The sequence below is a fragment of the Variovorax sp. YR752 genome (assembly GCF_943372545.1).
The window spans coordinates 1-56,140 of the sequence record NZ_CALRZC010000013.1 but is presented as its reverse complement, the minus strand read 5'-3'; the positions used below and the strand labels follow the sequence as shown (position 1 = coordinate 56,140).

General features: G+C 64.4%; 51 protein-coding genes and 2 riboswitches (1 of these 53 cut by a window edge). Of the genes, 16 read left to right on the top strand and 35 right to left on the bottom strand.

Annotated elements, in window-relative coordinates; all coding sequences use genetic code 11:
* Together AAG801_RS05060 and AAG801_RS05055 are read right to left on the bottom strand one after the other, a co-directional pair.
* Positions 1-58 carry the 5' end (the start) of a TetR/AcrR family transcriptional regulator gene (locus AAG801_RS05060; RefSeq protein ID WP_070060219.1) on the bottom strand. The gene continues 647 nt to the left of window position 1, outside the view, so 58 of the gene's 705 nt are visible here — the first part of the coding sequence; it begins with the start codon at positions 56-58; the stop codon falls past the left edge of the window.
* Between the two features lie 149 nt (positions 59-207).
* Positions 208-966 (bottom strand): SDR family oxidoreductase, encoded by a 759-nt coding sequence (locus AAG801_RS05055; RefSeq protein ID WP_341887445.1) that lies wholly within the window; start codon positions 964-966, stop codon positions 208-210.
* 109 nt (positions 967-1,075) lie between these two features.
* On the opposite strand from AAG801_RS05055, the gene AAG801_RS05050 reads away from it, so the two are divergent.
* Positions 1,076-1,963 carry a LysR family transcriptional regulator gene (locus AAG801_RS05050; protein ID WP_341887444.1) on the top strand — a complete coding sequence of 296 codons (888 nt, stop codon included), beginning with the start codon at positions 1,076-1,078 and terminating at the stop codon, positions 1,961-1,963.
* Here AAG801_RS05050 and AAG801_RS05045 read toward each other — a convergent pair.
* The 3 genes from AAG801_RS05045 to AAG801_RS05035 are packed head-to-tail and all read right to left on the bottom strand — an operon-like array spanning position 1,953 to position 4,313.
* Positions 1,953-2,801, bottom strand: a complete 849-nt coding sequence (locus AAG801_RS05045; protein ID WP_099794959.1) for a fumarylacetoacetate hydrolase family protein — start codon at positions 2,799-2,801, stop codon at positions 1,953-1,955. The two genes, AAG801_RS05050 and AAG801_RS05045, sit on opposite strands and share 11 nt — an antisense overlap.
* A gap of 34 nt (positions 2,802-2,835) precedes the next feature.
* Positions 2,836-3,582 carry an SDR family NAD(P)-dependent oxidoreductase gene (locus AAG801_RS05040; protein WP_341887443.1) on the bottom strand — a complete coding sequence of 249 codons (747 nt, stop codon included), beginning with the start codon at positions 3,580-3,582 and terminating at the stop codon, positions 2,836-2,838.
* Positions 3,579-4,313 carry an SDR family oxidoreductase gene (locus AAG801_RS05035; RefSeq protein ID WP_341887442.1) on the bottom strand — a complete coding sequence of 245 codons (735 nt, stop codon included), beginning with the start codon at positions 4,311-4,313 and terminating at the stop codon, positions 3,579-3,581. Before AAG801_RS05035 ends, AAG801_RS05040 begins: the two co-directional genes overlap by 4 nt.
* A 164-nt stretch (positions 4,314-4,477) precedes the next feature.
* On the opposite strand from AAG801_RS05035, the gene AAG801_RS05030 reads away from it, so the two are divergent.
* Genes AAG801_RS05030 through AAG801_RS05000 form a run of 7 tightly spaced genes read left to right on the top strand, consistent with a single transcriptional unit; the run spans position 4,478 to position 11,791 of the window.
* A complete protein-coding gene (locus AAG801_RS05030; protein WP_341887441.1) occupies positions 4,478-5,185 on the top strand; it encodes a FadR/GntR family transcriptional regulator in 708 nt (235 codons plus the stop codon).
* A gap of 47 nt (positions 5,186-5,232) precedes the next feature.
* Positions 5,233-6,240 (top strand): sialic acid TRAP transporter substrate-binding protein SiaP, encoded by a 1,008-nt coding sequence (locus AAG801_RS05025; protein ID WP_341887440.1) that lies wholly within the window; start codon positions 5,233-5,235, stop codon positions 6,238-6,240.
* A 6-nt stretch (positions 6,241-6,246) separates the two neighbouring features.
* Positions 6,247-6,804 carry a TRAP transporter small permease gene (locus tag AAG801_RS05020; protein ID WP_341887439.1) on the top strand — a complete coding sequence of 186 codons (558 nt, stop codon included), beginning with the start codon at positions 6,247-6,249 and terminating at the stop codon, positions 6,802-6,804.
* A 51-nt stretch (positions 6,805-6,855) separates the two neighbouring features.
* On the top strand, positions 6,856-8,253 hold the full coding sequence (locus AAG801_RS05015) for a TRAP transporter large permease (protein ID WP_192194866.1): 1,398 nt from the start codon (positions 6,856-6,858) through the stop codon (positions 8,251-8,253).
* Positions 8,254-8,255: 2 nt separating this feature from the next.
* On the top strand, positions 8,256-9,782 hold the full coding sequence (locus AAG801_RS05010) for an altronate dehydratase family protein (protein ID WP_341887438.1): 1,527 nt from the start codon (positions 8,256-8,258) through the stop codon (positions 9,780-9,782).
* A 14-nt stretch (positions 9,783-9,796) separates the two neighbouring features.
* Positions 9,797-10,729 (top strand): SMP-30/gluconolactonase/LRE family protein, encoded by a 933-nt coding sequence (locus tag AAG801_RS05005; protein WP_341887437.1) that lies wholly within the window; start codon positions 9,797-9,799, stop codon positions 10,727-10,729.
* Positions 10,730-10,732: 3 nt separating this feature from the next.
* Entirely contained in the window at positions 10,733-11,791 is a 1,059-nt protein-coding gene (locus AAG801_RS05000) for a malate/lactate/ureidoglycolate dehydrogenase (RefSeq protein ID WP_341887436.1), read from the top strand.
* Here the strand turns inward: AAG801_RS05000 and AAG801_RS04995 are convergent.
* The 4 genes from AAG801_RS04995 to AAG801_RS04980 form a co-directional block, all read right to left on the bottom strand.
* A complete protein-coding gene (locus AAG801_RS04995; protein WP_341887435.1) occupies positions 11,788-12,675 on the bottom strand; it encodes a DMT family transporter in 888 nt (295 codons plus the stop codon). The two genes, AAG801_RS05000 and AAG801_RS04995, sit on opposite strands and share 4 nt — an antisense overlap.
* 212 nt (positions 12,676-12,887) lie before the next feature.
* Positions 12,888-13,538, bottom strand: coding sequence for a nucleoid occlusion factor SlmA (slmA, locus tag AAG801_RS04990; protein ID WP_101488577.1), 651 nt, complete (start codon positions 13,536-13,538; stop codon positions 12,888-12,890).
* A gap of 87 nt (positions 13,539-13,625) precedes the next feature.
* Positions 13,626-14,519 carry an acetylglutamate kinase gene (argB, locus tag AAG801_RS04985; RefSeq protein ID WP_099794950.1) on the bottom strand — a complete coding sequence of 298 codons (894 nt, stop codon included), beginning with the start codon at positions 14,517-14,519 and terminating at the stop codon, positions 13,626-13,628.
* Between the two features lie 64 nt (positions 14,520-14,583).
* Complete coding sequence (locus AAG801_RS04980; protein WP_101488576.1) at positions 14,584-15,675, bottom strand: glycosyltransferase; 1,092 nt, start codon at positions 15,673-15,675, stop codon at positions 14,584-14,586.
* Between the two features lie 45 nt (positions 15,676-15,720).
* On the opposite strand from AAG801_RS04980, the gene AAG801_RS04975 reads away from it, so the two are divergent.
* Together AAG801_RS04975 and AAG801_RS04970 are read left to right on the top strand one after the other, a co-directional pair.
* Positions 15,721-16,479, top strand: coding sequence for a glycosyltransferase family 2 protein (locus AAG801_RS04975; RefSeq protein ID WP_341887434.1), 759 nt, complete (start codon positions 15,721-15,723; stop codon positions 16,477-16,479).
* Positions 16,480-16,563: 84 nt separating this feature from the next.
* Complete coding sequence (locus tag AAG801_RS04970; protein WP_341887433.1) at positions 16,564-18,594, top strand: acyltransferase family protein; 2,031 nt, start codon at positions 16,564-16,566, stop codon at positions 18,592-18,594.
* Between the two features lie 40 nt (positions 18,595-18,634).
* Here the strand turns inward: AAG801_RS04970 and AAG801_RS04965 are convergent, their stop codons facing one another.
* The gene (locus AAG801_RS04965) at positions 18,635-19,678 is read right to left on the bottom strand and encodes a glycosyltransferase family A protein (RefSeq protein WP_341887432.1); all 1,044 of its coding nucleotides are present in this window, start codon (positions 19,676-19,678) and stop codon (positions 18,635-18,637) included.
* 31 nt (positions 19,679-19,709) lie between these two features.
* Positions 19,710-20,714, bottom strand: coding sequence for a glycosyltransferase family 2 protein (locus tag AAG801_RS04960; protein ID WP_341887431.1), 1,005 nt, complete (start codon positions 20,712-20,714; stop codon positions 19,710-19,712).
* A gap of 319 nt (positions 20,715-21,033) precedes the next feature.
* On the opposite strand from AAG801_RS04960, the gene AAG801_RS04955 reads away from it, so the two are divergent.
* From AAG801_RS04955 to AAG801_RS04945, 3 genes are all read left to right on the top strand, one after another.
* The gene (locus tag AAG801_RS04955; RefSeq protein ID WP_099794944.1) at positions 21,034-21,837 is read left to right on the top strand and encodes an ABC transporter permease; all 804 of its coding nucleotides are present in this window, start codon (positions 21,034-21,036) and stop codon (positions 21,835-21,837) included.
* Positions 21,838-21,840: 3 nt separating this feature from the next.
* The gene (locus tag AAG801_RS04950; RefSeq protein ID WP_099794943.1) at positions 21,841-22,542 is read left to right on the top strand and encodes an ABC transporter ATP-binding protein; all 702 of its coding nucleotides are present in this window, start codon (positions 21,841-21,843) and stop codon (positions 22,540-22,542) included.
* A gap of 204 nt (positions 22,543-22,746) precedes the next feature.
* A complete protein-coding gene (locus tag AAG801_RS04945; protein ID WP_341887430.1) occupies positions 22,747-23,769 on the top strand; it encodes a class I SAM-dependent methyltransferase in 1,023 nt (340 codons plus the stop codon).
* A 90-nt stretch (positions 23,770-23,859) separates the two neighbouring features.
* On the opposite strand, the gene AAG801_RS04940 is transcribed toward AAG801_RS04945, so the two are convergent.
* The 20 genes from AAG801_RS04940 to rfbB all read right to left on the bottom strand — a co-directional run bounded on the left by AAG801_RS04940 (position 23,860) and on the right by rfbB (position 47,709).
* Positions 23,860-24,927 carry an acyltransferase gene (locus AAG801_RS04940; protein ID WP_341887429.1) on the bottom strand — a complete coding sequence of 356 codons (1,068 nt, stop codon included), beginning with the start codon at positions 24,925-24,927 and terminating at the stop codon, positions 23,860-23,862.
* A 14-nt stretch (positions 24,928-24,941) separates the two neighbouring features.
* On the bottom strand, positions 24,942-26,096 hold the full coding sequence (locus AAG801_RS04935; RefSeq protein WP_341887428.1) for an acyltransferase: 1,155 nt from the start codon (positions 26,094-26,096) through the stop codon (positions 24,942-24,944).
* Between the two features lie 69 nt (positions 26,097-26,165).
* Positions 26,166-27,236: a glycosyltransferase gene (locus tag AAG801_RS04930; RefSeq protein WP_341887427.1), complete on the bottom strand. Its 1,071-nt coding sequence runs from the start codon at positions 27,234-27,236 to the stop codon at positions 26,166-26,168.
* Positions 27,233-28,399 (bottom strand): glycosyltransferase family 2 protein, encoded by a 1,167-nt coding sequence (locus AAG801_RS04925; protein ID WP_341887426.1) that lies wholly within the window; start codon positions 28,397-28,399, stop codon positions 27,233-27,235. The genes AAG801_RS04930 and AAG801_RS04925 overlap by 4 nt, the downstream gene beginning before the upstream one ends.
* Positions 28,396-29,496 (bottom strand): DegT/DnrJ/EryC1/StrS family aminotransferase, encoded by a 1,101-nt coding sequence (locus AAG801_RS04920; RefSeq protein WP_341887425.1) that lies wholly within the window; start codon positions 29,494-29,496, stop codon positions 28,396-28,398. Before AAG801_RS04920 ends, AAG801_RS04925 begins: the two co-directional genes overlap by 4 nt.
* A gap of 35 nt (positions 29,497-29,531) precedes the next feature.
* Positions 29,532-30,179, bottom strand: coding sequence for an acetyltransferase (locus tag AAG801_RS04915; protein ID WP_341887424.1), 648 nt, complete (start codon positions 30,177-30,179; stop codon positions 29,532-29,534).
* 160 nt (positions 30,180-30,339) lie between these two features.
* Positions 30,340-30,792 (bottom strand): GtrA family protein, encoded by a 453-nt coding sequence (locus tag AAG801_RS04910; protein ID WP_341887423.1) that lies wholly within the window; start codon positions 30,790-30,792, stop codon positions 30,340-30,342.
* Positions 30,758-31,720 carry an NAD-dependent epimerase/dehydratase family protein gene (locus tag AAG801_RS04905; protein ID WP_341887422.1) on the bottom strand — a complete coding sequence of 321 codons (963 nt, stop codon included), beginning with the start codon at positions 31,718-31,720 and terminating at the stop codon, positions 30,758-30,760. The genes AAG801_RS04910 and AAG801_RS04905 overlap by 35 nt, the downstream gene beginning before the upstream one ends.
* Positions 31,717-32,688 carry a glycosyltransferase gene (locus tag AAG801_RS04900; protein ID WP_341887421.1) on the bottom strand — a complete coding sequence of 324 codons (972 nt, stop codon included), beginning with the start codon at positions 32,686-32,688 and terminating at the stop codon, positions 31,717-31,719. Before AAG801_RS04900 ends, AAG801_RS04905 begins: the two co-directional genes overlap by 4 nt.
* Before the next feature lie 79 nt (positions 32,689-32,767).
* On the bottom strand, positions 32,768-34,309 hold the full coding sequence (locus tag AAG801_RS04895; protein WP_341887420.1) for a glucosyltransferase domain-containing protein: 1,542 nt from the start codon (positions 34,307-34,309) through the stop codon (positions 32,768-32,770).
* Between the two features lie 127 nt (positions 34,310-34,436).
* Positions 34,437-36,671, bottom strand: coding sequence for a glycosyltransferase family 2 protein (locus AAG801_RS04890; RefSeq protein WP_341887419.1), 2,235 nt, complete (start codon positions 36,669-36,671; stop codon positions 34,437-34,439).
* A gap of 224 nt (positions 36,672-36,895) precedes the next feature.
* Positions 36,896-37,894 carry a UDP-glucose 4-epimerase GalE gene (galE, locus tag AAG801_RS04885; RefSeq protein ID WP_341887418.1) on the bottom strand — a complete coding sequence of 333 codons (999 nt, stop codon included), beginning with the start codon at positions 37,892-37,894 and terminating at the stop codon, positions 36,896-36,898.
* Entirely contained in the window at positions 37,891-38,445 is a 555-nt protein-coding gene (rfbC, locus tag AAG801_RS04880; RefSeq protein WP_341887417.1) for a dTDP-4-dehydrorhamnose 3,5-epimerase, read from the bottom strand. The genes galE and rfbC overlap by 4 nt, the downstream gene beginning before the upstream one ends.
* Before the next feature lie 187 nt (positions 38,446-38,632).
* Complete coding sequence (locus AAG801_RS04875; protein ID WP_341887416.1) at positions 38,633-42,037, bottom strand: glycosyltransferase; 3,405 nt, start codon at positions 42,035-42,037, stop codon at positions 38,633-38,635.
* A 73-nt stretch (positions 42,038-42,110) separates the two neighbouring features.
* Positions 42,111-43,037, bottom strand: a complete 927-nt coding sequence (locus tag AAG801_RS04870) for an NAD-dependent epimerase/dehydratase family protein (RefSeq protein ID WP_341887415.1) — start codon at positions 43,035-43,037, stop codon at positions 42,111-42,113.
* 3 nt (positions 43,038-43,040) lie between these two features.
* The gene (locus tag AAG801_RS04865; protein WP_099794926.1) at positions 43,041-43,757 is read right to left on the bottom strand and encodes a sugar phosphate nucleotidyltransferase; all 717 of its coding nucleotides are present in this window, start codon (positions 43,755-43,757) and stop codon (positions 43,041-43,043) included.
* A gap of 13 nt (positions 43,758-43,770) precedes the next feature.
* Entirely contained in the window at positions 43,771-44,775 is a 1,005-nt protein-coding gene (locus AAG801_RS04860) for a GDP-mannose 4,6-dehydratase (RefSeq protein ID WP_341887414.1), read from the bottom strand.
* 38 nt (positions 44,776-44,813) lie between these two features.
* Positions 44,814-45,701: a glucose-1-phosphate thymidylyltransferase RfbA gene (gene rfbA / locus AAG801_RS04855; protein WP_341887413.1), complete on the bottom strand. Its 888-nt coding sequence runs from the start codon at positions 45,699-45,701 to the stop codon at positions 44,814-44,816.
* Positions 45,702-45,742: 41 nt separating this feature from the next.
* Positions 45,743-46,633, bottom strand: a complete 891-nt coding sequence (gene rfbD, locus AAG801_RS04850; protein WP_341887412.1) for a dTDP-4-dehydrorhamnose reductase — start codon at positions 46,631-46,633, stop codon at positions 45,743-45,745.
* Positions 46,630-47,709, bottom strand: a complete 1,080-nt coding sequence (gene rfbB, locus AAG801_RS04845; protein ID WP_341887411.1) for a dTDP-glucose 4,6-dehydratase — start codon at positions 47,707-47,709, stop codon at positions 46,630-46,632. Before rfbB ends, rfbD begins: the two co-directional genes overlap by 4 nt.
* A 118-nt stretch (positions 47,710-47,827) precedes the next feature.
* A riboswitch (glycine riboswitch) is annotated at positions 47,828-47,917 on the top strand.
* A gap of 44 nt (positions 47,918-47,961) precedes the next feature.
* Positions 47,962-48,068, top strand: a riboswitch (glycine riboswitch).
* A 91-nt stretch (positions 48,069-48,159) separates the two neighbouring features.
* Between rfbB and AAG801_RS04840 the strand changes: the two genes are divergently transcribed.
* Complete coding sequence (locus tag AAG801_RS04840) at positions 48,160-49,467, top strand: D-amino acid dehydrogenase (RefSeq protein ID WP_341887410.1); 1,308 nt, start codon at positions 48,160-48,162, stop codon at positions 49,465-49,467.
* Between the two features lie 19 nt (positions 49,468-49,486).
* On the opposite strand, the gene AAG801_RS04835 is transcribed toward AAG801_RS04840, so the two are convergent.
* The 4 genes from AAG801_RS04835 to AAG801_RS04820 form a co-directional block, all read right to left on the bottom strand.
* Positions 49,487-50,902 (bottom strand): RtcB family protein, encoded by a 1,416-nt coding sequence (locus AAG801_RS04835; protein WP_341887409.1) that lies wholly within the window; start codon positions 50,900-50,902, stop codon positions 49,487-49,489.
* A gap of 202 nt (positions 50,903-51,104) precedes the next feature.
* Positions 51,105-52,385, bottom strand: a complete 1,281-nt coding sequence (locus AAG801_RS04830) for an FIST C-terminal domain-containing protein (protein ID WP_101488545.1) — start codon at positions 52,383-52,385, stop codon at positions 51,105-51,107.
* Between the two features lie 49 nt (positions 52,386-52,434).
* A complete protein-coding gene (locus AAG801_RS04825) occupies positions 52,435-53,226 on the bottom strand; it encodes a PhaM family polyhydroxyalkanoate granule multifunctional regulatory protein (RefSeq protein ID WP_341887408.1) in 792 nt (263 codons plus the stop codon).
* A 64-nt stretch (positions 53,227-53,290) separates the two neighbouring features.
* Entirely contained in the window at positions 53,291-54,712 is a 1,422-nt protein-coding gene (locus AAG801_RS04820; RefSeq protein ID WP_341887407.1) for a PLP-dependent aminotransferase family protein, read from the bottom strand.
* Between the two features lie 121 nt (positions 54,713-54,833).
* Here AAG801_RS04820 and AAG801_RS04815 point away from each other — a divergent pair, with 121 nt between their 5' ends.
* Both AAG801_RS04815 and AAG801_RS04810 read left to right on the top strand, forming a co-directional pair.
* Complete coding sequence (locus tag AAG801_RS04815) at positions 54,834-55,433, top strand: LysE family translocator (RefSeq protein WP_101488543.1); 600 nt, start codon at positions 54,834-54,836, stop codon at positions 55,431-55,433.
* A gap of 154 nt (positions 55,434-55,587) precedes the next feature.
* The coding region (locus AAG801_RS04810) for a DMT family transporter (RefSeq protein ID WP_341887406.1) at positions 55,588-56,140 on the top strand (553 nt) is incomplete at its 3' end.

Genomic DNA, 56,140 nt, shown 5'->3' with positions numbered 1-56,140 from the left:
TCTGCTGGCCTTTGGGGGCGGCGCGGGCCGGCTTGGCGGGAACGGCGGTGGCAGACATCGTGAAAGCTCCGAATAAAACGAACGGTCGTTCTATTTTGCAGGGGCTTTGCACTTTTGACCGCAAATGACCTTGGGCGGCACTGGGTTAATGAAGGTTAACCAAGGCAAGGGGCGACCGCCAGAGGGTCGCACCCTTGTCCGGCGCGCTCAGAAATCCTGCGACACAGGCCGCAGCACAACCTCGTTGATGTCCACGTTGGCCGGCTGCTCCACCGCGTAGACGATGGCGCGCGCCACCGAGTCGGCCGGGATCTGGTTGGCGTCGTAGAAGGCCTTCACGCCGGCGGCGCTTTCGGCGTCGCTGCTGCCGAGCTTCAGTTCCGAGTCCACGGCGCCGGGCGACACGATGGTCACGCGCACGCCGCTGTTGCCCACCTCCACACGCAGGCCCTCGGAGATGGCGCGCACCGCGTGCTTGGTCGCGCTGTAGACGGTGCCGATGGGCGTGAACACCTTCAGCCCGGCAATTGACGCGACGTTCACGATGTGGCCGCTGCCCTGCGCCTGCATGCGCGGCAGCACGGCGGCAATGCCGTAGAGCACGCCCTTGATGTTGACGTCGATGGTGCGGTCCCACTCGTCGACCTTGAGCTTGTCGAGCGGCGACAGCGGCATCACGCCCGCGTTGTTGACCAGCACGTCGATGCGGCCGAAGGCCTCGACGGTGGCGGCGGCGAGCTTTTCGAGGTCGTCGCGCTTGGCCACGTCGGTGGCCACGGCGATGGCTTCGCCGCCGGCCTCGCGGATCTCGGCGACGACCTTTTCGAGCCGGTCGGTACGGCGGGCCGCGAGCACCACCTTGGCGCCGCGTGCGGCCAGATGGCGTGCCGTCGATTCGCCCAGGCCGCTGCTCGCGCCGGTGACGATGGCGACCTTGCCTTGGATGTTGTCTTGAACGGAGGTCATGAAGATTTCCTTTGGGGTGTGTTGAAGAAGTGCATGCAGTGTGGAAAATCCATGCGTTCCAGTAAATGAAACTCTGGCGACTTCAGAATTCCCCAATCAGGAACACCCCATGTCCAACCGCCTCGAAGCCCTGCGCGTGTTCTTCACCGCCGCCGATGCCGCCAACTTCCGCGAGGCGGCCGTGCGCCTGTCGGTGTCGCCGCAGGTGGTGACTCGCGCGGTGCGCGAACTCGAGGACGAGCTGGGCGAGCCGCTCTTTCACCGCAGCACGCGCGGCGTGCAGCTCACCGACTTCGGGCGGCAACTCGCCGAGCGCGCCCGCATCGCGGTGGGCGGCGTCGACGAGCTCTTTCACCGCATCGACCGGCGCGCGCTGTCGCAGCACGCGGGCACGGTGCGGGTCACGGCGCCGCATGTGTACGGCCGGTTCATTCCGCAGGCGCTGGCGCCGTTGCTGGTGGCACACCCAGGGCTGGTGCTCGACCTGCGGCTGTCGGAGCAGCATGCCGATGTGGTCGATCAGCAGATCGACATCGGCGTGCGCGTCGGGCCGATGCGCGACGCGCGCTTCGTGGCACGAAGTGTGGGAAAGATGCCGCTGCGTGTGGTGGCCTCACCCGCGCTCATCGAGCGGGTCGGTGCACCGCGCACCGTCGATGCACTGTCCAAACTGCCGGTGACGGCGCTGATCGACCGCAGCTCGGGCCGGCCCTGGCCGTGGGCGTTCAGCAAGAAGCGGGTGTTCACCGTGTCGTCGCCCGCGTTCGTGACGGACAACATCGACGCCGAATGCGCCGCGGTGCTCGCGGGCATCGGCTTCGGCCAGCTCATCGGCCCGCTGGCGGAGCCGTGGCTGCAATCAGGCGCCATGGTGGAGCTGCTGGCGGCCGATGCGCCGGAGCCCTGGCCGGTCCACGTCTACCGCCCGCAGCGCGCGCCGGTGCCGGCGCGCGTGCGGTTGGTGTACGACGAACTGATCCGCGTGATCAGAGCTTGAAGGGCAGCACTTCCTGGCGCTGTTCACCCAGGCCTTCGATGCCCAGCGTCATCACGTCGCCCTTCTTCAGGTACAGCGGCGGCTTCATGCCCATGCCGACGCCGGGCGGCGTGCCGGTGGTGATCACGTCGCCGGGCATCAGCGTCATGAACTGGCTCACGTAGCTCACGAGCTTGGCCACGCTGAAGATCATGGTCTTGGTGCTGCCGGTCTGCACGCGCTGGCCATTGAGGTCGAGCCACATGGCGAGCTTCTGCGGGTTCTCGATTTCGTCGCGGGTGACGAGCCAGGGGCCGAGGGGGCCGAAGGTGTCGCAGCCCTTGCCCTTGTCCCAGGTGCCGCCGCGCTCGATCTGGAACTCGCGCTCGCTCACGTCATTGATGGTGCAGTAGCCGGCCACGTAGTCGAGTGCGCTCTTCTGCGAAACATAGCGCGCCTTCGTGCCGATGACCACGCCGAGTTCGACTTCCCAGTCGGACTTGACCGAGCCCTTGGGCAGCATCACCGGGTCGTTCGGCCCCTGGATGCAGCTGGTGGCCTTCATGAAGACGATGGGTTCCTTGGGCACCGGCAGGCCCGATTCGGCGGCGTGGTCGGCGTAGTTCAGGCCGATGGCGATGAACTTGCCGACGTTGGCCACGGGGCTGCCCAGGCGCGGCTTGCCCTTGACCAGCGGCAGCTTGTCGACCTTGGTCTTGCGCAGCTTGGCAATGGCGGCATCGCCGAGCTGGTCGGGACCGATGTCCTTCACGATGGCGCTCAGGTCGCGCAGCTTTCCTTCTGCGTCGATGAGGCCGGGCTTCTCTTTGCCGGGGTTGCCGTAGCGGACGAGTTTCATGCGTTCCTTTCAGTGCATTGAAATGGGGAATGGATCAATAGGTGGAGCGGCCACCGGACAGGTCGAAGACCGCGCCGGTGGAGAACGAACAATCTTCGGTGCAAAGCCAGCCGACCAGCGCGGCCACTTCTTCCACCGTGCCGAAACGGCCCATGGGGATTTTCGACAACATGAAGGCGATGTGCTCGGGCGTCATCTGATCGAAGATGGCCGTCTTCACTGCCGCGGGCGTCACGCAGTTCACGCGGATGCCGGTGTCGGCCAGTTCCTTGCCGAGCGACTTGGTGAGGCCGATGACGGCCGCCTTGCTGGCGCTGTAGGCGCTGGCGTTGGGGTTGCCTTCTTTGCCCGCCACTGAGGCGATGTTGACGATGCGACCGTAGCCCTGTTTGCGCATCTGCGCCACCACCTCGCGGCAGCACAGGAACACGCCGTTGACGTTGACCTCCATCACCTGGCGCCAGTCGTCGACCGGGTAGTCCCACAGCTTCACGTTGGGCCCGGTGATGCCCGCGCTGTTGACCAGCGCATCGATGCGCGGCGCGTGCGCGAGCGTGGCGGCCACGGCTTTCGCAACCGAGGGCTGCTGCGTCACGTCGACCTTCAGTGCGAAGGCCTTGGGGCCGAGCGCTTCGGCCGCGCGACCGGCCGCGGCCTCGTCGCGGTCCCACAAGGTGACGCTGCCGCCCGAGGCGACGAGCCGCTGCGCGATGCCGAAGCCCAGCCCCGTGGCACCGCCGGTGACCACCGCATGGCGGCCTTCGAAATCGAGCCGGTTCATATCGTGATGCCGCCGTCGACGGTGAAGTACTGGCCGGTGGCGAAGATGGATTCGTCGCTGGCCAGGAACACCACCACCGGCGCGATCTCCTCGGCCTGCGCGAGCCGGCCCATGGGCTGGCGCGCCACGAAGGCCTTGCGCGCGGCCTCGGGGTCGGCGTTGGCATTGATGCGATCGCCCAGCGAGGGCGTGTCGACCGTGCCCGGGCACACGGCATTGCAGCGGATGCCGCGTGCCACGTAGTCCGCCGCCACGCTCTTGGTAAGGCCGAGCACCGCCGCCTTGGTGGTGCCGTAGACAAAGCGGTTCGGCAAACCCTTCATGCTGGAGCACACGCTGGCCATGTTGATGATGCTGCCGCGCCCGGCCGCGAGCATGCCGGGCAGCACTGCCTGGATGGTCCACATCTGCGCGCGCACGTTGAGTCGGAAGGCAAAGTCGAGGTCGTCGTCGCTGGCCTGCTCGATGGTGCCGTTGTGCACCACGCCGGCGCAGTTGAACAGCACGTCGAGCGCGGGCAGCTGCGCCACCACCGCGCCGATGGCCGCCTTGTCGAGCACGTCGAGCTTCAGGGCCGTGACATTCGCCACGCCGGCGTAGGCGGCCAGCAACTGCTCGTTGACGTCGGTGGCCCACACGCAGGCGCCCTCGGCCGCGAGCGCCAGCACGCTCGCGCGGCCGATGCCCTGGCCGGCGGCGGTGACGAGCACGGTCTTTCCCTTCAATCTCATGGTCGGTGTCTCCTGGGGGTTCGCAAGTGCGGGGGGTGGATTCGGGTTAGGCCCGATGGGTGACATGTGTGAATCGCCGTATTCTGAATTGGCCTTACCACTTGTCCAATTCAGGACAACCCTTAAGCCGATCCACCGCCTCGCCCGCCACCCGCCCTGCTCCCGTGCCGCTCCAGACCGTCGAACCCCAACGCCTCTATCGCCAGATTGCCGACCAGCTACGCGGGCTGATCTCCAAGGGCGAGTTCGACGTGGGCGCGCGCCTGCCCGCCGAGCGCGACTTGGCCAAGCAGCTCGGCGTGAGCCGGCCGTCGGTGCGCGAGGCGCTCATTGCGCTCGAGGTCGAGGGCTGGGTCGAGGTACGCACCGGCTCGGGCGTGTACGTGCTCGACCGCTCACACCGCGCCAGCGCGCCGGTGGCGCCCACCGAGTGGGGGCCGCTGGAGCTGATCCGCGCGCGCCGCGTGATCGAGGGCGAGACCGCCGCCATCGCCGCGCTCTCGGGCAAGCGCAAGGACGTGGACGCCATGACGCGCGCCATTGCCACCATGCGCGAGATGGCCGACCGCAACGTCATGCCGCTGGACGGCGACCGCGCCTTTCACCTGGCCATCGTCAACGCTGGCGGCAACGTGGTGCTGGTCGAGACGGTGCAGGGCTTCTGGGATTCGCGCCGCGGGCCGATCTTCACGCGGCTGGGCGGCTACTTCGAGACCGTCACCTCATGGCGCGCCGCCATCGCCGAGCACGAGGCCATTCGCGACGCCATTGCCGCGCGCGACGCCGAGACCGCGCGCACCGCGATGCACGCGCACATGGACAACTCGCACCACCGTTTCAGCGCGAGCTGGCGCCGCGCAAAGCCCTCCTGATTCCTCGCCAGCATTCCTGCCCATTAACTACAACGGAGACAAGCCACATGATCAGCAGCAAGAACAGCAAACGCACCGCCCTCAAGGCCCTGGCCGCCTGCGCCCTCGCAGCCGGCGCGCTGGGCGTGGCGGGCATCGCCAACGCACAGACCAAGCTCAAGTGGGCCCACGTGTACGAGACCTCGGAGCCCTTCCACAAGTACTCGGTGTGGGCCGGCGACGAGATCAAGAAACGCACCAACGGCCGCTACGAGGTGCAGGTGTTCCCGGCCTCCACGCTGGGCAAGGAAGCCGACATCAACCAGGGCCTGACGCTGGGCACGGTCGACATCATCCTGTCGGGCGCGAGCTTCGCGGGCCGCACCTACACGCCGCTGGCGATCTCGTACTTTCCGTTCATCTTCCGCGACGCCGAGCACCAGCTCAAGTACGCCAAGAGCGACGTCTTCAAGGAACTCGCCAAGGGCTACGACGACAAGAGCGGCAACCACATCACGGCGCTGAGCTACTACGGCGCACGCCACGTGACCTCGAGCGCCGCGCGGCCCGTGGCCAAGCCCGAGGACATGAAGGGCCTGAAGATCCGCGTGCCCGACGCACCGGCCTACCTGGCGTTCCCGAAATCGCTGGGCGCCAACCCGACGCCGATCGCCTTTGCCGAGGTGTACCTGGCGCTGCAGAACAACACGGTCGATGCGCAGGAGAACCCGCTGCCGACCATCGAGGCCAAGAAGTTCTTCGAGGTGCAGAAGAACATCTCACTCACGGGCCACATCGTCGACTCGCTGCTCACCATCACCTCGGGCCAGCTGTGGACCAAGCTCTCGGCCGAAGACAAGAAGATCTTCACCGAGGTGATGCAGGAAGCCGCCGAGAAAACCGGCCGCGAGATCATCGCGTCGGAAACGCGCCTGGTGGAAGAGTTCAAGAAGAAGGGCAACAACGTGATCACGGTCGACAAGAACGCGTTCCGTGAAGCGGTGCTCAAGGCCACCAAGCCCACCGACCAGGGCTACCGCCAGCAGGACTACGACCGCATCCTGGCGATCAAGTAAGCGGCCATGACCGAACAGAAGATCATCGACGACGAAGGCCACTTCCATGCGGAGGACGAAGTGGTCGACCTGTCGGACACCATCGCCGAAGGCTGGATTTCCCTGGCCGTCTTCTGGATGCTGGGCCTGACGGTGTTCTACCAGTTCGTCACGCGCTATGTGATGAACGACTCGGCCGCCTGGACGGAGGAAGTGGCGCGCTACCTGCTCATCGGCGTGGTCTTCATCGGCGCGGCGATCGGCGTGGCGAAGAACAACCAGATCCAGGTCGACTTCTTCTACCGCCACATGCCGCGCGCGATGGGCCGCCTGCTCTCGATGGCCGTCGACGTGCTGCGCACCGCCTTCTTCGTCGCGGCCGTCGCCATGACGGTGCAGATGATGATGAAGATCGGCAACCAGACGCGCATGACGCTCGTCGACCTGCCGATGAACGTGGTGTACGCGCTGTGCGTGTTCGGCTTCGCTGCGATGGCGTGGCGTTCGCTGCAGGTGCTGCGCATCCACTGGCAGCGCGGCTACAGCGTGCTCGAACAACCCGAATCCACCCTGCACGACCGCTGACGCGGACCCCACCGGCCCACAGACGCAGGCGCGGTCCTGCGACACAACCCCATGCTGAAAATCATCTTCCTGTTCTTCATGGCCGGCGGCATCCCCGTGGCCGTTGCCATGGCCGGCGCCTCGCTGGTCTACATCCTCGTGAGCGACAGCACGCTGCCGCCGTTCGTGGTGATCCACCGCATGGTGAGCGGCATCGACAGCTTTCCGCTGCTGGCCGTGCCCTTCTTCATCCTGGCCGGCAACCTGATGAACAACGCCGGCATCACCACGCGCATCTACAACTTCGCGCTCGCGCTCGTGGGTTGGCTCAAAGGCGGCCTGGGCCACGTGAACGTGCTGGGCTCGGTGATCTTCGCGGGCATGAGCGGCACGGCCATTGCCGATGCGGCCGGCCTGGGCACCATCGAGATCAAGGCCATGAAGGAGCACGGCTACTCCACCGAGTTCGCGGTGGGCGTGACGGCAGCGTCGGCCACGCTGGGCCCGATCATTCCGCCGAGCCTGCCCTTCGTGATCTACGGAATGATGGCCAACGTGTCGGTGGGCGCGCTGTTTCTCGCGGGCCTGCTGCCGGGCGTGATGATGGCCGTGCTGATGATGCTCACGGTGGCCTACTACGCGCACAAGAACAAGTGGGGCGCCGACGTCAAGTTCTCGCGCACGCGCCTGTTCAAGGCGCTGATGGAGCTGGTCGTGGTGATCGGCTGGCCCATGCTGATGTGGCTGCTGGTCGCCAAGCTGGGCACGCCGCCGCAGCTCACGGTGTTCGCGGGGCTGGCCTCGCTCTTCGTGCTGGACAAGATCTTCAGCTTCGAAGCGCTGCTGCCCATCATGACACCGGTGCTGCTCATCGGCGGCATGACCACGGGCCTGTTCACGCCCACCGAAGGCGCCATTGCGGCCTGCGTATGGGCCATGATTTTGGGCTTCGCGTGGTACCGCACGCTGTCGTGGAAGATGTTCATCAAGGTCTGCCTGGACACCATCGAGACCACGAGCACGGTGCTGTTCATCGTGGCGGCGGCGTCGATCTTCGGCTGGATGCTCACGGCCACGGGCGTCACCACCGACATCGCGAGCTGGGTGCTGGGCTTCACCAAGGACGCGTGGGTGTTTCTGCTGCTGGCCAACCTGCTGATGCTGTTCGTGGGCTGCTTCCTGGAGCCGACGGCGGCCATCACCATCCTCGTGCCGATCCTGCTGCCCATTGCGACGCAGCTCGGCGTGGACCCGATTCACTTCGGCCTCGTGATGGTGCTCAACCTCATGATCGGCCTGCTGCACCCGCCGATGGGCATGGTGCTGTTCGTGCTCGCGCGCGTGGCGGGCCTGAGCTTCGAGCGCACGACGATGGCCATCCTGCCCTGGCTGGTGCCGCTCCTGCTGAGCCTGGGCCTCATCACCTACATGCCCAAGCTCGTGCTGTGGCTGCCCAAGATGTTCTATTGACCATGACACCCTACATCCGACTCCATCCCGCCGACGACGTCGTCATCGCGCGTTCGCAACTGCTCGGCGGCACCCTCGTCGAGAACGTGGCCGTGCGCGGCCTGATTCCGCCGGGCCACAAGATCGCCATGCGCGCCATCGCGCAGGGCGAGCCGGTGCGGCGCTACAACCAGATCATCGGTTTCGCGAGCAAGCCCATCGCCGCCGGCGAGCACGTGCACACGCAGAACCTGGACATGGGCCCCGACAAGGGCGACTTCGAACGCGACTACGCGTTTGGTGCGGACGTGAAGCCCGCGCCCGCGAAGCGCGAAGCGACGTTCATGGGCATCAAGCGCGCCGACGGCCGCGTGGCCACGCGCAACTACATCGGCGTGCTGACCAGCGTGAACTGCTCTGCGACGGCCGCGCGCGCCATTGCCGATCATTTCTCGCGCAAGACCAACCCGCAGGCACTCGCGGCGTTCCCGAATGTCGACGGCATCGTCGCGCTGACGCACGGCACAGGCTGCGGCATGGACACGCAGGGCATGGGCATGCAGATCCTGGAGCGCACGCTCACGGGCTATGCCACGCACCCGAACTTCGCGGGCGTGCTGGTGGTCGGTCTCGGCTGCGAGGCCAATCAGATCAACGCCTGGCTCGCGACCGGGCATCTGGCCGAGGGCGAGAACTTCCGCACCTTCAACATCCAGGACACGGGCGGCACGCGCAAGACGGTGGAGAAAGGCGTGGCGCTCATCAACGAGATGCTGCCGCGCGCCAACGCCGTGAAGCGCGAGCCGTGCAGCGCGGCGCACATCACCATCGGACTGCAGTGCGGCGGCTCCGACGGCTACTCGGGCATCAGCGCGAACCCGGCGCTGGGTGCGGCGGTCGACCTGCTGGTGGCGCACGGCGGCACGGCCATCCTCAGCGAAACGCCCGAGGTGTACGGCGCCGAGCACCTGCTGACACGCCGTGCGGTGAAGCGCGAGGTGGGCCAGAAGCTCGTGGACCGCATCAAGTGGTGGGAGCATTACACCGAGATCAACGAGGGCGAGATGAACAACAACCCCTCGCCGGGCAACAAGGCGGGCGGGCTCACGACCATCCTCGAGAAATCGCTGGGCGCGGTCGCCAAGGGCGGCACCAGCAACCTCGAGGCGGTGTACGAATACGCCGAGCCCGTGACCGCGCACGGCTTCGTCTACATGGACACGCCGGGCTACGACCCGGTGAGCGCGACGGGCCAGGTGGCCGGCGGCGCGAACCTGATCTGCTTCACGACAGGGCGCGGCTCGGCCTACGGCTGCGCGCCCTCGCCTTCGCTCAAGCTCGCGACCAACTCGGCGCTGTGGCAGCGGCAGGAAGAAGACATGGACATCAACTGCGGCGAGATCGTCGACGGCACAGCCTCGATCCAGGAGATGGGCCAGCGCATCTTCGAGCTGGTGCTGGCCACCGCGTCGGGCGCGCAGTCGAAGAGCGAGCAACACGGCTACGGGCAGAACGAGTTCGTGCCGTGGCAGGTCGGCGCGGTGATGTGAGCGAAGCACACGCCATGGCCCCCCAGCCCTTCGGCTTTCTGGAAGGCACCGGCTTCGAGCGGCTGGATGCGCGCTTCAATGCCTGCATCCCAGGTCCCGAGCGCGTCGAGCGGCTGTGGACCGGCGCGCGCTGGTGCGAGGGCCCGGTGTGGTTCGGCGCGCACCGCACGCTGCTGTGGTCGGACATTCCGAACAACCGCATGCTGCGCTACGACGAGGTGAACGGCACGGTCGGCATCTTTCGCGAACCGTCGAACAACGCCAACGGCCATACCGTCGACCGCGAAGGCCGGCTCGTGAGCTGCGAGCACCTCACGCGGCGCGTGACGCGCACCGAGCACGACGGATCGGTCACCGTGCTGGCCTCGCACTGGCAAGGCAAGCGGCTCAATTCGCCCAACGACGTGGTGGTGCATTCGGACGGCGGCGTGTGGTTCACCGACCCGAGCTACGGCATCCTCTCGGACTACGAAGGCCTGCGCGCAGAGAGCGAAATCGGCGCGTGCCATGTCTACCGCATCGACCCCGCGAGCGGCGCGGTCGAGCGCGTGGCCGACGACTTCGTGAAGCCCAACGGCCTGGCGTTCTCGCCCGACGAATCGCTGCTGTACATCGCCGACACCGGCGCGAGCCATCTGACAGACGGGCCGCGCCACATCCGCCGCTTCAAGGTGGGCGTCGACGGCCGCAGCCTGAGCGGCGGTGAGGTGTTCGCCGAGTGCACGCGCGGCATGTTCGACGGCTTTCGCCTCGACACCGAAGGCCGCCTCTGGACCAGCGCGCTCGACGGCGTGCACGCTTACCACCCCGACGGCACGCTGCTCGGGAAGATCCTGCTGCCCGAGCGCGTGGCGAACGTCTGCTTCGGCGGGCCCAAGCGCAACCGGCTTTTCATCTGCGCGACCACGTCGCTCTATGCCATCACCTTGAACGCGAAGGGAGCCTGATCCATGTCCAGAACTCTGCCGGCCGACGGCCTGCAAGCCAACGTCGCACGCATCCTCGAAGCCGCGGGCAGCAGCGCCGCCGAGGCGCAGCAGGTGGCCGCCAATCTCGTGCTGGCCAACCTGAGCGGCCACGATTCGCACGGCGTGGGAATGCTGCCGCGCTACATCGACGCGGTGGCCGAGGGTGGACTGAAGCCCAACGCGGCTGTGAAGATCAACCTCGACATCGGCACGCTGATGGGCCTGGACGGCCAGCACGGCTTCGGGCAGATCGTCGGCGTGCAGGCGATGGAGCTCGGCATTGCGCGCGCGAAGCAGCACGGCAGCTGCATCTTCACGCTCGCAAACGCGCACCACCTGGGGCGCATCGGCCATTTCGCGGAGATGGCGACGGCACAAGGGCTGGTGGCGATGCACTTCGTCAACGTGCTCTCGCGGCCCGTGGTGGCGCCGTGGGGCGGCGGCGACGGGCGCTTCGGCACCAACCCGTGCTGCATCGGCATTCCGCTGGCGGGCGCCGAGCCCTTCGTGCTCGACTACGCGACCAGCCGCGTGGCGCAGGGCAAGATGCGCGTGGCCCACAACAAGGGCGAGCAGGTGCCCGACGGCTACCTGATCGACGAACGCGGCGCGCCCACCAACGACCCGGGCGTGGTCGTCGTGCCGCAGGGCAACGGCCTGTTCGGCGCGCTCATGACCTTCGGCGAACACAAGGGCTACGGCATGGCGGTGGCCTGCGAGCTGCTGGGCGGCGCGCTCACGGGCGGCGGCACCTGGCACCGGCCCGCGGACACGGCGCGCACGGTGCTCAACGGCATGCTGACGGTGCTGATCGACCCCGTGAAGCTCGGCACGCAGAAGGCCTTCGACGACGAGGCGCGCGAGTTCATCGACTGGCTGCGGCAAAGCCCGCCGGGCCAGGGCTTCGACGCCGTGCAGATCGCGGGCGAGCCGGAGCGCCAGGCGCGCGCGGCGCGTCGGCGTGACGGCGTGTGGGTCGATGACGCGACGTGGGGCGAGATCGTCGCCGCCGGCGCCAAGGTGGGCGTGACGGTCGCCTAACGCCGCGTGGCGGCGTTGCGCGACTTCTGGCTCAGCACGAGCGCGATGCCGCCGAGGATCGCCACCGAGGCGAGCGCCAGCCGCGGCGTGATCGCCTCCGACAAGAACAGCACGCCGCCGAACGCCGCCAGCAGCGGCACCGACAGCTGCACGGTCGCCGCCCGCAAGGCCGACAGGCGGCCCAGCGCCGCGTACCAGACGACGTAGCCGAGCCCCGAAGTCAGCGCGCCGGAAGCCACGGCCAGCGCGACGCCGCGCGCATCGGCATGCGCGCGCGTGGCGAACACCAGGCTCAGCGCGAAGGCCATCGGCACCGCGCGCAGGAAGTTGCGCGCGGTCGCGGCCAGCGGGTCGGCCACGCCGCGGCCGCGCAGCGAATACACGCCCCACGCCACGCCCGCCACCGCCATCAGCACGGCGCCGAGCAGCGGCGGCGCGGCAACGCCCGGCGACACCAGGTAGACGAGTCCGGCCGCCGCGAGGACAAAGCCGAACCACGCGAGCACCCCGAAGCGCTCGCCGCCGCCCAGGCCCGCGCCCAGCATCGTGAGCTGCACCGCGCCGAACAGGATCAGCGCGCCCGTGCCCGCGGACAGGCTGAGGTAGGCGAAGGAGAAGAACGCGACGTACGCGAACAGCATGACGGCGGGGAGCCAGTCGGTGCGCCCGAGGGCGGACGGCTGCGCGCGGAAGCGCACGACGAGCGCGAGCGTGATCGCCCCGGACGCGAGCCGGATGCTGCCGAAGCTGGCGGGGTCGATGCCGCCGTGCTGCAGCGCGAGCCTGCACAGCAGCGAGTTGGCCGCGAACGCGACCATGGCGACCGCGGTGAGCGCGACGACGTGCAGAAGAAGGGCCGGGCGGGCAGCGGCGGCGTCAGACATGGCGCGCCCCGGAAGGCCGATGGCCGCGCGGGCTGCGGGAAAGACAAGCGCTCATGCGAACCTCCGATCCAGAGGTCATGCGAAACGGGCTTGTCACCGCGGCACCGCGTGGCGGCAAGGGAGGAATTCATCGTACGCGCCGCAAGGGGCCGCGTCGAGTTCAGCGTTGCGACGGCGGACCGGCTGCGAAGCCGGCCGGCCTTGCCGTCACGTCAAACGATCAGGGCGATCGTGGCTTCCAGGTGTTCGGAAGGGGCGCGGCGGAAACCCGAGCGCGCAAAGCGCTGGAGCTGCCCGACCACGAAGGCCGTGAGCGCCGCGGCGCGCACCTGGGCATCGACGCTGGGCGTGGCCGAGCCGTCGGCAGCGGCCGCGCCGCGCAGCACCTGGCGCAGCGTGGCTTCGATCTTGTCGAAGAACTGGTTCATGCGCTGCTGCAGGCGCTCGTTTTCGTAGACCAGCGCGTCGCCAACCATGACGCGCGTCATGCCGGGGTTGCGCTCGGCGAACTGCACGAGCAACGTGAGGATGCGGGCGGCCTGCTGGCTGCCGGTGGCACCTTCGCGTTCGAGGATCTGGTTGACCAGCGTGAAGACGCTCTGCTCGATGAAATCGATGAGGCCCTCGAACATCTGGGCCTTGCTCGCGAAGTGGCGGTACAGGGCCGCCTCGCTCACCTCGAGCCGCGCGGCGAGCGCGGCGGTGGTGACCCGCTCGGCACCGGGCTGCTCCAGCATGGCGGCCAGCGCCTGCAGGATCTGCACGCGCCGCTCGCCCGGCTTGGGGCGCTTGCGCGTGGGTGCGGCGGCGGGGGTTTCCGCCGGGGTCTCTACGCCGGGGGCAGCTGTCTCTTCGTTCTGCATGGGAGCGCGTGCAAAGATGTAATCAATTGATTCTCGCACAGCGCAGTGAGCGCGCGCCTTCGGGTCGGCGAAGGCGCGCGAGGGCGTTCAGCGCGCCCGGATCATCGTGCCGTAGGCCTGGTCGGTCAGGATCTCAAGCAGCATCGCGTGCGGCACGCGGCCGTCGATGATGTGCACCGCGTTCACGCCGCTCTTGGCCGCGTCGAGCGCGCCTTCGATCTTGGGCAGCATGCCGCCCGAGATGGTGCCGTCGGCGAACAGTTCGTCGATTTCGCGCGCGCTCAGGTTGGTGAGCAGGTTGCCGTTCTTGTCGAGCACGCCGGGCGTGTTGGTCAGGAGCATGAGCTTCTCGGCCTTGAGCACGGTGGCGAGCTTGCCGGCGACGACGTCGGCGTTGATGTTGTAGCTCTCGTTTTCTTCGCCGAAGCCGATGGGGCTGACGACGGGAATGAACGCGTCGTCCTGCAGCGCCTTGACCACGCTGGGGTCGATGGAGACGATGTCGCCGACTTGGCCCACGTCATGGTGCACGTTGGGGTCGGTGCGGTCGGCCAGCTTGAGCTTCTGCGCGCGAATGAGGCCGCCGTCGCGCCCCGTGAGGCCCACGGCCTTGCCGCCGGCCTGGTTGATCAGGCCCACGATGTCCTGCTGCACCTCGCCGGCCAGCACCCATTCGACAACTTCCATGGTCTCGGCGTCGGTCACGCGCATGCCCTGGATGAAGCTGCCCTTCTTGCCCAGCTTGTTGAGCGCCGCCTCGATCTGCGGGCCGCCGCCGTGCACCACCACCGGGTTCATGCCGACCAGCTTGAGCAGCACCACGTCTTCCGCGAAGTCGGCCTGCAGCGCCGGGTCGGTCATGGCATTGCCGCCGTACTTGATGACGATGGTCTTGCCGTGGAACTTGCGGATGTACGGCAGCGCCTGGGCCAGGATCTCGGCCTTGTCGCGCGGAGGAATGTTGAGGACGGGATCGGTCATGGACAGTCAGGCTCCGAAGCGGTGGACGAAGGAAAGAATTCTCGCAACAAGGGTGCGCCGGCGGTCAGGGCCGCAACCAGCGCGGCACCTTGAAGCGCACGATCATCAGGTACGCCCCGACGTAGGTCGTGACGAACAGAAGGCAGAACAGCATCAGCACGAAGGTGTTGTTCCAGAACAGCACCGCGGGCACCACCGACAGCGCAGCGAACATCCACAGGTAGGGCGAGGTGCGGTTGTTGCGCGCCAGCAGCTGGCGCGCCTCGTCGTCCGCGAAGGCCACGCGCACGATGCGCCGGAAGATCAGCTGGTGAAAGTGCAGTGCGTCGGCCGTGCCCGGCGACTGGCCGCGGGCCAGCTTGCGGTAGATGGAGAACAGCGTCTCCCACACCGGGTAGATCAGGAGCAGCATCGGGAACCACGGCGACACCACTCGGTGGCGCTGCACCAGCGTCACGCAGGCCACGGCGATCACCATGCCCCAGACGTAGGCGCCCCCGTCGCCCGCGAAGATCTTGCCGCGCGGGTAGTTCCAGACCAGGAAGCCGAAGGTGGCGCCGACCAGGCAGATCACCATTGCGGCCAGTTGCCGGTCGCCCAGCTGCAGCGCGACGTGCGAGATGGCCAGGCACACGAGCACGGCCACGGTGCCGGCCAGCCCGTTGTAGCCGTCGATGATGTTGAAGGCATGCGGCAGGCCGCCGATGGCCAGGGCCGCGAAGACCAGCGAGGCATACGGCAGCATCGCGAGCCAGCCGTCGAGCGTTTCGAAGCCCGTGCGCGCCACGCCCAGCCCCTGCACCCAGCACACCAGGAGCGCCGAGCCGATGGTCAGGCCCAACCGGTAGCGCACCTTGACCTGCTGGGTCACGTCTTCGACGATGCCGCCGAGCACGGCGGGCAGGATGCACACCAGCGTGAGCATCGAGGACTTGAGCGGCCAGGCGATGTTCAGCGGCTCGATGAGCCCGGCGCCCAGCCAGGCCGCACTCATGCCGAGCATGATGCCGGCCCCACCCAGACGGGGCACGTGGCCCTTGTGGAAACGCTGGGGCATGTCGGCGCCGTAGCGGCGCGCGTGTCTGCGCGCGCGGCGCATGAACAGCTGCACCGCGATGGCGGAGACGAAGAAACTGAGGATGATCAGGGCAATCATGAGTGGGGTTGGGGGAACCCTAGAATTCCCGAGCGAAATTAGACCATGCCCACGCCCCCTTCTTCACCCCAAGCCCCGGTCACCCTGTCGATCGTGAGTCACGGCCAGCTTGCGCTGGTGCTGCCGCTGCTCGAGCAGCTCGACCGCTACAGCCGCGCCTCGATCGCCAAGGTCGTGCTCACGCTGAACATTCCCGAGCCCGACCTGACCGCCGAACGCCCCTGGGGCTTTGCCATCGAGCGGATCGAGAACCCGGCGCCCCTGGGCTTCGGCGCCAACCACAACCAGGCCTTTGCGCGCTGCGACACGCCCTGGTTCCTGGTGCTCAACCCCGACATCCGCTTCGACACCGACGTGCTGGCCCCGATGCTCGCCCAGGCCGCGCCCGATGCCGGCCTCATGACGCCGCGCATCCTGGAGTCGGGCCGCCCCGTGCCCGAGCCGCACCGCGACCTGTTGACCCCCTTCGAGATCGTGGGCCGCAAGAAGCCCGGCTACCAGCCGCCGGCCGTGCCGGCCTGGATTCCCGGCCTGTTCATGCTGTTCCGCAGCGAGGCCTACCGCCGCATCGGCGGTTTCGACGAGCGCTTCTTCATGTACGGGGAAGACTTCGACATCTGCGCCCGCACCCGGCTGGCCGGCTGGAAGCTCCAGGTGGCCGAAGACCTGCGCGCGCGCCACGACGCCCAGCGCGCCAGCCACCGCAGCAAGAAGTACCTGTACTGGCACGTGACCAGCCTGCTTAAGGTGTGGCTGTCGGGGGCCTTTTGGCGCTACTGGCGGCTGCAGCGCACCACCGCCTGAAAAAGGCGCCGCGACGTTTGCAGGGACAATCGGGGCCGAAAAGCCCCGCACCGAAGCCCGCAAGCGCCGCTTTCAACACCGACGATGACGACACCGAGCAGCCCGCCCTCCCTCCCCGAACACGCCCACCTGGTTCACCCGAAATACCGCCCGGACATCGACGGGCTGCGCGCCGTCGCGGTGCTTTCGGTGCTCGGCTACCACGCGTTCCCGCAGTGGATCAAGGGCGGCTTCATCGGCGTCGACATCTTCTTCGTCATCTCGGGCTTCCTGATCACCACCATCATCCTGGGCAGCTTCCAGGGCGATGGTTTCAGCTACCGCGAGTTCTATGCGCGGCGTGTGAAGCGGATCTTTCCGGCGCTGGCGCTGGTGCTGCTGGCCACCATGGCCTTCGGCTGGTTCTCGCTGCTGCCGCACGAATGGGAACAGCTGGGCAAGCACGTGGCCGCGGGCGCGGGCTTCGTCTCGAACTTCGCCTTCTGGAGCGAGGCGGGCTACTTCGACAACGCGGCCGAGACCAAGCCGCTGCTGCACTTGTGGTCGCTGGCCATCGAAGAGCAGTTCTACATCTTCTGGCCCGTGCTGCTGGGCCTGGCCTGGAAGCGCAAGTGGCGCATGCTCACGGTGCTCGGCACGGTGGCGGCAATGTCGTTCCTGCTCAACGTGACGACCATCCACAGCCACCGCACGGCCGCGTTCTATTCACCTCTGTCTCGCTTCTGGGAACTGATGATCGGCGGCATGCTGGCTTACGCGCGGCTGCACCGGCCGCCGCCGAAGCCGGGCTGGGGCCGCCACGCGCAGTCGATCGCCGGGCTCGTGCTGATCATTCTGGGCCTGTGCTACATCCGCGGCGGCAAGGCCTTCCCGGGGTTCTGGGCCATCCTGCCGGCGCTGGGCGCGTTCTTCTGCATCGCCGCTGGGCCGACCGGCGTGCTGAACCGCTACGTGCTGGCCTCGAAGCCGATGGTGTGGGTCGGCCTGATCAGCTATCCGCTCTACCTCTGGCACTGGCCGTTGCTGGCCTACGCGCGCATCCTCGAAGGCAAGCTGCCATCGGACGGCATCCGCGCGCTGATGCTGGTGGCGTCGTTCGTGCTCGCCTGGCTGACCTACCGTTTTGTCGAGCGCTACACGCGCCGCAGCGAGAACCCGACGGTGACGGCGGGCTTGGTGGCCGTGATGGTCGGCTTCGTCGTGCTCGGTCTGCTGGCAACCACCCGTTACTACGTGGGCCGCCACAGCGATCCGTACTTCAACAAGACCGCCGCCGCCGCCAAGGACTGGGCCTACCCGGACGGCCTGAGCCCGATCAAGGTCGACGGCGAGGTGGTGCAGCAGATCGGCCAAGGCAAGCGACGGGTGCTGTTCTTCGGTGACAGCCACGTCGAACAGTACGGACCGCGCGCCGTCGAGCTCGCCAAGACCTCGCCGGGCACGCTCGATGCGCTCTCCTTCGTGACCTGGGGCGCCTGCCCGCCGATTCCCAACGTGGTCGACGAGCAGAACAACCTCTGCGGCGAACGCCGCGACGGCGGCATGCGCCTGGCGATGAGCGACCGGTTCGACGCCGTCGTCTTCGGCGGCTGCTGGAACTGCTACTTCTCCGAGACCGGCAAGCCCAACGCCGAGAACGCATCCGCCGACCGCTACTACTTCTTCGACGGCAAGGACAAGCGGCGCTTCATGGGCGGCGGTGGCGTGGACTTCTCGCTCAACATGCTCGAGACCGTGCTGACCACCCTGTCCAAGCACAAGCAGGTCTACCTGCTGCTGGACAACCCGGTCGGCGAGGGCTTCGGCCCCGAAGAGTTCGTGAAGGGCGGGCGCCTGGGCGACATGCAAGTGGGCAAGATGTCGCCCACCGCCCCCTGGGACCCGAAACAGAAGGCGCTGCACGAGCGCATGCGGCAGATTGCGCAGCGCAGCGGCGCCATCGTGATCGACCCGATTCCGACCCTGTGCAAAAAAGACTGGTGCACCCGCGCCGATGCCGACGCCACGCCGATCTACAAGGACGCCGGCCACCTGCGCGCCGAATACGTGCGCAAGCACGCGACCTACATGGACCCGGCGATGACGACACCAGCAACGCCGGCGCCGGCCCGCTGAGGGTCAGGCTGCGGCGGCCTCCGGGCCGCCGCAGCGCGCATCAGGACTTGTAGACCTTGCGCAGGCTGCGAATGCCCGGCAGCTTCGTCAGCGCGCCGATGAAGCGCACCATGCCCGGCGTGCTGCGACGCAGCAGGAACAACGTGATCCACAGACGCAGCTTCTTCTTGCGGCCCACATACGGGTTCGCAAAGACGATGGCCGCGTAGTCGTCGAGCACCGCCGTCATCTCGCCGCGGTACTGGTCGTCCTTCTTGATGGCCTCGATCGCCTCGTTCACGAAGAACAGCTGGAAGCGCGGCATCAGGTATTCGCGCAGGTAGTAGCGACCACGCTGGTGCTCGTCGGGGAACATCTGCAGCAGCTTCTTGAAGTACTTGAAGCGGCTGCGCACCATGCGGATGCCGAACGAGGTGCTGGCCGTGTGGATGCACCAGACCGTCACGGCCTTGTCCACGAAGTGATTGCTGTAGCCCTTGCGGAAGATGCGCAGGAACAGGTCGTCGTCCTCGTAGCCCATGAACTGCGAGTCGAAGCCGCCCACCGCGTCGAAGGCCTTGCGGCTCACGAGTGCGGCCGACGGCAGCACGAACATGTCGTAGCGCAGCAGGTCGAAGATGCTGCGCTTCGGGTGCTGCGCGTGGTCCTTGATGACGCCCGTGCGGATCACGTTGCCGTCGCCGTCCGCCTCGTACAGGTCGGCGTAGATGTAGCCGAACAGGCGGTCGTCCGCCGGGATCGACGACACCAGCGTCTCGATGTGGTTCGGCAGGTAGAAGTCGTCCTGGTCCAGGAAGCAGATGTACTCGGAGGTCGACGCTGCCACGCCCGCGTTGCGCGCCGAGCCCTGGCCGCCGTTCTCCTTGTCGAGGATGCGGAGCGGGTAGCGGGCGGCCAGCCCGTCGAGCGCGGCACGCTCTTCGGGGCGGGAGCCGTCGTTGACCACGATCACCTCGTGTGCGGGCACCGACTGCTCGAACACGCTGCGCACCGAGCGCTCGATGAAATCGGCGCCGTTGTAGAACGGAATGATGACCACAACGCTCGGCCAGGCCGGCGGCTCGCTGGGCCGGGGAGAGTTCATGGGGGTGAGGGTGGAATTCATTCTTTTGGTGTCAGACAGATTCGAAAAGATCGCGGACCACGCCGCGCACCCCGCGGCCGAACTTGTCGTAGCGGCCGGTCATGGCCTCACGCAGGATCGGCACGCACCGGGCCAGGCGCGAGGCGGGCAAGGCGGCGCGAAAGCGCTGGTGCACGATCTTGCTGCGCACCTTGTCGAGGATTTCGGGGGACACGCGGTCGCCCAGCTGGAGCAAACGCTCCAGCAACAGCTCGGCCTTGATCGCGCGCTCGACGTGCGTGTTGCCGCGCGAGGCCAGCGCCTTGCGCACCTTTTCCTTGTAGGTGTCGCGGCGGGCGCCGATCTGGTTGGACTCGTGCTGGCGGTATTCGATGAGCGGCGCTTCCAGCAGGTCGACCCGCGCCGTCGTCGACGCGACGATGGCCAACCACTCATCGTGCACCCACTCGACAGGCAGCGGCAGCGCATCGGCGAGCAGCGCACGACGGAAAACCGTGGTGGCGCCGGTCACGAGGTTGCGGCGCAGAAACACGTCGAAGGCCCGGCCGGTGTGAATCCGCTCGATTTCGGACGGCGTGACCTCCAGCGCATGGAACAGCGTGTTGCCCAGATCGCGGCCTTGCGAATCCACCAGGCGCGCATCGGTGTGCAGCAGCCACAGGTTGTCGTCCTGCACGAAAGGCGCCACCATCCGCTCGAGCCGGTCGGGCACCCACACGTCGTCCTGGTCGCTCAACGCGATCAGGTCGCCGGTGCAGGCCGAGATGGCCTGCTCGAAATTCTTGACGACCCGCAGGGCCACGGGGTTCTCGAAGACCCGCAAGGCGATGGGCGGCCCGGGGCGCTCCGCCGCGCATTCGGCGACCGCGGCGCGCACGACCTCGACCGAGCCGTCGCGCGAGGCGTCGTCGGACAGCACGATCTCGATCGGCGGCAAGGTCTGCAGGCAGATGCTGCGCACCTGTTCGCGCAGAAAGCGGGCGCCGTTGTAGGTGCACAGGGCGACGGAGACTTCGAGGGGACGGGAATTGCGCATGGGCTGATCGTTTTTTCTGTCGGGCATGCTGCCGATGGCAGCCACAACCCGGCCGATCGGGGGAGCGGTGGGCTCTTCCATGGTTACGAATTGCACGGGAACCGGAGCCGGTAAAATTATCTCTCAGTTGATACTCTGAATAAAATGCGCGGGCTCGCACGAGCACCGTCCCGGCCCATCCGGCCATAGCCCTCCAAGAAATCCCGCTTGACCCCCTCGGCCACGAAGCGCTTTTGCTCATCGCCGTTTCACGCGGCGGTGGGAACCTGACCCTGCACATCACCATCCGCATGGCAGACAAAGACACTGACGCACACGCATGAGCCAAGTTCATTCCAATCTCCATCGAAGCGCCCTGGCCGACTGGTGGGAAGGCACCCGCCGCACCGACATCTGGTGGACCCTGGCGTGGTTCGACATCGTGCTGCGCTACCGCCGCTCCATGTTGGGGCCGCTGTGGCTCACGCTGAGCATGGGCATCATGATCGGCGGCATGGGCCCGCTGTACGCCTCGCTCTTCGGCACCCAGCTGGACAAGTTCTTCCCGCACTTGGCGCTCGGCGTGATCTTCTGGGGTTTCTTCTCCGCCATCGTCACCGATGCCTGCAACGCCTTTGTCGGCGCCTCCAACTATTTGAAGCAGGGCTACTTTCCCGTCAGTCTCTTCGTATGGCGAGGCCTGGGACGCAACCTGATCCAGTTCGCCCACCAGATCGTGCTGTACATCCCCGTCGCCCTCTGGGCCGGTGTCTCGCTGTCATGGTCGGTGCTCCTGGTCATTCCGGCCTTCCTGATCCTCGTCGTCAACGCCCATGCGCTCGGCCTGCTGCTGGGCCTCATTTGCACCCGCTACCGCGACGTGACCCAGATCATCACCAGCGTCATGCAGATGCTGATGTTCCTCACGCCCGTGTTCTGGCTCCCCGAGAACCTCCCAGGCCGCGCCAAGTACGTGCTTTGGAACCCCTTCGCGCAGATGCTCGACCTGTTGCGCACACCGCTGATGGGCGGCGTAGCCCACCTCGAGAGCTGGATCGGTATCGGTCTGTGGACCGTGTTGTGCCTGACCGCCGCGAGCGTGATGTTCGTCAAATACCGTCGCCGCGTCGTTTACTGGCTCTGATCCATGGCATCCATTTCACTTAAAAACGTTTCGGTCAGCTTCCCCATCTACGGGGCAGGCTCGGTGTCGCTCAAGAAGACGCTGGCGGCGTCCGTCACCGGCGGGCGCTTCGGCAAGGAAACCGGGGTCACCGTGGTGCAGGCGCTCAGCGGCCTCAACCTCGAACTCAAGAGCGGCGACCGGCTGGGGCTGATCGGCCACAACGGCGCAGGCAAGTCCACGCTGCTGCGCACGCTGGCGGGTGTCTACGAGCCTTCGTCGGGCGAATTCACGCGCCAGGGCTCCGTCGCGAGCCTGATCGACCCTGCGCTGGGCATCGAGATGGACGCCACCGGCATCGAGAACATCATGCTGCGCGGCCTCGTGATGGGCATGAGCAAGAAAGAGGTCGACCGGCTCACGCCCGAGATCTGCGAGTTCAGCGGGCTGGGCGAGTACGTCAACATGCCCGTTCGCACCTACTCGACCGGCATGATGATGCGGCTCGCGTTCTCGATCTCGACCAGCGTCGAAGCCGACATCCTGCTGATGGACGAATGGCTGTCGGTGGGCGACGCCGCATTCACCGAGAAGGCCGAGAAGCGGATGCGCGACGTGGTGTCGAAGTCGGGCATCCTGGTGCTGGCATCGCACTCGCCCGACCTGATTGCCAAAGAGTGCAATCGCGTGATTCACATGGAGCACGGGCGAATCGTCGAAAGTTGAAGGTACGGCCTCCGGCGCCCTGGTTCTCTTCGGCCTCCACAAAGCCTCGGGACATTCAACAAAAATGCTGATTGCCCCCGTATTGCGCCCCTCAAGGATTGAATGAATATGCATTTCAAATGCAACGTTTGCGCGTCTGTCCGTGCGGGCCGGTCACTGACACGGGGTGATGGGCGCAATGTCCTGTTCTGCGAGAACTGCGACATGGGGGTCGTCGAAGTGGTTCCCGAAGATACGAGCGTCTTCTATGAAGACACGTACTACGGCGCGAGCAACGCAGACGAGGTCGGGTACCACGACTACGAGTTCACGGCGGACCACAGCCTTCTGTGGGTCAAGCTGGTCCTGGAGGCGATCTCACCCGCGGGCCGGATTCTGGACATCGGCTGTGCCAACGGCCACCTGCTCCAAAGCCTGAACGGGGCCTACGAACGCTTCGGCATCGAGGTCAATGCGGCCGCAGCCAGCGTGGCCGAGAAGAGAGGCGTGGCCGTCATTGCCTCCGATGTGTTCGATCCCGCAGTCAGCAATCGAACGCACGGCAGTTTTGACTTCATCACGTCGATCGCAACCTTCGAGCACGTGAACGACTTCAGGGGCGCATTCGATGTTTCCCTGCAATCCCTTCGACCCGACGGCGTCCTCATCTTCGAGGTTCCGCTGATGTCGTACACAAGGGACAACAAGGATTGGCTCGAATCCTCGTACGAGCATGTGTACTACCCCACCGTCAAGGGGTTGGAGGCTTTGTTCAAGGAATTCCCGAACTATCAGTTCACGGGATTCGAGTCCGATATCGCTGGGTACAGCTCGACCTATATCGGCGTTGCCGCCCGTGATCCACAGGTTTTTTCTCGCGTGAGCCAGCTTTTCGAGGCAATGACAAAGCCTTCGCCTGCCGGCCTTTCCGACGCGGAGACCTGCATCAATCTTGCGTACAACGTCGTCCACTCATTCAACGTGACTGCAGACCGCGTTCTGGCGCTGCCTACGCTTGTCAAGCACGCCTACAGCTTCAATCTGGTGAAGCGCCTGACGCAGCTCTGGCACACGGACCGGGTCGTCGCAGACAACGCCGGAGGTGCGTTGGAAAGTGCGAAATGGCATGAGCAACAGGCGAAAAATTGGCAGCATGAGTGGGATCGCCTGCATCACGACACTGAAAACCTGAAAGCGACCAACGCTGCGATGTACAAGCAGTTGCAGTCGCTGTTGAACCCATCCTGAACGGCGTGTCGAGAAGCTCCAGGACCGCTCCGGATCAGGGCGCACCACCTGGATGACTGCGGCGCATCGCGAATCGAAGACGCGCCGCGACTAGACGGTGCGAAGGAAGGCCCGTGAAAAGCGGCGCCCTAGCGCGATGCCCCCTCGTTCCACCGAATGAAACAGGGTGGCAGCGACAAGGCAAAGGGCGACCGTTGCACACAGCAGCACAGCGGTCCCGGAGGTCGAAAGCTTCTCTCCGCGACCCAACGCCAGATAAGCCCACGATGTGAAGCTGCAGAGCACCAGAACGTGCAACAGGTACAGCGAGAAGGACACCCGGCCGAGCCACTGGGATATCGGCAACGAAAGTACCCGCTGAAATCCTTGGTTGAGCAACACGCTGTAGAGCAGCCCGGCGCTGCATAGCGTGAGCCATACCGGCCCGAAGTCCTTCGGCCGCGCCGCGGCGAAAACGATCGCACCGATCAGCAAAGCCCACGACACCACGGGCGCGGCTTTTGATTCGCCCAGCTTCCGATGCATGTCGAGTTGCGTGAAATTCGCAATCGCGGCTCCTGCGGCCATCGCCACGAACGGAGATGCAAGCCATCCGGTGATCGCGAGCAGCGCCACATGAATGACGCCTCGCAGCACGCCCCCCTGCCCCATGACAAGCAGCGCCGCAAAGACAAGGATCGAGCCTTGCATCTCGACGGGCATGGTCCAAAGTGGCGCATCGTAAGAGCTTGCCGGCGAGCCGTCGACGTACACCCTCCAGAAGGAAAAGTGCAGCACGTCTGCCACGGTGGGTGTGAAGGTATAGACGATCGGCAGCCAGCCCTCGCTTCCTGCCACTTTGCTCGCCGGGATGTTGCGCATCCAGCCAAGCGCCATCAACACCATGGCCAGGCACGAAGCCGCAAAGATCGGCACAGTGAGCCGTGGATAGCGTCGAAGCGCGAGGTCGACGACCGCGCGTCGCTCACCTGTCCGAAAGAATCCCACGCTCAACACGTAGCCGGAGAGAACGAAAAAGATGAACACCGAGAATGACCCGTCGGTGAGAAGAGGGAAGAAGCCGGGGTGCCATGCTGGCCAGAAGACCTCTCCCGCGTGGCACAGGACGACAACGAGTGCCGCCCAGCCGCGCAGGCCGTCAAGGTAGGTTTCTCTCATGCGTCGATGGCGCTCTACTTTGCCGCCGCTCGCTCTGCAATCGGCGGATGCAAGGTCTTGGCCTTGCTCCCACCGCGCAGCAGCCGCTGTGCAGGCTTTTCAACGAGCAGATAGACCGCCGTCGCCAGCACGAAGAGCACACTGAAGTAGACAACTTCGGGGACGCCCGGCCATGCGAACGTGGTGACGAATGCCTTGATCAGAATGAGATGCAGCATGTAGATGGAGAAGCTGATCTCGCCAAGAAATACGAGCGGGCGCACGGACAGCAATCGCCCGACCAGGCCGCGACCGGAGGCAAGACACCCGATCGCCAATGCAAAAGCCCAGCACGATCCGGCCGGCTGAAAAAACAGGTTGAACCACGGGCTCGGGAACTGTCGTTGCACCACGTAGAAGCCCGTCAACATCCACCATGCGAAGACAGCGAGTGCGAACACTTCGACTGCCGTCCACCACCACAGCGATCTGGACTGAGGGCTCAGATACTTCCTCCACAGCACGTTGGTCGACATGCCAAGCACAAACTCGAACCCACGCATCAATGGGCTCGGGTAGGTCGCATAGCCCGCAGTGAATCGATTGAAGTCATCGCTTTGGATCGGTACCGCCGCGATGCGAAGCGCTGCGATCAAAACCGCCGCCAACAGAGCGGCGCCCAAGAGCTTCCAGTGCCAGGTGCGCTCGATGTTGACCAGCAGAAACGGAAACGCCAGATAGAAGAACATCTCTGTCGAGATGCTCCACGACACCGAGTTCCACGAGAACGTGTACGCCAGAAAGGGGAAAACCGAGTGCACGAGGATGGCATTGAAGCCGAGCACCACCCACTTGTTGAAAATCCCGGGACCGTCGAACGTGATCGAGTCTGGCGCCACGCTGACGACCAGCAAGACGATGCCGACCACGTGCACCGGCCAAAGTCTCGCCACCCTTGCGCGCATGAACGTCAAAATCGACCCGGGTGGGCGATCAGCGTAGACATGCGTCAGGATGAAACCGGACAGGACGAAGAAGAAACTGACGCCCTGTGCAAGCGCCAAAGGCGCACCGCGCAGCCATGGCCAGGCAAGACTGTTGGACCCGTGCAAGACCACAATCATCATTGCGGCAAAAAATCGCAGGCTGGTCAGTGCCCTGAGATTTTCAATGGTGGGTTGCTGCGGCATCGTTTGGGCCCGTGCGCTTGCTGCTACGCGCGTCACAGCGAAGCTCGCGATACCGGTCGTGCGTCTCTTTCAAACGAGGGCCACTTTCGCAAAGGCGGCCGCATACGCCTCGATCATCTTGTCGCGGCTGAAATGCTCCAGCGCATGGGTGCGCGCTGCGGTCTTCAGCGCTTGGAGTGTCTGCGGTTGCTCCTGCAACCTGGACAGCAACCCATGAATGCGCTCGGTTTCGGTCGGGTGCATCAGAAAGCCGTTGACCCCGTCGGCCACCAGTTCAGGGATTCCGCCCACCGGCGCTGCGATCACGGGAATACCACACGCATTCGCCTCCATGACCAGAACGGGTCTGCCATCGAACTTCGACGGCAGGATGAGTACATCCAATTGGTGCAACGCATCTCTGGCGTGCTCCATAAAGCCGTGATATCTCAGCCTGTCTGTGATCCCACTGGCTGCAACACGCTCCTTGACCATGGCCGCATCGGGGCCCGTACCGAACATTTCGAACTCGAGCCCGGGGTTGAGGCTCGCCAGCCGCCGCGCCAGCTCGACGAAACCGACGGGATTCTTCTCGTCTGACATCCGGCCCACATATCCGACCTTGAGTCCAGTGCCGCTGTGCGCGGCGGCAGGGGAAAACTCGTCCAGGTCGACACCGCTGCGTACGACGACAACGGGAGGATCAGGCCTGAGGGATGAACGTCTGATGAAACCGCCCATGAAATCACTCTCGACGATCACCGCGTCGAAACATCCTTCATAGAGGAAGTGATTCAACGTATGGCCGATTTCGTTGTAAAGAATGTCGGCGATCCGCAGCTCAGGCAACCGCTCTTTCCAATAGGGAAGCAGGTGATACAGCTGTGTAGCGCCTACCTGCAGCACGAGATCGATCTTGCGATCGACAAGCTGTTCCTGAACCAGATCGAACCGGGTCACCGCGCTCATGTCGGACAGATCGAGAAGGTGCCCGGTCGAAGCGAAATCTTCCAACGCATCGGGCTCGTAGGCCGCCGAGGCATCGCCGCAATAGGCAACCGTGATTTCGACTCCGCGCGCTCGGAGCGCACGGAAGATCGCAATCGAGAGAGCCCCCTTCACCAGGAAAGGGAGCAGCGCCAGGATACGGGGCGAGTTCATTTGGTCAGGGTACGGATAAGACGCGACCAAGCACGCCGGGGAAGAGAGAGTGAACCGCGTGAGGCCAGAGCTTCGTTGAGCGCTTGGTGCTCGGCTTGAAGCGTGCGATAGGCGCGCTCCCAGTTCTCGCACTCCCCTTTGAAGTAGTCCCTCGCCCCGATATAGGCCCGGATGTCACTGTGAAGTTTGTCGACATCCTGATAGGCATCGGCGCTCGGCCCCACGAATGCGAAGGAGCGTCGACCGACTTCGGCGAGCTCAGGATGGTCACTGTAGTTTCCCAGCATGGCGAGGAAATGCTGGAAATCTGAAGCCGCTGTCGATTGCATCATCGCGCCAATCAGCCTGTGTGCCTGCAATGGCGGCAACTGGCTCAGCGCTGGGTGGCGACATGTCCATGCAGCCATTCGAGTGATGGAGAGGAGCAGCGAACGGGCTTCGGCAAGAGGCACCAGGTTGCGTTGCATCGCGTAGCTGACCTCGAGCAGCGTGCCGACCGGGTCACCATGTGTCACGCCGCGCGAGTGCGCACGAATAGAAGTCAGGCGCTGCGGAATGATGGCGAACTTGCATCCGTGCTGCAACGCGCGCGTCCACAGCTCGTAGTCTGGCGCACGGACCATCAGCGGATCATCCAACCCGATTCGCTTGTGCGCGGAAGCGCGCACCATGGTGGAGGACCGACACAGATGGTTGGCACCGATCCAGGTGTCGACCAGATTCAGGTCGCGCGGCTGGTTGTATCCCGCCTCCATCGCATCGGCCGACGGATGTCGATTGTCATTCTCGTCATAGATCTCGACATAGGTGCCAATGACATCGAGTTGTGGATTCCGGGCAGCCGCTTCCAACTGGATTTCAGCCTTTCGCGGATCGACCCAATCGTCCGCATCCAGGTTGACCAACCACTCGCCGCGCGCTTCTTGAACCGCCCGGTTGTAGCTCGCCGCGCCGCCCAGGTTTTTCTCATTGACGAACAGTCTGATGCGCGGGTCTTCAAAGGAGGAAACGATGGCCACCGAGTTGTCGATGGATCCGTCGTCCACGACCACGATCTCGAAGTCCTGCACCGTCTGGTCCAGGATGCTGCGCAATGTCTTGCCTATGTAGCGCTCGTAGTTGTACGAAAGAACGATGTACGAAAGAAGCGGGCTCGTGCTCATTGGAGGCAACCGGTGACGCGGTCCAGGTCACCTGGCGACAGGTCGGCATGGAAAGGCAAGCCGATGACACGGGGCGCGAGGGCATCGGTGATCGACAAATCGGACATCGGCACATCCTTGAACGCCGGATGCTTGTGGCAACCCAGGCCCCACCAGCGGCGCCACTCGACTTTGGCATCGTCGAGCCGCCCCAGGGTCGCGGCAACATCCGCAGCCGGAACAATCACGTTCAGTGTCATGGTGACCCAATCGATTCCGACGCCGCGCTGGAGCTGCACCGCTTTTCCTTCCAGTCGACTCGCATACGCGGCCGTCAATTCACGCATCTCCTGGATACGCGTCGACAGCCCGTCCAGCCCGGCAAGACCCACCGCTGCCGAGTATTCGGAAATGCGATAGTTGCCCGCGCGCAGTGACGACAGGCGCTCATGGCCGACGAATCCGAAACCCGTCAGGGCCGTTGCGCGCTCCATCAACGTCCGGTCGGCACAGAAGATGGCGCCACCTTCGCCGATGCCCAGCGTCTTGGTGGCATGCAGGCTCACGCACACGGGTTGCTGGCCGATACCGGAGAGCGAGGTCAATGCCGCCGCCGCATCGAACACGACGGGAATCCCATGCCGCGCCTCAAAGTCGGCCCACGCGGCGAAGTCCGGTGGTGCGCCGAAGGCACTGACGACCAGCACGGCCGCGACCGGACCGGGCACCGAGTTCAGCGCTGCGGTCGCGATTTCGGGCGTGAGCGCCAGGGAGTCGGGGTCTGCTTCAAGCAGGTACGGCGTCAGCCCGGCATTGCACACCGCGTGCGCGCTGGCGATGAAGGTGAATGCCGGCATCAGGCAATGACCGCCTTGGTCGCAGCGCAACCTCAGCGCAAGCTCGATTGCGGTGGTTCCATTGGAGGTCAGCGTCGTGTGACTTCCTCCGACCAGGTCGCCGAGACGGCGCGCGAACTCCCCATTGAGTGGCCCGTAGTTGCTGTATGTGCGGGAGCTGTCGATGCGCTCCAGGTAAGGGAGGAGTTCAGCTGACGTCGGCAGTTTCGGTCGCAGAACCTTGATCGTCGCTGGGGAAGCGTCGCGTTCTTGATTGGGCATGGCTTGAGGCATCTGAGCAGTGGGGCGATAAAAGACTAGGTCGAAGAGAGAACCGCAGGGTCAGGGTCACCCCTGTGCCGAATGGGGCGCGCCGGAACGCCAACGACGGTCGATCCGGGCTCGACGTCCCGTATCACCACCGCGCCAGCACCCACCGTCGACCAGGCACCGATCACGACGCCTGGCGCGACCGAGACGCCCACGCCCAGATTGGCGCCCTCTTGAATCGTGACGCGCCCCGCAAGAGCGCACGAAGGCCCGAGATTGACGAAGTCCTCAAGCACACAGTCATGGGCGATCGTGCAACCGGGATTGATCAGCCCGTGGGACCCGATCGAGACATCCGTCGTGATGCTGCACAGGCCGATGACCATGGTTCCTTCGCCGATTGAAACGCAGGAGCCGATCACTGCGGCCGGATGCCGCACCGTGACAAACTCAGTGCCGGTACCCAGCGACAGCGCTGCACGTTGACGCGCCCTGCCATCCCCGACCGCCAGGACGAAGCGCGCGGCAGGGTCCGACAAAGCCTCCAGACGCTCGGCTCGCACTTGCAGACCCTGGATATCCGCCGTCGAGAAGCCCGGATCAACCATGAAGCCGGACACGCGCTCCCCACATGCTTGCAGGGCGGACAGCACTTCGCGTCCCAGTCCGCCGGCCCCATAGATAAAAAGAGTCATGTGCAACGGTGTGGTAAGTCAGAAGAAAGGTGTCCCGCGCCGAAGCAAGTCGGGCGAGTATACGGTTGACATTTCATACCTGTGACACCCGCAGCCACCAGCAGCACACCGATGAAAAACAATTCCGATTGACCTGTGTCCCAGCAGCAACCGCTCCGGGTCACGAACGGGTCGGGCGAAACACGATATACCTGCTCGCCAGATAAGCTGTAACTGTGTACGCAGGCATGCCCATTGCCTGCCCAAGATAGCTATTCAACCCGAGGTGTTCTATTGCAACAATGACTGTCAGGAGATTTGCGCCGTAGGCAACTGCAGTAGCAAGAATGAATTTCACTACCGCAGTCAGTTGCCGCCCCTCATACGCAAACGTCCATCGGCTGTTGAGATTGAAACTTATGCACAACCCAACGCCATAGCCTATGAGATTCGCGACGACATCCCCCGCATGGAAGAAATACTTCGCAGCAAATATTATCGACAACCCGCTCAGGGTATTTATAACACCCACAACGAGAAATCGAATGAATTGAGAGGAGAAAATTTCATCTCTCTTCATTTTCAACAAGTTCACGAGATCAGCCCGAATTTGATTGGCGGCGAGGATTTGCATGCGCACACCGCTCGGCACCGAGCAATTGCGCAATGCCCACCGTGAGACTGCGAAATTTTCGCCTGCGTGGCCCGCTCGGAACAATGGAGCGAAACTGAACGCGCCGCGAAAATAGCTTCGATGAACCACTGATTCCGGTCGTGATTTTCGGTGACTTTTTTGCAACCCTCTTGAATATGGAAATTATTTCAGCGATCGTCACCGGGCGCTCCGAGGCAATAATTTTCACGGATAAACCGCGGCTTGAATTCAATTCGTCAAGCACTGAAATTAACTCCATTGCCGCATCGTCGACCGCGATATAGTCACGAATGGTGTCGATCGGAACATAAATTTTTACCGGCTTGTTTCGAACGATGCTGCGTGCGACATGCGTCAACAGCCCCTGCGGTTTTCCCGTTGCCTGACCCGCACCATAGAGTGTGGATATGCGGGCAAGGAGCACCGTCATCGCTGGATTCGCAGCGCAAAATGATCGCAGCAAATCTTCTTGACTCAGCTTCTCCCGGCCGTATGCGCTGTTAGGCGCTGGCAAGGAGCGCTCTGTGATCACTTCGTCCGAGCAAGCCGCGTAGATCGCTCCCGCAGAGCTAGAGAAAACGAGTTTGCCGGGCATGGCGACGAGCCGGGTGTCCGATTGGATCAATTCCAACAGCCAAGCCAGGGCACGGGTCTCCGGTCCAAGTGCTTCTTCGGAGCTCCCCATGGTCCCCACGCCTGCGGCCCAATAGATTTCCCAGTGGTTCGCCTGACTCGCATGGGCGGAAAATTCACGGACAGCCGATTCAATCTGCGACCGCAGACTCGATTCATTGGTCCATTGAAATTTTTCCGAGGGCGCAAATGGCCTCACACCGCGAAGTGAGAGCGCCCGACACAAAGCCGATCCCAGCAGACCTCGCGCACCCAGGACCCAAGCCAGTGTCATGAACGGTTCGACCGGGTCGGCTTGGAACTGACCACGTAGAGCGGCTTGCCCATTGCGATCCCCATCGTCACCGCTAAATATTCCGCAATGACTCCGAGTGCTGTGAGGATGACTCCTGAGAAAAAAGCCACCACGACCGCCAGCGATGCCCAACCCTCCACGGGAACTTGTCCCGTGTATTTTTCATACAGGGCATAGAGCGCAAAGCCAATAGCAAAGAGTATTGAAAAGGCCCCAACGATCGTGATCAGTCGGAGCGGCCGGGTTCCGGTCGTCAAAACCAGGCTCCAGAAATGTTTGACGAGTGAAAGAAATGAATAGCCCGATGGTCGGCCAAACTCTTCTCTGAGTTGGAGCGGGCAATGCCCAATTCGGCCAGTTATCCAGAAGAGTCCGACGTCAAGGTATACACCATTTCCGCAATACGCCGACAAGGTACGCGCTATTTCTCCGTCGATCAACCTGAAGCTGTTGAAACGACCAATGGATGCGTTACCCAGAAGCCGCATGCTTATGATTTTGGCGGCTCTACTGAAAAAATTTCTAACGAGCCCGTGCGGGGCCGGATTTGTAGGCTGGGCATAAACAAGCTGCAAGCCTTCTCGCAGCGCTTGATCGAGCAGAGCCTGGATGCTTTCTGGATCCTGTTGCCCATCTTCATCCATGGTCACCACCCAGTCGCCCGTTGCACTCGCCATGCCAGCCATCGTCGCGGCGTGCTGCCCGTAATTGCGGGACAGCCATACCGGGTGAACGAAAGAATATTTCTCCGAGAGCGCGGCGATCACGACGTCCGAACGATCTGGGCCGCAATCATGGACGAGTAATATTTCGCACACAAAAAATTCGACTCCCTCGGCTGTTGTGCGAGGCAAAGTAAATTTTTCAATTTCAGCGACAAGGGCGGTAAGCGTCTGCTCTCCCGCATAAACGGGGATTACGACGGATACTCTTTGAGCGTCATTCATTGCAATGCATCACACTTTTAATTATCGGCCGATTCATTTCAGCCCGGCATCCCAAGAGGGCAAAGAGGAGGTCAGAAATTCATCCTCCCAAACAAATTGCCGCCAGATTTCCAATTACAGAAATCGACCCCTCGCTTGGCCAGGCTGTTGCAGTTTTGCAGAAATTTTCACCAAGGACCACCTGCTCGCCAACCGCCAGCTTGAATTTATATCCAGAAACCTCCAGCAGCAATGGCATTTTTGAATAAGCCGGGTAAAGCGCGGACACATTCATGTCGCCTTGAACAGTATCCAGCCCTGCCGGATAGCTCCATCTACCGCCACTAAAGAAAACATATTCTATCTTTTGAAAGTCAGCATTTTGCTCAAGGCGAGCAACAATTCGATTGACTTTCATCTTGTCCCACGAATTCAGGCGTTGCTGATCGGCGAAGACTTGATTGCTCTTGAAAACAAAAGACACGAGAAGAACAGCGGGGACCACCATGAACGCGGCCGCAGGCATTTTCACCAGCCTTCGGCGCAATATCGAATATGCGAGCAAGAAAATTAATCCGATGATCAGCGACGTCTGCGAAAGCACTCTTGGCACTGGCCACCAATCCTTGAAAGGGAGAATGACGCCAACCGTAGCCAACACAAGCAAAGGGGCTGCAAGCAAAAATGCCATCTTTTTAATTCGAGACCCGCCTTCTCCCGGGCTTTGAAAAATTTCAACACACACCGCAAGACCAGCAATGACAAGCATCATAGCAATGATAACTTTCACCCAGTGAGCCCCCATCGGCTCTCCGAGCCAATATATCTTTGCGATCAATTCGGCAACCTGAGAAATTCTCTCGGGCACTTCATGCAATTTTATAAATTCCGCGCGACTCGTCAGGCTGATAAGGCCGAGCCGCTTGGAAATGGTCACGATCACCAGGAAAATCGCGACAGAAACCACGCACACGAGCAACAGATTCAAGGCCCGCCTGCGATGGTCATCGATGAGTCGGCCATCCGATGCTGATGTATTTTTAAAAACCTCGCCAAACAAAAACGAAAAAATCAATGCGATTGAAAAATAATTCAAAAAACCCTGATAAACAAAAAGCATTCCCACCGTCGCGGCGAGAGAGACCAGAAGGTTTCTTTTTTTCTTTTCGGCATCTTGCGACAATGCTTCAAGCGCAATGATCGTAAGCAGCGCTCCAACGCAATAGCCTGGAAGCACCATGCGGAAGGTAAGTATTTCAGCAAGGTATGGGTGCGCCACCATCAGCGCGCCCGCAATGACGGCACCAGGCCTGTCAGCCGCTCCAACAAACCTCAACACCGCCAAAACCAATCCGGCTTGCAGTAGCAGCGAGAGAAATCCCAGGGAAACATAGATATCGGCTATGTTTACGCCCAAGGCGTGTATAGCCCCGTCGATTGCCGCCAGAAAAAAACGCCCTTGCGCAAGAAAAACATCGAACTCACTCGTTGAGAATCCTTGCCCAAACGAGTAATCATCTACGGCAAAACCTCGGCCAAGGACGCCGCCTCTTGCGATCAAAGCGATGCCGAAGAATATGAGCAACAGCTTCAAATGCCCTGATTCGAGCAAGCTTTCAATTTTGTTTTTTTCTGTTTTCATCAGGCGAAATTAATCGACGAAATACAAATCAGCTTTTCCATGAATTTTGGCTAAATGCATTGGAATTTTTTATTCAGCCGATTCAGGATGGCGTATCCATTGCCTGAATCGATGAGTCGAATTTTCATCATTTGCGGCGAACGAAGCGATAAGCCTGCCAGGTCCAGCGGGCAGCCAACACGCCACCCCGAATGATCCAAGGCGCGTTGCGCTCGAGCCAACGCGAAGCCTTGAGGCTCGCGAAAACAATCTGCTCGTCGTACTGCCCTCCGGATCCAAAGAGCCCGCTGATGAGTTCTTCCGCCGTGGGCTCCATCCTGGGAGGCGCGACCACGGAGTCATCGACAGCCTCCGACTGGTTGCCGGCGACCGCTGAGCCAAGGCCCACCAAAAGCTGCCTGGATTTTTGCCTGAGCGATGCAGGGGCACTTGTTCGCAGCAGGTCGCTGTATTCGATGCGCCTGCGGGCAAGATCGCGCGGCGTGTGCACCATCGAATTGCGCCGCTTCCTGTAGAAGAAGAAGGCGTCCGTGGTAACGATGAACCGCAGGCCCGCATCGCACATCCTCATGAAGAGCGACCAGTCCTCGTAGCAGCTCAAGCTCTCAAGATAGGGAAACCGTTCCATCGCCGAGCGCCTGAAAAGCGCAGTTGCGGTGGAAAACCTGTTCTCGAGCAATCCGGCGACAACGGCTTCACCGGAAAACATGGCGTAGTCACGGCAGGGAGTAACCACCGTTCCGACCACAGGCGGCACGTCTCCATCGATGAAATAACCCGCCGGCGTCACGAGGATATCGAACTCCGCGTTGTTCTCCAGCGCGGCCACGCCGACCTCGAGAAAACGCGGATGGATCAGGTCATCGGCGTCGAGTGTCAGCACGTACGGTCCGGTCGCATGACGAACGCCGACATTGCGCGCGCCCGCCAGCCCGACATTCGCAGCCAGTCGGATCACCTTGATGCGGGGGTCCGCGCTGCGTGCGAGTTCCTCGATCCCGAACACGCTCTGTGCGTCCGTCGACGCGTCGTCCACCACGAGGATTTCGATGTTCCCGTAGTTCTGCCCGATCAGGTTCTCGAGTGTCGCGGGCAAGTAGCCCCCGAGGTTGTAGTGAGGCACCACGACCGAGACCAGGGGGAGTTGTTCACCCAATGCCCGCCACGCCCGCTTTCGCTTCGCAGCGTTGAGCCATGGCCACGGACTTTCCGGATGGCGCACCGGCACCAGTTTCTCATTGCGGACGAAGTTGCGTTCCAGCACCTCGACCAGTCCCGTGGGCGTTCCGTCGAACGTCAGGCAGTTGATCCCGTCAAGCCAAGGCGTGCCTTCGCCGAACGCGGGATTCGCCTTGTTCAGGATCACGCGCCCCCCCTGAAGTGACACGTTCAGCGCAGCCGTGGCCGCAGCCTCGAAGGTGCCGGGGAACACGACCGTCGCATTTGCGGCGAGCGCGTCGAACACCTGCTGCTCCGCGTGCGCCAGAAAAACGGCACGCTCGACAAGCGTCGGCGGAACCAGCCGTTCGATCTGCGCACGATAGGCCTCGTCGGTGCTGCGCGCATCCAGCGTCATCGTGCCGGTGTACTGCGGGCAGTTGCGCATCAGGCCGACGACGCCGCGCACAAAGAGATCGGGGCGCCCCGACCGCTGGAATTCGGAGGCGAAGACCACGGCTTGGCCAGATGACGCGGGCACCGTATCCGTGACGAGCGACATCCCATCGAACGGCACATGGCAGAGCACCCGAGGCTCCCATTCCTGCGCCGGAAAATCGAAGATGTCGCGCACGGCCTCGCTCACCGCGAGGCTGGACGCAATGACGTAATCGCAATCGCGCAGGCATTTGCGCTCGAGGTCGCTCAAGTTGAGATCTGCGATCGCGAGCGGTCTCGCTTCAGCGTGCAGGAGGGCGGTGTGCGATCCGTGAAGACGAACGGCCACGATGGCATCAGGCAGAAAGCCCTGGAGCCGACACTCCTGCAAGGTACAGAATGCCAGCCCCCCGAGATCCGGAAACTCCAGGTAATCGATGGGTCCGCTCTTGCTCAATTCGGCCAGGGCTCTGAAGACGCAAGCCGAGCGCCAGTGCCACAGCGTGTTCGAGTACGCCGAGGCGGGTGGGTGGTGGCGCGAATCGGTGAAGCGAGCCTGGGGCGCCCGGGTGTCGACCTCGACCAATTCCACATGAGGGAACGCGGCTTTGAACGCCATGGCGTCAACGGCGGCATCGACCATCACCAGGGTCGTGCGCATGCGGTCTGCTTCGTCGAGCGCGCGCAGCATGTTGAGCATCACCCGGCCGACGGCCCCGGGCGTGTACGGAGCCAGCTCCGTGGAAACGAACACGAGACGGCTCATTCAGCTTCCCTGAAAGCGCCGGCGACGCCGGAGTGCGACAGCAGCATTTCGCCGGCAATACCGTGACCAACTCGCACGCCGCCGGGAGACACACCCGGAATGGCGCACACCGTCGCGCCAGTCGACAACATTGAATCAGACACTGCGTCTCCCCCGTCCCGTTTCGGGATTTTTTTCATCGTCTTACATCGGCTGATTCGCCCGCGAGCGATCGCCTGTTCTCTTCAGCTGCCGTTCGCAGCCTGCCACCGCCATGCATCGCGGCACATCTCATCGACATCGCGCTTGGCGACCCAGCCCAGCAATTCGCGCGCAAGACGCACATCGGCAAAGCTGATGCCGATGTCCGCATCCCGCCGCGCCACGATTTCATAAGGGACACGCTGGCCACTGACCCGTTCGAACGTCTGGATGACTTCCAGCACCGAGGTTCCGTGCCCCGTTCCGAGATTGACCACGATGCGAGCCTGATTCTTCGTAAGGAAATCGAGCGCAGCCACGTGGCCCTCTGCAAGATCCATGACATGGACGAAATCGCGCACGCCGGTTCCGTCAGGGCTCGGGTAATCGTCACCGAAGATCTGCAACGAAGGACGAATCCCCGCTGCCACCTGGCACACCAGCGGCATCAAGTTGCTGGGCGTACCCAAAGGGCTTTCGCCGATCAGTGCACTGGGGTGTGCCCCCGTCGGGTTGAAGTACCGGAGCGTCGCAATGCGCCATTGCGGATCGGAGCGGCCCAGCTCATTCAGCAAGTCTTCCACAACCAGCTTGGTGCGCCCGTAGGGATTGCTCACCGCACATGGTGCATCCTCGGCAACGGGCATCGGCTGCTCGGGCCCGTAGACCGTTGCGGATGACGAGAAGACCAAGGTCTTGCATCCCGCATGCGCCATTGCCCCCATGAGCGCAATGGACCCGTGCACGTTGTGGTCGAAGTAGTCGATCGGCTGGCTGATCGATTCGGTCACCGCCTTCAGCCCCGCGAAATGCAGGACCGCGGACACCGGATGCCCTGCAAAGACTTTGTCCAATGCCGCTGGGTCACGGACATCGCCCGCATGCCAGATCACCGGCCGCCCGATGATTTGCTCCATGCGCGCCAGGACGGCAGGGGTGCTGTTGGAGAAATTGTCGAACACCACGAATTCATGCCCGGCACGCGCCAGCTCTATGCATGTGTGGGACCCGATGTATCCGGCCCCGCCAGTGACCAGAATCAACGCCCGTCTCCGGCAAGGCTGGCGGCAAGCGACGGCGCGGCGGCGTCTTTCGCCGACAGAACCGGGGAAGCCCCGAACAGTGGCCACTCGATGCCGATCGCCGGGTCGTTCCACGCAATGCTTCGCTCGTGGGCGGGCGCATAGTATTCGGTGGTCTTGTAGAGAAAGTCTGCGCTTTCGCTCAGCACCAGGAAGCCATGCGCCAGGCCGGGAGGAATCCAGAGCTGCCGGTTGTTGTCCTCGCTCAATTCGATACCGACCCATTGTCCAAAAGTCGCAGACGTGGGACGGATGTCGACCGCGACGTCGAACACCGCGCCTCGCGCCACGCGGACCAGCTTGCCCTGTGGCTGCTCGACCTGGAAATGCAGCCCCCGCAACACGCCCTTCGACGAGCGGGAATGGTTGTCCTGCTTGAACGTCAGCTCCGAACCCGTCGATCGCCGGAACACTTCCTCGTTGTAGCTCTCGAGGAAGAAGCCTCGGGCATCACCGAAGACTTTGGGCTCCAGGACAACGACGTCCGGAATGCTGGTAGGAGATATCTTCATACTTCATCGTTAGAGAAATGCACGCCGCCAAACCCGGCGCCACGATCAGGACATTGTTATCCAAAATCCCGACTGGATTGCCCGGCGTCACCCCCTTGCCTGCGTATCGATGCAAGGAGATCGGGAAAACAACGGTGCAGGCTTCGGCGATCACCCGCAGGTATTGCGCGGAGTTGGCTGGACTGGTTCACCCCCGTCCAATCAAGCGCCGCAGCTCGCCCTCATATTGCCGGAGCATTGCCTGAATGTCGAAACGACTCTCCGCAAAGGCTCTGGCTGCCAATTGAAAGTTTTGGAGCTTCTGCTTGTCCGACGCAAGCTCTTCAATCCTGCGAGCGAATTCATCGTACGCACCGGGCGCGCACAGATAGCCTTGCCGCCCTTCTTCGATCATGTCCGGCAGCGCCCCCACCCTGGACGCGATCACCGCCGCGCCGCTGGCCAATGCTTCCATGATGATGTTCGGCCGCCCGTCAAGCCGTGACGGCAGGCACAGGATGTCGCACGCCTGGAGGTAAGGCTTGAGATCCGGTACGGACCCTTTCAACAGGAATCTTCCCGGCGGAAAATTGGCCGCTGCAATGGCCAACCTGAGTTCTGGCTCGAGAGACCCGGTACCGGTCATCAGGAACACCACGTTCGATTCGTTGGGAATTCGCTTTGCTATTTCGACGAAGCCCAGAGGGTCTTTTTCTTCGGACCAACGGCCAAAGAATCCGACGACTGTCGCATCTTCAGGAATATCACCGGCCATCACGGACAGTTGCCCTGGGGCTGCCGGCGCGTTTTGATCGAGATCGACACCGCTTTCCACCAGGCTGATGCGCTCCGGCGATTCGCCTGCGGCGATCAACCATTCCCGGACTTCGGTATTTTCAATGAAGGTCAGGTCGATGCAGTCGGCATACCGCCGGTTGTTGGCTGTATGGCCCACCGTATTGAAAAGCAAGTCGGCCACGGCAAGGCGCGGATACCTGAGCTTCCATGCGGGCAGGCAGTCATACGCAAACGCACTGCCGATCACCCAGAGAATCTGGACATCCCTGGATTGCAGCAGGTGATCGAGAAAGTCCCGCCAGTATTCGGCTTCGAGAAACCGCGGCAAATGGAATATTTCCGGCGTTGCCGATTCGAACCAGGAGGTGGTGTCGCCGTGGGTTTGCCCCACGGGCACGGTGGTCACGATCACCACGCGCCACCCATTTCGCACCAATTGCGCAACGATGGCGCTCAACAAACGCTCGGCGCCGCCCAGAACCAGAAACGGCAAGGCAATCAACAGTGTGGGGCCGGTGGCCGCCTGAACATGGAAATCTCGCCGGGCCGCAAATGACTGCGGCGGACGGACCGGTGGGGAAGCGCTTGCCGATCTCACGGACTGGAGCGCGTCTTCCGTCAGCACGTCGTCGTTGAAGCGGCGGACCAGCAGCTTCTGGATTTCGTTGTCGAGCACGTCGCTTCTATTGCTCAGCGTGTTGCCATGGCTGCGATAGTGGAAAAGCGGCTCGCGAATGCCGATGAAGCGCGCGCCGAGCGCCGCCAGGCGCACCCAGAACAACCAGTCCTCGTGGACATGGCCGGTGGTCGGGTCCGTGTCCCGGTAGCCGCCGGCCTTGCGCCAGAACTCTTTGCTGTACACGGCACAAGTGAGCGCATTGTTGCCATCGAGCAGCATGTCCAGGGTCGGGCGTTCGTGCGGCGTCCAAACATCTGATCTGTCGCCGAAAAATTGCAGCCCCGGCGAGACCACCCCGTAGCCGGAGTGCTCCAGCATGAAGACAGCCTTCTCGATGTAAGTCGGCGCGATGCGGTCATCGGCATCCAGGCAGCAGATGTATTTGCCCCTGGCGTGGCTGATGCCGAAGTTGCGGTTGGCGCCGGCACGGTACGGTTGGTCCTGCAGCAGCAGCCGCAGTTTGGGCGATGCCGTGGAGACGGCGTCGATCAAGCGCTGGCGGGATTCGGGGGAACTCGAGCCCCCCTCCACCACGATGATCTCGATGTCGGTGAAGGTCTGCGCCTCGACCGAGCGGATCGCCTCGCCCACGAGATGGCCGTAGTTGAAGCAAGGAATCACGATGCTGACGAGCGGCCGATCCAATGGCCAGTCCGCTCCGCTCGGCGGTTTCACGGCATCCGGCACCACGCCTGCCGGCGCGAGGAGACGGACCGCCGCCGCAGTGCGCCTTGCGGCCTCCAGATTCCTGGCGCCGCCTCCGGCCAGCGCGCGCCGGCGCCTGAATTCCCGCAGGTGATCGAAGATGCGACCCCGAAGCGTCCACCACGCCAGCTTTGCGACTTGCTTTGCCCGTCGTGCCGCGCGGGGATTGTTCGTCGCCCAGCGACGCATGGGCGTCGTGGCCCGCCATGCGATGGTTTGTTGCATGGCCTCCAGCCGACCTGCAGCCTCCAGCGCCCGATGTTCCATGGCGGCGGTCTTCGCGGCCTCCTCGGCGAGTTTCCTGCGAAGCGCCGCCGCTTCTCCCTCACGCTCCGCGGCCCGCCTGATCTCGAAGTTGATGGCCTCGGTGGCCTGCGCCGCATTGAGACGCGCATCGGCGAGGATCACTTCGACTTCGCCCTTCAGGCGTTGGACCTCGCGGCCCGCGGCCCCGAAACTCACCGGTTGCCAGGCACCGGATTGCAGCCGCTTCAGGTCGAACGACCAGAGCTGGGCGATGCGCGCAACCAGCGGCGGCGTGAACTCGCTGCCGTCCAGTCGCGTGAGCGATCGCACCGAGGCTTCGGTCGCCTGGCCCGCATGCAGAAGGTACAGGTGCGTCAGGGCCTTGGTTTCCTCGGCCGTCGCGCCATCGAAGTCGGCGCTCATCACGCGTTCAAAAACTTCCTTGACGCGTGCAGCCTGGCGTTCGTTCTTCGTGACGATGCCGACATAGGTCGAAGCGTAGTCCTTGATGAGAACTTCCGCACCGATCAGATGAGCACCGAGCTCCGTTTCGACGATGTGGCGGATCGCCCCCTCGGTCGGATAGTAGATGTGCTCCAGCGAACTGTTCAGCCATGCCGCGTTGCTGGCCTCGGCCGACATGACAGGTACCTCGAACAGCAGGAACCCGTCGTCTTTCAGCAGTTCGATGGCTGCGTGGAATCCACCGCGAAAATCGAGCAGATGCTCGAAGACCGCGATCGCGGTCACCACGTCGAACCCGGCGCGATGGTCATGCACCAGCTGCGAATCCAGCAGGTCGTTGCCAAGAAGCTGGATGCCCTTGTCCCGCGCCTGCCCGGCGGCCTTGGCGTTGACTTCGATGCCGGATTTGTCGAAAGCGCTTGTGAACTTGTCCAGCAAGTAGCCGTCCGCGCAGCCTATGTCGAGAATCTTTCCGTGGTCGGCCAGAAGCCGAACCAGCGCAGCCGCCCAACCCAGTCCGTGCTCGGCCATGAAGTTGTAGTCCGCATAGCCGCTGCTCGTGCCGTTCACGTAGTAGTTGTCGTCGTAGTACGCCTGCGTGCTCTCAGGCAGGTTGGCGATCACACCCAGGCCGCAATAGCTGCATCGCTTGATTTCCATGCCATCCGCCCGGATGGCGAACGGCTTGAAGCTGGTACCGGAACACGCGTTGCAGATCATTTTTGTTGTTTGCCAGTAGAAAACGAAAGGCTGTCCGGCATCGGGCCGAACACGTCCCTTGCACGCCCTCGGTCTAAGTTGCGGAGATCTCTTCGCGCGCGCTGCGCAGGATCGCGTCGAGAACCGAGTCCATGTCGGAGGGCCCGGCGTGAAGCCCCAGTGCCTTCAGCCTGGACGGATCGCCGACAAAAGCCCTGACATCGCTGTTGCCGCGTCGCGATTCATCGTGCTGCAACTCGACCGGCACGCCGGAGACAGCGATCAAGCGCTGGGTCAGGTCAAGCAGACGTTGTCCGTCGCCGCTGCAGATGTTCACCACCTGCGCAGAGGTGTCGCTCACCAGGGACAGATCGACGAGAAGCTTCGCAGCGATCCGGACATCCATGAAGTCGCGCACGACATCGAGATCGCCGGTTGCCAGCACACCGCCACGCGCGCCCATGCACGCGATCTGGTGCGCAAAGCTTCCCAGGGCCAGAGACTTCGGCATGCCAGGCCCGATGGGGTTGAACAGTCGGGCCACCACCACGGGCAGCCCGCGCGAAGCGGCGACGAAGGCATGGCTCGTCTGGGCCAGCTTGCTTGCACCGTACGCCGTGTTGGGACGGCACGCCACATCCTCGCGCACGGGCTGCTGAGCGGCGGGCACTGCCCCGTACTCGGCTGCGCTGCCCGCCAGGAGCACGCGCGGCTTGCGCGACATGGCGAGCGCGGCATCCAGCAGATTGGCCGCGAAGACGACATTGGCCTCGTAGAGCTCGCTGTAAGAGGGGGCGGAGGAAACACCCGCCAGATGCACGACGAACTGTGGCTCTATGGATGAGAGCAGATCGCGGACCTCGGCCGTATCGGCAGGATCGGAAAGCACGCGCCTTGCTTCGCCTGCGACAGCAGGCCGTTCGGTTCTGCTGACGGCGAAGGTTTCAAGGCCACGCGCCCGCAGTTCTTCAAGCACCGCCCGCCCGACGAATCCGCTGGCACCGGTGACAAGCACACGCATGGGCTACTCGGGCAGGAAAAGCTCGCGACTCTCGTCGAACATCTTCTGCGCCGTCGAATAGTCATCCGGCCTACCGATGTCGAGCCAGAAGCTCTCGGGCTGTTGATGGCAGCGCACCTTCTTGCCGGCCGCGCTCAGCTTGAGCAACAGGTCCGGCATGTCCAGGTGAACGCCCTCGCTGACATGCGGCTTCACCGCATCGCGATTGAGCATGTAAAGGCCCATGCTGACCAGGTGCTTGCTCATGGGCTTCTCGAGGTAGCCCTGGAGATTCATTTCCGCATCGACCTGGATGAGCCCGAAATCGATCTTGACCTCTCTTTCATAGACGCAGATCGTGGCATCCGACTGCCGCTCGGCATGCGTGCGGATCAGTTGGCCGATGTCGAAAGTGGTGAGCAGATCGCCGTTGGTGACGATGAAGTTCTCGCCGACCTTGTCGATCAGTGCGCCAAGCGGGCCGGCCGTGCCCAGAGGGCTGTCCTCGAGGCTGTAGTCGATCTTCAGCCCGAATCGCGAACCGTCGCCGCAAAACGCGCGGATCAGGTGATGCAAATGGTTGACCGCAAGGAAGACTTCCTCGACGCCGGCACGGCGAAGCTGCCGCAGCAGGAGCTCCAGCACGGGCATGTCCCCCAGGGGCATGAGCGGCTTGGGAAACGAGGCGGTGAACGGCTGAAGGCGAGTGCCCTTGCCGCCGGCCATGACGACTGCTTTCATGATGCGTGCTCCCTTAGACGGTGTAGACCGCGGGGCGGTACAGGTGGATGTTGCGCCGGATGAATTCGATGCTCTGGCGCAATCCCTCATCCAGATCAACTTGCGGCGACCATCCCATCAACTTCGCGGCCAGTGCGTTGTCGGAGACGAGCTTCAAGACCTCGCTCTTGTCGGGGCGCATGCGCGCGGTGTCCGCAACGATCTCTTTTTCCACGCCCATCAACTTGAGGATGCGCTCGGCAAAGTGGCCGATCGTGTAGGTCGAACCGGTTCCCAGGTTGATGGTCTGCCCCTCGATGCCGGGCGTCACCGAAGCAGCGACGAAACCGGCGACCGTGTCCGTCACGAAGGTCATGTCGCGCTCGGGTGTCAGCGACCCGAGCTTGATCACGTCCTGCGTCAGGGCCTGCGAGATGATCGTCGGAATGAACGCCCTGGCCGACTGGCGCGGGCCGAAGGTGTTGAACGGGCGCAAGGTCACGACACCAGTATCGAACGAGCGGTAGTAGCTCTCGGCAATCTTGTCCGCCCCGATCTTCGAGGCCGAGTAAGGCGACTGCCCTTGCAGCGGATGTTCTTCGTCGATCGGAACGCGCACCGCGGTGCCGTACACCTCCGAGGTGCTCGTGTGGACGACGCGACGAACCGACAGCCGGCGCGCGGCCTCCACGACGTTGAGCGTTCCCTCGACGTTGGTGCGCACATAGCTGCGCGGCGCAACGTACGAATACGGAATGGCGATCAAGGCTGCCAGATGGCAGACGACGTCAATGCCTTGCATGGCGTGCATGACGAAATCACCGTCGTCGATGTTGCCCGCCACGACACGGAATTGACCCTTCACATCATCAGGCGCGAATTCCAGGTTGCCCCAGCTCGATGCGGAACCATAACGAACCATGGCAGTGACGTCTGCGCCGGCGCGCACCAGCGCCTCGACAAGATGGCTGCCGATGAACCCGCCTGCGCCGGTTACGAGGTATTTTTGACCCGTCAGGGTTTGAGTTGATTCATGCATGGCTTGTGCTACCGAAGAAATTGTTGTGTGTCAGTTATTCAGAATGAGTGCTCTTCGGCAAGCAGCCGATTGAGGTACTTGCCGTAAGCATTCTTCTGCAATGGCAAGGCCAGTCGCGCCAGTTGTTCCTTGTCGATGAACCCTTGTCGCCACGCGATTTCCTCCGGGCAAGCGATCTTCAACCCTTGCCGGTGCTCCAGCGTCGCAATGAACTGCCCCGCTTCGAGCAGGCTCTCATGCGTGCCCGTATCGAGCCATGCATAGCCGCGCTGCATGATCTGCACGTTCAGCTGATCACGGTCCAGATACGCCTGATTGACCGCGGTGATCTCCAGTTCGCCGCGCGCACTGGGTTTCACGGCCTTGGCGATGTCGACGACCTGGTTGTCGTAGAAATACAGACCGGTCACCGCGTAGCTGCTCTTGGGCTTGACGGGCTTCTCTTCGATGCTGCTGGCCTTGCCTTTGGCATCGAAAGCCACCACGCCGTAGCGCTCGGGGTCATGCACGTGGTACGCGAACACGGTCGCGCCGCTCTGCTTGGTATCGGCGTCCGACAGCAGATGCACGAGGTCATGCCCATAAAAGATGTTGTCCCCCAGCACCAACGCGCTCGGCGAATTGCCCACGAACTTCTCGCCGATGATGAAAGCCTGCGCCAGGCCATCGGGACTCGGCTGCACCGCGTACTGCAGGTTCATGCCCCACTGGCTGCCGTCTCCCAACAGTTGCTGGAAGCGCGGTGTGTCCTGCGGCGTGCTGATGATCAGGATGTCGCGCATGCCGCCGAGCATCAGCGTGCTCAGCGGGTAATAGATCATCGGCTTGTCGTACACCGGCAGCAGCTGCTTGCTCATGGCGAGCGTGGCCGGGTGCAGGCGGGTGCCGGAGCCACCGGCGAGGATGATGCCTTTGCGTTGCGTCATGGGGGTTTTCTTCTGTAGGGGCCGGAAAAATCAGTCAGTCGTCAGAGCGTCTCGCGCAGCATGCGCGCCACGCCTTCCTGCCAGGGCGGCAGGCGCAGGCCGAAGGTGGTCTGCAGCTTGGTGGTGTCGAGCCGCGAGTTGTGCGGGCGTGTCGCGGGCGTCGGGAAGGCGCTGGTGGGCACGGCTTCCACGGCCTGCGGGCCGGCCTTGAGTTCGACACCAGCCTGCTGCGCCATCTCGAGCACGAAGCGCGCGTAGCCGTGCCACGTGGTCTCGCCGCCGGCGATGGCGTGGTACAGCCCGGCCTTGGTCGGGTCTTGCAGGGTGGCGCGGATGGCGTGCGCGGTGATGTCGGCCAGCAGTTCGGCGCCGGTCGGGGCGCCGAACTGGTCGTCGATCACCGTGAGCTTGTCGCGCTCCTTGGCCAGGCGCAGCATGGTCTTGGCGAAGTTGCCGCCGCGTGCCGCATACACCCAGCTGGTGCGGAAGATCAGGTGCTTCGCGCAATGCTGTGCCACCAGTTGCTCGCCTTCGAGCTTGGTCTGGCCGTACACGCTGAGCGGGCCGGTCGCGTCGTCTTCTTTCCAGGGCTTGGTGCCGCTGCCGTCGAAGACGTAGTCGGTGGAGTAATGCACCATCAGCGCGCCGATCTGTTGCGCGGCCTCGGCCACCACGCCGGGCGAGGTGGCGTTGAGCTTGCGCGCGAAGTCGGGCTCGCTCTCGGCCTTGTCGACGGCGGTGTGCGCGGCGGCATTGACGATGACGTCAGGGCGCACCGCCAGCACCGTCTCGGCCAGCTGCTCGGGACGGCTGAAGTCGGCGTGGAAGTCGGTGCTGTCGAAATCCAGCGCGACCAGTTCGCCGAGCGGCGCGAGGCTGCGCTGCAGTTCCCAGCCGACCTGTCCGCCCTTGCCAAGCAGCAGCAGCTTCATGCGCCGGCCTTCGCCGTCGTGGCGTCGTACTGCTTCTCGACCCACTCGCGGTACGCGCCGCTTTGCACGTTGCGCACCCACTCACCATTCGCGAGGTACCACTCGACGGTCTTGCGGATGCCGGTGTCGAAGGTCTCGGCGGGCTTCCAGCCAAGCTCGGCCTCGAGCTTGCGTGCGTCGATGGCGTAGCGGCGGTCGTGGCCCGGGCGGTCCGTGACGTAGGTGATCTGTTCCTTGTACGGCTTGCCGTCGGCGCGGGGGCTCAGCTCGTCGAGCAGCGCACACACGGTGTTGACGATCTCGATGTTGGGCTTCTCGTTCCAGCCACCGACGTTGTAGGTCTCGCCGAGGCGGCCGGCTTCGAGCACGCGGCGGATGGCGCTGCAGTGGTCCTTCACGTAGAGCCAGTCGCGCACCTGCATGCCGTCGCCGTACACGGGCAGGTTCTTGCCGGCCAGTGCGTTGACGATCATCAGCGGGATCAGCTTCTCGGGGAAGTGGAACGGGCCGTAGTTGTTCGAGCAGTTGGTGGTGACCACCGGCAGGCCGTAGGTGTGGTGCCAGGCGCGCACGAGGTGGTCGCTGGCGGCCTTGCTGGCCGAGTACGGGCTGTTGGGCTCGTACTTGTTCTCTTCGGTGAAGGCCGGGTCGGTCTTGGAAAGCGAGCCGTAGACCTCGTCGGTCGACACATGCAAGAAGCGGAAGGCCGCCTTCTGGTCGGCCGGCAGGGCGTGCCAGTAACCGCGCACGGATTCGAGCAGACGGAAGGTGCCGAGCACGTTGGTCTGCACGAAGTCTTCGGGGCCGTGGATCGAGCGGTCGACGTGCGATTCCGCGGCAAAGTTCACGACTGCGCGCGGTTTGTGTTCGGCCAGCAGGCGATCGAGCAGTGCGCTGTCACCGATGTCGCCTTGCACGAAGACATGGTTCGCGTTGCCCTTGAGCGATGCGAGGGTCTCGAGGTTGCCCGCGTAGGTCAGCTTGTCGAGGTTAACGACAGGCTCGTCGCCCTGCGCGATCCAGTCGAGCACGAAATTGGCGCCAATGAAGCCTGCGCCGCCGGTAACCAGGATCATGGAGTCCCTCGCCTGTAGAAAAAAGTTTGCTTTACGGAAAATTAACAGTCAATTATCCCATCGGTGTGAAGTGCCGATGTACAGGGCTTGGCCGGCTTGCGGGGCCCGCCTACAATCACAAACAATTGCAGGAGAGCGGGCCTCACAGAGGCCCTACCGAAGGCGCAAACTCCCATAAACGCTCAGGTCGGCCCGACGAAGTTCCAAGTGCAAACAAGGAACATCGGCAAGGGGTCAGTACTGCACTCATCGATACAGCCGTCTGGAGAGCCGCCACGCCATGTGGCGCACCGAAGGAGCAAACCCGCTGCGGGTGCAGCAGGGTGAATCTCTCAGGTACCGAGGACAGGGGGAGCGGCAACTTGGACATCGGTCGTCCGGTTGCTTGCTATTGGTTCAATAGCACTCCACGCCCGCCGTTCAAGCGCTGCAACCTCAAAGGTACTTGCAATGCGTGTGATCGTTCTTGGCGCCGGCCTGCTCGGCGTGACTTCGGCCTACTACCTCCAGCAACTCGGTCACGAGGTGACCGTGATCGATCGGCAGGCCACCCCGGCCGCCGAAACCAGCTTCGCCAACGGCGGCCAGATCTCGGTCAGCCATGCCGAACCGTGGGCCAATCCGAGCGCGCCGCTGAAGGTGCTGCAATGGCTCGGCAAGGAAGATGCGCCGCTGCTGTTCCGCATCCGCGCCGACATGCGCCAATGGCTCTGGGGCCTGCAGTTTTTGCGCGAATGCACCCCCGCGCGCACCCGCCACAACATCGAACAGATCGTTCGTCTCGGTACATACAGCCGGGAAATGTTGCAGCAATTGCGTCGAGACACCGGCCTGAGCTATGACCAGCGCACGCAAGGCATCCTGCACTTCTATACAACGCAAAAAGAATTCGACGGCGCCCTCAAGCCCTCCGAGCAGATGCGCGCCCTGGGCTGCGAGCGGCTGGTCATCTCGGCCGACGAGGCCATCCGGATCGAACCCGCCCTCGCCCACATCCGCCCGCAGCTCGCCGGTGCCACGTACACCGCCGAAGACGAGTCGGGCGATGCCAACCGCTTCGCGCGCGAGCTCGTGAAGCTGGCCGAAGCGGCCGGCGTGAAGTTCCTCATGAGTCACACCGTGACCGCGCTGCGCGAAGCCGGCGGCAGCATCGACCACATCGAGGCCACCGACAACGAAGGCCGCTTCCAGCGCATCCGCGGCGACGCCTTCGTGCTGGCGATGGGTTCGCTGAGCCCGCTGTACGCGGCGCCGCTGGGCATCCGCCTGCCGATCTATCCGGCCAAGGGCTACTCGGTGACGCTGCCCGTAAAGGACGCATCGAAGGCGCACCAGGTCTCGCTGACCGACGACGAATACAAGCTGGTGTTCTCGCGCTACACGTCGGAGTCGGGCGACCGCCTGCGCATCGCCGGCACGGCCGAACTCAACGGCTACGACCGCGACCTGAACCGCGTGCGCTGCGAAGCCATCGTACGGCGCGTCGAAGAACTCTTCCCCGGCGCCGGCGACACCGAGCGGGCGCAGTTCTGGACCGGCCTGCGCCCGGCCACGCCGAGCAATGTGCCGCTGATCGGCAAGACCAAGTTGCCGAACCTGTTCCTCAACACGGGCCACGGCACGCTCGGCTGGACGCACGCCTGCGGCTCGGGCAAGTCGATCGCGCGCATCGTGAGCGGTCTCGCACCCGAGGTCGATTTCGCGTTCGCCGGCATGCCGGCGCCCGCGCCGCGCGCCGTGCAGCCCGCACTGGGCTGACACGGCACGCACCCTCGGGTCACGCCTTGAACGTGACCCAGGGCTTGAGCCGCACGGCGCAGCGAATGAGCCCCGCGCTTTCCTGCGCATCGATCACCGCGCCGATCGGCTTGTAAGCCTGCGGCGCCTCTTCGATGCGGCGCTCTTCACGCAGCGTCACGCACTGCCAGCTGGCGTCCGCATCATCAGGTGCGGGCCGCATCGCGCGCACCTCCTGCCGCCGCATGCGCCGACCGGCGCCATGGCTGCACGACCACAGCCAGTCTTCGTGGCCCAGCCCGGTCGCGAGGTACGAGTGATCGCCCATCGACCCAGGAATCAGCGCGAGGTCGCCCGCGTGCGCCGGCGTCGCGCCCTTGCGATGGATGTTCATGCCGTGCTCGCGCAGCACCACGTTGTGCGGCACATCGACCACCAGCGTCGATGCCGTGGCGCCCAGCAGTTCGGCGAAGTCCTTGCGCACCAGCTCGGCCAGCACGACCCGGTTGGCCCACGCATAACGCGCGGCCACGCCCATGGCTTCGAGGTACTCCTGCGCCAGCGGCCCGGCCAGCCCGTACAGCCCGCTCTTCGGATGGCGCAGGCCCTGCGGCCACTCGGCCCGCGCGCGGTCCATCCAGCGGCCTCCGACATGGAACCCGATGTCGCGCGAGCCACTGTGGATCATCACGACGACCTCGCCGGCCTTGAGCCCCGCGCGGTACGCCGCATGCCGGTCCATCACCTCGTCGACCACCTGCAGCTCGACGAAGTGGTTGCCGCTGCCCGGCGTGCCCAGGCACGGATCGCGGAACACCTCGTGGCGCGCGCCGGTGTAGGCCGACGGTGCGTGCCGCGACTGCCCGCCGAAGCTCGCGAGGCCAATGCACGCGCCGATCTCGGCCTGCAGCCGGTCGCGGTCGCACGCCGCCCAGAGTCCGTCGCCGCGCACGGCGTCCAGAAACGCCGCCGGCCCTTCGTCGAACAGCGCGCGAAACGCTGCCGTGTGCACCGGCACGTCGCGCCCGTTGTCGAGCAGGCTGCGTGTGAGCCGCGCGAGCAGCTGCGTCTTGTGCGGCGCCACCTGGTCCAGCGTGAGGCCGGTGGTCAGCAGACGCATGCCGCAGTTGATGTCGGTGCCGACCGCGGCGGGGATCACGAAGTCGCCATCGGTGGCGACGACGCTGCCCACCGGCGCGACCGAACCCGGATGAAAGTCCGGCGTCGCGCAGGCCTTGCACACGCCGTGCGCACCGTCGGGCGAGCGCACGCTGGCAAAAGCCAGCAACTGGTTCACGGCTTTTTCTTCCAGCGGCAGGCTGTGCGGCAGAAGAACGGTCGCCTGCGCGGCCTCGTTGCGCAGGTGATAGATGCCGTCGCGGTAATCGACGGCGATGTTCGCGCGCGAAAAGGCACGCTGGAGTCTCGAGAAATGACTGTGTGTGGGGCTGCCCATGGCTGCAATTCCATTCGTGGAAACCGTGTCGGTTTCCGGGCCCCGGACACATCGCGTGGCGGGGCGAAAGAGATCGACCGCGTGCTTCGGGGCGCGCGGATCACTCTTTCTTGCAGCAGCAGAGATTCAAGAAAGCGGGCGGATTCTAGCGACGCGAACCGCCCGCGAAAACAGCGCGCAGGCGCCGCGTCGTTTTTTCCCGTCAGTCCGGCGCCGTGAACACCGTCAGCACGCCGGTGTAGCCGTACAGGTGGTGGCGCGCGATTTCGCCGGCGGCGAAGAAGCCGACCAGCGGCACGTCGCCCAGCGCATGCCGCACGATCTGCAGCTCGGCGCCCGGCGCGCCGAAGTGCGGGCCACCGCGACCCGAGCAGCTCACGTACACCGCGCCCGCGATGCGCCGCGCGGGATGCGGCGCGGCTTCGGCTTCACCGGCCGCCACGGCGCGCGCGGTGGCCAGCGTCTGTTCTTCGGGCTCGAGCTCTTCGCGGATCTCGGCGCAGATGCGCATCAGGTCGGCGCGTGCCGCCTGCGCGTTGCGGCGGCAGAAACTCAGCCGCATGCCGGCTTCGGCGTTGTCGGCAATCGCGATGCCGCGCCGCGTCGGATCGAGGCCGATGATGTGACGCACCAGCACGTCGGCGCCCAGGTCGCCGGTGCGGCGCAGGCCGTCGCTGCCCGCGTCGGCCAGGCCGACCAGCGTGTTGCGCACGGCGTCGATGGCTTCCTGCGGGCGGTCGAGCGACACCTGCAGGTCGGCCAGCAGCACGTCGAGCGCCGGCTCGCCGTCGAGCGACAGCAGCAGGTTGCCGTCGGCCTCGGTGATCTCGCGCTCGCGCGCGCCGCCCGTGCGCAGCGGCTGGCAGCCCTGCGTGACGCGCGACACCAGCCGCACGCCTTCGCCGAACACCACGCCCGACAGGCCGCCCGAGAACACACCGCCCGCCGCACCGTGGCCGCGGATGTTGCCGTTGCCGCCGACCGCGAACTGCAGCGCCCCGCCGCGGCCGGACGAGAGTCCGCCGAACAGGTAGCCGGTGTCGGTGCGGCCGGCCATCTCGCCGATGAGCTCGCCCAGGTCGGGCGTGGCCGGGTCGGCGTGCACGAGCGCGGTGTGCGCCTCGAAGCCGCTCATTTCAGAGCTGCCCAGCGGCGCCACGCCCGAGAACACGCGGTACTGGTCGCTCGGCAGCGCGCACAGCATCAGGCTCAGGCCGGGCTCGTCGAAGTACTCGGCGTTGTTGGCCGACACACCGATGCCGACGGTGCCCGACCAGTCGGTCACCTCCGGCAGTTCGGCGCTCAGGTGATCGAGGATCTCCTGCGCCTCGCTCGCGTAGTGGTCGGTGATGTAGAGCAGCCCGAGCGTCGGGTTCGACGCGTAGTCGGGCAGCGCCATCTGCGCGCGCAATTGGGCCAGCACGAGGCCGGCGGCCATGCGCCATTGCGGGTGGGTGGCATGGCCGGTGGGAAACAGTTTCATGGTGCGTACCGACCCGTGCGTCGTCGTCTGAAGAGGTGGCTGTAAGACGTCAGCGCCGGCCGGAGGTTCGCTTGCGCGCGGCGGCGGACGTGGTTTTCTTGCGCGCGGCGGGTGCCGGCGCGGCTTTCTTGGCAGTGGCCTTCTTCGCGGCGGTGGTCTTGGCGGCCGGCTTGCGCGCCGCCGTCACCTTGCCGATGACCTGCTCCACGGCGTCGGCCAGCGGCTGCGCCATGGCCGGCACCTTGAGCTGCGCTGCGTCCTGCAGCGCCGTGCTCGCGATCTGCTGAAACTGTTCGGTGAGCGAGCCCCACCATTGCATCGGGTCGACCCCGCCGGCGGCACCGTTGGACGATGCGGACCTGGCGCGCGACTTCTTCTTCGGCGCCGGGGTTTCTTCTTCTGCTTCGTCTTCCTCGGCCTCGTCGAACTCTTCCTCTTCTTCCTCGACGGCTTCCGGCTCAGGCCGGGGTGCCGGGGCCGCAGCGGCGGGGGCCGGCGCGGGCGCCATGGCCGCAGCCTGCTGGGTGAACGCGCTGGCGATGTCTTCCATCCGCACGTTCATGCCGCGCAGGGTCGACAGCGTCATCTTCTGCACCTCGAGCGCCTGGATGGTCGCCTTGAGCGCGTGGCCGTTCTGTTCGAGCCAGTACTGGACCGTCTTCAGTTCCTGGATGCGCTTGTCGACCTCTTCGACGCTCATGGTGGGCGCGACCCAGCTGGCGAGACTGGGGATGCCGGGCACCGACCCGGAGCCCGCTGCGGCACCGCCGGCGAGGTTCTTCAGGAAGTCGAATCCGGGGACGAACTGGCTGAAGTCGAAGGGTTTGCTGGCGTTGCTCATGCGGGAGGTCTCCTGGCTGGGTTTTCTTGTGCTGGCAGCTTACTCCAAGCCCTTCGCGAGCGAATCAGAGCTGGTCCCTGACCCGGCTGAAAACCTTCCAGAACGCCGCGTCCTGCGAGGTCGCGAAGTTGATCCGCATCATCGTGCTCGGCGGGCGCCGCGCATGGAACAGCGAGCCCGGCGCGAGCAGGTAGCCCTGGTCGAGCATGCGTTGCGTGAGCGCGTCGGTGTCGACGCCCGTGTCGACCCAGCCGAACAGCCCGGCGGGCTCCGAGGCGAAGGTGCAGCCGTGCGACATGGCGAGCTTCACGGCGCGGCCGCGCGCGCCGTCGAGCCGGATGCGCACGCGCTCCGAATGGCGCCGCAGCTGGCCCTGGTCGATGCACCACGACAGCGCCCGCTCGAACAGCGTGGGCGTGGTCAGCGTGGCCAGCAGCTTGGTCTCGAGCAGCCGTTCTTTCAGCGCGGGCGAGGCAGCCAGGAAGCCGATGCGCCAGTTGGGCGCCAGGATCTTCGCGAACCCGCTGACGTAGATGGTGCGCTGCAGCCCGTCGAGCGCGCTGAGCCGCGTGGCGTGTTCGGGCGCGAGGTGGCTGTAGGTGTCGTCCTCGACGATGTGGAAGTCGTGCTCGTTGGCCAGCTTGAGCACGCGGTGCGCGCTGCCCGGCGTGAGGCTGTAGCCGGTCGGGTTGTGCAGCACGCTCACACTGACGAAGAGCTTGGGGCTGTGCAGCTTGCAGTACTGCGCCATCACATCGAGGTCGGGCCCGTCGGCGCGGCGCGGCACGGGCAGGATGCGCATGCCCAGTGCCTCGAGCCGCGCGAACTCCAGCGCCCAGCCGGGCTCCTCGACCATCACGGGATCGCCCGCGCGCAGCAGCGTGCGGCTCACGACGTCGAGTGCGTGCGTGGCGCCGATGGTGGTCACGATCTGGTCCGGCCCGGCCGGCACGTTGATGCGCACCAGCTTCTGCGACAGGCTGCGGCGCAGCGCCAGGTCGCCCGAAGGCTCGCCGTATTGAAGCGACAGTTCCTGCAGCGCCGACGTGGTCGTCACGCGGCGCACCGCGGTCGCCAGGAAGGTCGAGGCCATCCAGTCGGGCGGGAACACGCCCATGCCCGGCTGCGGCTTGTCGCTCGGGCGGTGGAACATGCTGCGGATCAGCGAGCTGGCGTCGGCCGGTACACGCGACGCCATCATCGGCGGGACCTCGGGCGCGGCATGCGCGGGGTTGCGCGAACTCTCGGGCACGGGCGCCGCGTCGCGCACGTAGAAGCCGCGTTGGCGGCGCGCCTCGACGAGGCCTTGTGCGAGCAGCTGGTCGTAGGCGGCGACCACCGTGTACGGGCTCACGCCCTGCTGGCGCGCGCATTCGCGCACCGACGGCAGCCGCGCACCGGGTGCCAGCAGCCGGTTGCGGATGCGCTCGGCAAGGCGGTCGGCCAGCTGCCCGGTCAGGGACTGGGTGGAGGTTCGGGTCAGCATCGGGTCGGTCTGCATCGCACAAAGACTGCGGTGTGTGTCGAAGGAATGACCAATACAGATTTCATATTTGTTCGATCATCTGTATTGGAACTGTAATGGTCCAAAGTTTAGAGTCTGTGACATGAACTGGCAAGAATTCACCGCGCTGCTGGTGCTGGCCACGGCGATGAGCTTCTCGCCCGGACCCAACACCACGCTCTCCACCGCCCTGGCGGCCAACGGCGGCCTGCCGCGCGCGATGCGCTTCGTGGTCGCGGTGCCGGTCGGCTGGACCTTGCTGCTCGCGATCTGCGCGGCCGGCCTCGGCGCGCTGGTGGTGGCGATGCCGCCGCTGCGCCTGGCGATCAAGGGCTTGGGCATCGCCTACCTGCTGTGGCTGGCTTACAAGCTCAGCGGCAGCGCGAAGCTCGGCAAGGCCGACAACGCCAGCCTCTCGGTCGGCTTCACGCAGGGCGTGATGTTGCAGTTCGTGAACATCAAGGCCTGGTTGCTGGCGCTCACGCTGGTGGCCGGCTGGATCGCCGGCCAGCCCGACGCGCTCGCGCGCTTCGCCATCGTCGCGCCCGTGATGCTGACCTATGCCTTCGCGAGCAACTTCGCCTATGCGCTGGTCGGCGCGCTGCTGCGCGAGTGGCTGGCCAAGGGCACGCGCCTGCTGTGGTTCAACCGCGCGATGGGCCTGATCCTCGTGCTCACGGCCTGGTGGATGGTGAGCGTATGAGATCGGCTCACCCCCAGGCTTCGCGCACTTCGTGTCGCTTCGCCAACCCCCTCGCCGGGGGCAACACCTGCGGCCCGGCAAAGCCGGTTCCGCGGTATTCCGCGATGGAACACGGCCCTTTTTCAGCGGCATTGCTTTCCTTGGAGTCATGCATATGAAGATCAAGGACGAAACGCTCGGCATGTGGCTCGGCGTGGTGGGCGTCGCGCTGTTTGCGGTCACGCTGCCGATGACGCGGCTGGCCACCGGCACGCAAGAAGCGCCTCAGCTGTCACCGTGGTTCGTCACGCTCGGGCGCGCGGCGCTGGCGGGCGTGCTGTCGGCCATCTTCTTGCTGGTGACGCGCTCGCCGCGCCCAGCGGCGCACCAGTGGAAGCCGCTGGGCATGGCGGTGCTGGGCAACGCCGTCGGCTACCCGCTGCTGCTGGGCTACGCGCTGCGCGTGGTCACGGCCAGCCACGCGGCGGTGGTGACGGCGCTGCTGCCGCTGGTCACGGCCGCGGTCGCGGCCTGGGTGCTGCACCAGCGCGCGCGGCTGGGCTTCTGGCTCTGCGCCGTCGCGGGCAGCCTGCTGGTGGTGGTGTTCTCGGTGCTGCGCGCGCAGCAGAGCGGGCACGGCTTCGGTTTCGAATGGGCCGACCTGCTGCTGGTCGGCGCGGTCATCGCGGCCTCGGTCGGCTACATCTACGGCGCGCAGGTCACGCCCG

What these genes read in the sequence shown, in the direction of transcription:
- AAG801_RS05005 (WP_341887437.1), top strand. Translation starts at nt 9,797, where the DNA reads ATGGCCCCCCAGCCCTTCGGCTTTCTGGAAGGCACCGGCTTCGAGCGG.
- AAG801_RS04935 (WP_341887428.1), bottom strand. Translation starts at nt 26,096, where the DNA reads ATGCCGCAGCAACCCACCATTGAAAATCTCAGGGCACTGACCAGCCTG.
- AAG801_RS05035 (WP_341887442.1), bottom strand. Translation starts at nt 4,313, where the DNA reads ATGAGATTGAAGGGAAAGACCGTGCTCGTCACCGCCGCCGGCCAGGGC.
- AAG801_RS05040 (WP_341887443.1), bottom strand. Translation starts at nt 3,582, where the DNA reads ATGAACCGGCTCGATTTCGAAGGCCGCCATGCGGTGGTCACCGGCGGT.
- argB (WP_099794950.1), bottom strand. Translation starts at nt 14,519, where the DNA reads ATGACCGATCCCGTCCTCAACATTCCTCCGCGCGACAAGGCCGAGATC.
- AAG801_RS04940 (WP_341887429.1), bottom strand. Translation starts at nt 24,927, where the DNA reads ATGAGAGAAACCTACCTTGACGGCCTGCGCGGCTGGGCGGCACTCGTT.
- AAG801_RS04825 (WP_341887408.1), bottom strand. Translation starts at nt 53,226, where the DNA reads ATGAGCAACGCCAGCAAACCCTTCGACTTCAGCCAGTTCGTCCCCGGA.
- AAG801_RS05000 (WP_341887436.1), top strand. Translation starts at nt 10,733, where the DNA reads ATGTCCAGAACTCTGCCGGCCGACGGCCTGCAAGCCAACGTCGCACGC.
- AAG801_RS04830 (WP_101488545.1), bottom strand. Translation starts at nt 52,385, where the DNA reads ATGAAACTGTTTCCCACCGGCCATGCCACCCACCCGCAATGGCGCATG.
- AAG801_RS04925 (WP_341887426.1), bottom strand. Translation starts at nt 28,399, where the DNA reads ATGAGCACGAGCCCGCTTCTTTCGTACATCGTTCTTTCGTACAACTAC.
- AAG801_RS04920 (WP_341887425.1), bottom strand. Translation starts at nt 29,496, where the DNA reads ATGCCCAATCAAGAACGCGACGCTTCCCCAGCGACGATCAAGGTTCTG.
- AAG801_RS05045 (WP_099794959.1), bottom strand. Translation starts at nt 2,801, where the DNA reads ATGAAACTCGTCCGCTACGGCAACCCCGGCAAAGAGAAGCCCGGCCTC.
- AAG801_RS04835 (WP_341887409.1), bottom strand. Translation starts at nt 50,902, where the DNA reads ATGGGCAGCCCCACACACAGTCATTTCTCGAGACTCCAGCGTGCCTTT.
- AAG801_RS04890 (WP_341887419.1), bottom strand. Translation starts at nt 36,671, where the DNA reads ATGAGCCGTCTCGTGTTCGTTTCCACGGAGCTGGCTCCGTACACGCCC.
- AAG801_RS04970 (WP_341887433.1), top strand. Translation starts at nt 16,564, where the DNA reads ATGACGACACCGAGCAGCCCGCCCTCCCTCCCCGAACACGCCCACCTG.
- AAG801_RS04945 (WP_341887430.1), top strand. Translation starts at nt 22,747, where the DNA reads ATGGGGGTCGTCGAAGTGGTTCCCGAAGATACGAGCGTCTTCTATGAA.
- AAG801_RS04870 (WP_341887415.1), bottom strand. Translation starts at nt 43,037, where the DNA reads ATGCGTGTGCTTGTCACCGGTGCCAGCGGATTCGTCGGGCGGGCGGTG.
- AAG801_RS04895 (WP_341887420.1), bottom strand. Translation starts at nt 34,309, where the DNA reads ATGAAAACAGAAAAAAACAAAATTGAAAGCTTGCTCGAATCAGGGCAT.
- AAG801_RS04915 (WP_341887424.1), bottom strand. Translation starts at nt 30,179, where the DNA reads ATGACTCTTTTTATCTATGGGGCCGGCGGACTGGGACGCGAAGTGCTG.
- rfbC (WP_341887417.1), bottom strand. Translation starts at nt 38,445, where the DNA reads ATGAAGATATCTCCTACCAGCATTCCGGACGTCGTTGTCCTGGAGCCC.
- rfbA (WP_341887413.1), bottom strand. Translation starts at nt 45,701, where the DNA reads ATGACGCAACGCAAAGGCATCATCCTCGCCGGTGGCTCCGGCACCCGC.
- AAG801_RS04965 (WP_341887432.1), bottom strand. Translation starts at nt 19,678, where the DNA reads ATGAACTCTCCCCGGCCCAGCGAGCCGCCGGCCTGGCCGAGCGTTGTG.
- AAG801_RS05015 (WP_192194866.1), top strand. Translation starts at nt 6,856, where the DNA reads ATGCTGAAAATCATCTTCCTGTTCTTCATGGCCGGCGGCATCCCCGTG.
- AAG801_RS05010 (WP_341887438.1), top strand. Translation starts at nt 8,256, where the DNA reads ATGACACCCTACATCCGACTCCATCCCGCCGACGACGTCGTCATCGCG.
- AAG801_RS04960 (WP_341887431.1), bottom strand. Translation starts at nt 20,714, where the DNA reads ATGCGCAATTCCCGTCCCCTCGAAGTCTCCGTCGCCCTGTGCACCTAC.
- AAG801_RS04875 (WP_341887416.1), bottom strand. Translation starts at nt 42,037, where the DNA reads ATGATCTGCAACGCGTGTTCCGGTACCAGCTTCAAGCCGTTCGCCATC.
- AAG801_RS05020 (WP_341887439.1), top strand. Translation starts at nt 6,247, where the DNA reads ATGACCGAACAGAAGATCATCGACGACGAAGGCCACTTCCATGCGGAG.
- AAG801_RS04955 (WP_099794944.1), top strand. Translation starts at nt 21,034, where the DNA reads ATGAGCCAAGTTCATTCCAATCTCCATCGAAGCGCCCTGGCCGACTGG.
- AAG801_RS05055 (WP_341887445.1), bottom strand. Translation starts at nt 966, where the DNA reads ATGACCTCCGTTCAAGACAACATCCAAGGCAAGGTCGCCATCGTCACC.
- rfbD (WP_341887412.1), bottom strand. Translation starts at nt 46,633, where the DNA reads ATGAAGCTGCTGCTGCTTGGCAAGGGCGGACAGGTCGGCTGGGAACTG.
- AAG801_RS04980 (WP_101488576.1), bottom strand. Translation starts at nt 15,675, where the DNA reads ATGATTGCCCTGATCATCCTCAGTTTCTTCGTCTCCGCCATCGCGGTG.
- AAG801_RS04905 (WP_341887422.1), bottom strand. Translation starts at nt 31,720, where the DNA reads ATGACACTGGCTTGGGTCCTGGGTGCGCGAGGTCTGCTGGGATCGGCT.
- AAG801_RS04910 (WP_341887423.1), bottom strand. Translation starts at nt 30,792, where the DNA reads ATGCAAATCCTCGCCGCCAATCAAATTCGGGCTGATCTCGTGAACTTG.
- AAG801_RS04950 (WP_099794943.1), top strand. Translation starts at nt 21,841, where the DNA reads ATGGCATCCATTTCACTTAAAAACGTTTCGGTCAGCTTCCCCATCTAC.
- AAG801_RS04860 (WP_341887414.1), bottom strand. Translation starts at nt 44,775, where the DNA reads ATGCATGAATCAACTCAAACCCTGACGGGTCAAAAATACCTCGTAACC.
- AAG801_RS04820 (WP_341887407.1), bottom strand. Translation starts at nt 54,712, where the DNA reads ATGCTGACCCGAACCTCCACCCAGTCCCTGACCGGGCAGCTGGCCGAC.
- AAG801_RS04930 (WP_341887427.1), bottom strand. Translation starts at nt 27,236, where the DNA reads ATGAACTCGCCCCGTATCCTGGCGCTGCTCCCTTTCCTGGTGAAGGGG.
- AAG801_RS04995 (WP_341887435.1), bottom strand. Translation starts at nt 12,675, where the DNA reads ATGTCTGACGCCGCCGCTGCCCGCCCGGCCCTTCTTCTGCACGTCGTC.
- rfbB (WP_341887411.1), bottom strand. Translation starts at nt 47,709, where the DNA reads ATGATCCTGGTTACCGGCGGCGCAGGCTTCATTGGCGCCAATTTCGTG.
- AAG801_RS04840 (WP_341887410.1), top strand. Translation starts at nt 48,160, where the DNA reads ATGCGTGTGATCGTTCTTGGCGCCGGCCTGCTCGGCGTGACTTCGGCC.
- AAG801_RS05025 (WP_341887440.1), top strand. Translation starts at nt 5,233, where the DNA reads ATGATCAGCAGCAAGAACAGCAAACGCACCGCCCTCAAGGCCCTGGCC.
- AAG801_RS04900 (WP_341887421.1), bottom strand. Translation starts at nt 32,688, where the DNA reads ATGAATGACGCTCAAAGAGTATCCGTCGTAATCCCCGTTTATGCGGGA.
- AAG801_RS05050 (WP_341887444.1), top strand. Translation starts at nt 1,076, where the DNA reads ATGTCCAACCGCCTCGAAGCCCTGCGCGTGTTCTTCACCGCCGCCGAT.
- slmA (WP_101488577.1), bottom strand. Translation starts at nt 13,538, where the DNA reads ATGCAGAACGAAGAGACAGCTGCCCCCGGCGTAGAGACCCCGGCGGAA.
- AAG801_RS04815 (WP_101488543.1), top strand. Translation starts at nt 54,834, where the DNA reads ATGAACTGGCAAGAATTCACCGCGCTGCTGGTGCTGGCCACGGCGATG.
- AAG801_RS04975 (WP_341887434.1), top strand. Translation starts at nt 15,721, where the DNA reads ATGCCCACGCCCCCTTCTTCACCCCAAGCCCCGGTCACCCTGTCGATC.
- AAG801_RS04865 (WP_099794926.1), bottom strand. Translation starts at nt 43,757, where the DNA reads ATGAAAGCAGTCGTCATGGCCGGCGGCAAGGGCACTCGCCTTCAGCCG.